The sequence below is a fragment of the Gardnerella sp. c23Ub_4 genome (genome assembly GCF_055804115.1).
This window is the reverse complement of record NZ_JANUYO010000001.1, coordinates 518,165-575,835: the sequence shown is the minus strand read 5'-3', so window position 1 is coordinate 575,835 and position 57,671 is coordinate 518,165. Positions and strand designations below refer to the sequence as shown.

The following is a 57,671-nucleotide window of genomic DNA, read 5'->3' as shown; positions in this document are numbered from 1 at the left end:
TGCTTCTGTAAAATCCTCGACTTTTAGTCTTGTAAAGAACTCATCTTTTACTATTTTCAAAGCGCGATTATTAAACCATTTTGCAGCTTCTTCAACGGTTTGCTTGCGACTTTTCAGCGCGCAATCGTCGAAAGAATCATTAACAAAAGCACCGTTGGAATCGTCAACAAAATCGCCAGCAAAATCGCAAAAAGCATTCACAACATCTTTAATGTATTGCTGTTCCGTGCTAAATCTTTCAACGCTTATTTTAGATCTTCCAGAAATTCCTCTGCCAATATGGTATTTAAGCGCGCGGAACGCTGTTAAGTCCTTCAAAGTCTTAGCAAAAGATGCTGTTACAAAGTATTCGTATGCGTCTTCAACTTTAGTGAGTCTAGTAGAAACTGTTTTTTCAAAAGAAGCGCGTATTAAATCACCCTTAAAAAGTGCTGTTAACATACTCCAAGGCACCCAATGAGCAAGATTGCTAGAAAACGACGATTTTATAATATTGTCTCCCGATTGATCCCCATTAGTTTGCGCAAACATTTGATCGTATCTGTATGCAAAATCCTCCTCCGATTTGCCTTCTGGGTGAATAGAAACACCAAAATGCAATATGTCTGCAGGATGACTACTAGCGTACAAGTAAAGAACTTCGCAAGTTTTAAGCTCAATCTCATCGTCTGCGTCAACAAAAAGAACGTAATCTCCGCTAGTTGCCTTAACAGCGGTTTTACGAGCCATGTGCAATCCGCCATTCAAAGCCTTAGCAATAATTTTTACTCTAGAATCTTTTTTCTCGTAATCGCGAAGAATTTGCAAAGTATTATCTGTACTAGCGTCGTCAACAACAATAATCTCAATGTCTTTAAGAGTTTGATTAATAAGTGAATCCATACATTGCTTAATATACGGCTCTTTGTTATAAGCGGGAACCACTATGGAAATTGCAGGATTCATAAATCGTCTCCATTGCACACTAATCAGTAAAACAGCACAAATCATGTCTATTGTACTACTAAACGTAATCCTTATAGCTTGTTGAGCATGTATAGAATCTTATAATACAATTGTAAGTAGCGCATATAGATTAAACGCATAGAAAGGTTGTATCATGAATCAAACGGAGTCTAGTGGCATTAAAACACTAAATAATAATCCAATACACAACTCATCTGTGCTAGTAAAAAATAACGAAAAAAGCATAGATAATAACGCAATTGATACAGTTGCAGAAAAAACGTATTCTTTTAAAGACTTCATTTATTTTTGTAAATCTAATGTTGCAGAACTTGCAATAAGCGCGATTTTTTTGATTATTGCATACGGCCAAAAAGCTTTTTCTAACACTTTCTCTATAGATACAGAGGGGATGATTGCACGCGCAAACAATCTTTATAATTCTTGGATTCGCCTAGAACGCTTTGGATTGCTAGCTTTTAAGTACATTACAGGAAGATACTGGTATAACAATTCATTAGCTGGAATCTTAATGGTTCTTGCGCTTTTTGCGTCTGCAACAACATGGGCATACTTGTTTAGCAAATCGCATAATTTAGGCGCAAAATTCCACCCAGCTTTATTTATAATTCCGTTTATAAGCGCTCCTATTCTTGCAGAAATGCTTGGATTCTTGCTTATGGGAGATGATGTAGCTTGTGCGCTAATGTTTGTTAGCATATCGCTTATGTGTGCGCATAACGCGTACCAAACTCGTAAAGAACTTAAAACTCTTTTAACATACTCACTAATGGCTATTGTTTTTGCACTTTTTGGATTCACAATCTACCTAGCAATGACTACTGTTTTTATTGCTGGAACAGCCATGATTGCGCTAATAGTTAAAGGAAACTATGCATGCAAATTCAAAAACACAGTAACTTACGTTTTTACGTATATTTGCGTGTTTATAGCAAGTTATGCATGCTATGCGATTTTGAACAAGATTGTTATGGCTGCCAACCACACCTTTACGGATCCATACATTAAGAACCAAATGCGCTGGGGCAAAGACCCTATATCAACAATCATTCATACTATACTTTCGCATGCAAAAAGCATGTATCTAGGAAGAACAATATTCCATAGCGTATTTATAACAATTGCATTAATTGCTTTAGTGCTGTTAATTATTGTTCAAGTGATTCGTAAAAAACTTAACGCTTTTACTATTATTTTTGCTATTGCTATAGTTGCAAGCCCTATGATGATGAGCGTAATACTTGGCACATCTGGAGTAGCGCGAACGGAACTAACATACCCTCTTGCTGGAGCTTTTGCATGCATGTATTTGTTGCATTACATTATGCAATTTAGCAAAAAGACTTTAACAACGATTATTGCATGCGTTCTTCTTGCAATTATTGGATTAAGCCAGTCGTTTACAGTAAACCGCTTGTACTACACGGAATACATGACTTACAACCAAGACTATTACATTGCTCAAGACGTTGTTAGAAGAATAGAAGCAATACAAGCAAATCATAAAAATCCGCTTAAAGTAGTATTCGTTGGAAATCATAAAGCAAACTACAATCCTAGTGAATTTAAGCCAAATCAGCTTGAACTTATTGGGCGATCAATGTTTGAGATTGGATTCTCAACTACTCACGGCACATGGGTAAAAAGTGGTTTCATAAGCTCAACTACTGGAGTTAATCTAGAAACACTTGGATCAGAATCCGACTATATGAATGCAGAAAAAGCCGCGCAAGATATTCCTTCTTGGCCTTCGAATGAATGCACTACTGTTTTAGATAACAAGTATATAATCGTAAAATTCTAAATTACTAACTAAAAATAAAGTTGTTAACGCTTTATAAATGTACCAAACAAACAAGTATAAGGCGTTAGCAACTTAAATAAGTGTTTCAATCTCGTAACGTGGGCGATGCTTAGATTCCATGTAAATCTTTCCAATATATTCGCCCACAATGCCGATTGAAAGCATAATCAATCCGCCAATAAACCACATTGAGAACATAACAGAGCCCCAACCAGCAACTGCTTTCCCTTGCAAAACGGAAACTATTACGTAAACAAATACGCATAGCGAAACTAAAATAGACGCGAATCCTGCAAATGTTACAAAACTCAAAGGCTTAGTAGAAAAAGACGCAATGCCGTCTATAGCAAACGAAATCATCTTTTTAAGCGGATACTTAGACACGCCAGCTTTGCGCTTACCGCGTACATACTCAACTTTTGTTGACTTAAAGCCAATCGACGGCACTATGCCACGCAAGAAAAGATTAACTTCTTTATATTCCAAAAGAGCTTTCAACGCATTCTTGCCCATAAGTCTATAATCGGCATGATTTGGAACGGTTTCTGCACCCATCCACTTAAAAACACTGTAAAAAGCTAATGCAGTGTTGCGCTTAAACCATGTGTCTGTTTCTCTAGACGAGCGAACGCCATACACAACCTCGTAGCCTTCCACATATTTTGCAATAAATTGATCAACAACATCAACATCGTCTTGCAAATCAGCGTCCATGGAAATTGCAGCATCGCAACCAGATTTATATGCTGTAGTTAAGCCAGCAAGCAAAGCATTTTGATGACCACGATTATGCGCAAGCTTTACTCCGCCAAAAAGCGAAGGATTCGACTGGTGTAAATCGCAAATAATATTCCAAGTTGAATCTCTAGAACCATCATCCACAAAAAGAATACGGCTAGAATCCGAAATAATCTTATTTTCAATAAGAAAAGTAACTTTGCTTAAAAGAATACTAGAAGTATGCGGAAGAACAGGCTCCTCGTTGTAGCAAGGAAGAACAAAATATATGCATGGGCACTTGCCGTTTTGTAATGTTTCACGCAACTTTAATCCTTTCTAAAAACCATAATTTAGCATTAAAAATCCAGAAAAGTGACGATTTGCAATAACTATTTTAGAAAATCACTCATAATCTTTTGGATTTTGCTATTATCTCCCCAAACTGCTGGAGAATCGTATGGTCTATCTGGAAATGCGCCATACTCAAGCGAAATATCAAGATTATTCTCGCGAATGTAACGCTCAACGCGATCTGCAAGCGAAACAGGCTCCCCCGTGCAGCAATTAATTACGCCATTTACTTTATCTTGCAAAACGGTTGCAGCAATTTGCTTAGCCAACACGTCTACATTAATAAAATCGTACTTGTTTTTTCCAGTGGTAAACGGAAAAGTCTTCTTTCCTTCTTGAGCAGCTTGAAGAAGTTTAGAGAAAATAGAGTTTCCACGAGCGTCGTCGCCAACAATGTAGTACGCACGAATCCATTGAACAGTGGCATTATACTCTTTACCTAAAAGCAAAGTAGCTTCACGCAAAGCGTTCTTAGAAATGCCATACATAGAAGCTGGCTTGCAAGGCGTGCTCTCATCAATAGCGCCCTCCCAGTAGCCAACTTCGTGCATAGAACCCATAACAGCAATCTGCTTTAAGCCACCCGAAAGCATAAGACGAATAAAGCGGTAATGGTTCGATAAATCTTCCATGTGAGTGTCTGCAGCATGCTTAAAACCGTTGCGCCAAGCCATGTGCAAGCAAACGTCTGGAGACCCAAGCTTTGCAAACAAATCAGCATCATCGCTAAAAATATTCGCCTCAATACGCGTTGCGCGCTCATCAACACCGTCTAAACGCAAGTCGGAAGCAATTACGCTAGCGCCTGCATCTAAAAGAGCTTTAACAACGTGACGACCAATATACCCACCAGCACCAGTAACAAGAATTCGCTTACTCATAATTTTTCAGTTTAGCAGCGTATAAAAACTTTCAAACATGCCAAGCACAGTAAAGCTATAAACAAAAGCAACCTAACACAAAACACGTGCTAGTTATTAGCACAAATCAATCCCCAAATGTAAACTTAACAAAGTTATACGTGCATGCACACTGCAAATTTTGTAAGAAAGGCAGCGATGACAACAAAGTCTGACGCCATCTATCACCCTGGTAGAAGCAAAGGTCTGATTGACATTCCAAGATACCTTTATTTGCTTGACTTACTTGTAAAAAAAGAAGTACGCATAAGATATCGCGGTTCTTGGCTCGGTATGGCTTGGACGTACGTAAAGCCAATAACACAATTTGTAGTGTTCTACGTTGCAATGGGAATTTTCTTAGGACTTGGCCGCGGAGGTGGAATTCAAGCCTACCCACTGTACCTTTTTAGCGGAATCATAGTAACAAACTTTTTTGTAGAAGCATTCTCTAATTGCACAAGATCAATACTTTCTAATGCTGGCCTAATACAAAAAATCTATCTTCCTAGAGAACTATTCCCACTTGCATCGCTACGAGTTGCTTTTGTGCACTTTTCCCCACAAGTAATCGTGCTTATAATCGGAGCTTTATGCATGGGGTGGATTCCAGATTTTGCAGGCATAATAGTGGCAATAATCGGATTTATTAGCGTGTGTACGTTTGCCTTTGGTCTTGGATTATTCTTTGGAGCAATCAACGTTTTTTACAGAGATGCAGAAAATATTACAGACTTAGTGGCGATGGTTGCCGTATGGCTTGCGCCGTGCTTCTACACATGGCAAATGGTTGCAGCTCACGCACCACGATGGGTTTTAGAGATGTATTATGCAAATCCTATTGCAATAAGCGTTGAAGCATTCCACCGCGGATTCTGGCTAAATGCCACAGATCGCACTTTCCAATTTGCAGGAGCTTGGTCTTTAAGACTTTGCGAAAGCCTTGTAGTTGCATTTGCTGTACTACTTATTGGCGAAGTTACATTTAGACATCTTGAAGGCAAGTTTGCTCAAGAAATTTAAGCTTACTAAGATTTTGTGGATTTTACTTTTAAGAGCAGCAGGAGTTATATATGAATAAGCCTTATAACACACTTCCAGAAGACGTTGTGTTAAGCGTTTCTAACGTTACTAAACGATTCTCGCTGCGAGCAAATCATTCGATTAAAGAGTCGATTGTAAACTTGCTGACACCGCCGTCTAAAAAGCACGAGACACAAAACTTTACAGCTTTAAGCAATGTTAGTTTTACTATTAAACGCGGCGAAACTGTTGGACTAATAGGCATGAATGGCTCTGGAAAATCTACTATGCTTAAAATGCTTTCTGGAGTTATGCAACCAGACGAAGGCGAAGTTTGTGCGCGCGGAAGAATCGCAGGACTAATCGAAGTTGGAGCAGGATTTGCTGCCGACTTAACTGGTCGCGAAAACGTGTATCTTAACGGCGCAATTCTTGGAATGACAAAAGAAGAAATAGACGATAAATACCAATCAATAGTAGACTTTAGCGAAATAGAGCCTTTTATGGATACAGAAGTTAAGTTCTACTCTTCTGGAATGTTCTTACGATTAGCGTTTTCTGTAGCAGCGCACAGCGATCCAGACATATTCTTAATCGACGAAATTCTTGCAGTTGGAGACGAAGCTTTCCAACACAAGTGCATTACTAGGCTTAAAGAGCAGCAAAAACGAGGGCAAACAATGGTAATTGTTTCGCACAGCGAAGATCAGATTAAGCAACTTTGCTCTCGCTGCATAGTGCTGTCTCATTCACACATGATTTACGACGGTGAAGCCGAGCCAGCATTTAACGCAATGCGAGAAAGCTTAAACAATAAAGCATAAACAAAAATCTTAAACAATAATCAAAACTAAAAGCAAAAGGCATATAAGAGGATATTATGGAAAACATGAGTAACACAACAAACTTTGAGCCAAAAAACATAATTGTAACTGGCGGATGTGGCTTTATTGGGTCTAATTTTGTGCACTACGTAGTGAACAATCACCCAGAAACGCACGTAACAGTATTAGACGCGTTAACGTACGCCGGAAATATTGAAAATATTGCAGGATTGCCAGAAGACAGAGTTGATTTTGTGCACGGCAATATTTGCGATGCTGAGCTTTTAGATAAGCTTGTTCCAGGGCACGACGCGATTGTGCACTACGCTGCAGAATCGCATAATGACAACAGCATTGCAGACCCTGAACCGTTCCTTAAAACCAACGTTGAAGGCACTTTTAGACTTCTAGAAGCAGTTAGGAAGTACGGCATTCGATACCATCACATTTCCACAGATGAAGTGTACGGAGATTTGGCATTAGACGACCCAGCCAAGTTCACTGAAGAAACGCCATACCACCCATCCAGCCCATACAGCTCCACAAAAGCAGCAAGCGATATGTTGGTACGCGCATGGACACGCACATACGGTTTGCACACAACAATCAGCAACTGCTCAAACAACTACGGACCATACCAGCATGTTGAAAAGTTTATTCCTCGACAAATCACAAATATTTTAGAGGGTATTCGACCAAAGCTATACGGCCAAGGATTAAACGTGCGAGATTGGATTCACACTGAAGACCACAGCAGCGCTGTTTGGACAATCCTAACAAAGGGAGAACTTGGAAACACGTACCTGATTGGCGCAAATGGCGAGAAAAACAACATAACAGTTTTGCGCATGATTCTAGAAATGATGGGCAAAGATGCAGACGACTTTGACCTTGTAAAAGATCGCCCAGGCCACGATCGCCGCTATGCAATCGATAGCACAAAATTGCAAACGCAGCTTGGATGGAAGCCAAAGCACACAGACTTTACAACAGGCTTAGAGCAAACAATCAAATGGTACACAGAAAATCGAGCATGGTGGGAAGGCGCTAAAAGCGCAACCGAAGCGAAATATAAAGCACAAGGACAGTGAATCGCATAAAAGTCAAGCTTGCTTGTACGAAGATTGCATGCAACTTGTATGTAATAGTTTGCAAATCTAGCCAAAAATAGTCATAAATCTAATAAAAATAAAGAATTTGCAGGATGCTATGGAATTTGAAAAAGAACTAAGCGTTACAAAAACCAACATTCCAGGTTTAATCGTGTTCGATCTTCCAGTACACGGAGATAACCGCGGATGGTTCAAAGAAAACTGGCAGCGCGCTAAAATGACGGCTCTAGGTCTACCCGACTTTGGGCCTGTGCAAAACAACATTTCGTTCAACGAAAAACGCGGAGTAACCAGAGGCATCCACGCAGAACCATGGGATAAATACATAAGCATTGCTACTGGCGAAGTATTTGGCGCATGGGTAGATTTAAGACCAGGGCAAAGCTTCGGTCAAGTGTATACAACCACACTAAACCCAAGCAAAGCAATCTACGTGCCTAGAGGCGTAGGAAACAGCTTCCAAGCTTTGCAAGACGGCACAGCATACACTTACTTAGTAAATGCACACTGGTCGTTAGAACAAAAGAAAACATACACTTTTGTGAACCTTGCAGACCCAGATTTACACATTAATTGGCCAATACCGCTCGAAGAATCCGAGCGCAGCGAAGCAGACTTACACCATCCAATGCTAAAAGATGCAAAGCCAATGGCACCAAAGCGCACTCTTGTAACTGGATGCAATGGTCAACTTGGTCGCGCAATACAAAACTATGCTAAAGAGCATGATTTAGAAGGATTTGAGTATGTAGACTTAGATAGCTTCGATATAGCAAATAAAGACGATTACAACAGCTACGACTGGGATTTGTACGGAACGATTATTAACACTGCAGCATACACGTCTGTAGATGGCGCGCAAACGCCACAAGGTCGAAGAGCCGCGTGGAATAGCAACGTTAAAGGAGTGGCAAATCTTGCAAAAATTGCGCAAGAACACCACATTACTCTTGTGCACATCTCAAGTGACTATGTTTTTGACGGCACTCAAGAAAATCACAAAGAAAACGAAGACTTTGCGCCACTAGGCGTGTACGGCGAAACAAAAGCCGCAGCAGATTCTCTAGTAGCAAATGTTCCACAGCATTATATTATTCGCTCAAGCTGGATTGTTGGAGAAGGCCGAAACTTTGTAACGCGCATGATTGACTTTGCAAACCGTTGCAAAAATGGAGAATCTGTTAGTGTTCAAGCTCCAATAGACCAAACTGGCAGACTCACTTTTGCAAGCGACTTAGTAAAAGGCATGTTCCATCTTCTAAACACTCAAGCACAATACGGAACATACAATCTTACAGGTTCAGGAAAAATAGCGTCTTGGCACGATATTGCTCAAAAAGTGTTTACACAACTTAATGTAGACACAAGCAAAATCGAAGCAAATCGCGTAGACGATTACACGCGTATATCTAATGGTTCTCCTAGACCACACAAGTGCGCACTTGACCTGCAAAAAATCGAGTCCACTGGATTTACGCCAGCCAATTGGGAAGATTTGCTTGAATCTTACGTAAATAGAATTGAACAAAACAACAAGTAAAGGATGTTTCAAAGATGAAAGGCATTATTCTTGCTGGCGGTTCTGGCACGCGCCTATACCCACTTACTACTGTAACGTCTAAGCAGCTTTTGCCAGTGTACGACAAGCCAATGGTGTACTACCCTCTTAGCGTGCTTATGATGGCTGGAATCCGAGATATTCTTGTGATTTCTACTCCTCAAGACTTGCCGAATTTTGAAAGGCTGCTTGGAAGCGGAGAGCAATTTGGAATCAACTTATCTTACAAAGTTCAGCCATCTCCAGACGGACTTGCTCAAGCATTTATAATCGGAGAAGAGTTTATAAATGGCGATTCTTGCGCGCTTGTTCTTGGAGACAATATATTCTACGGCAATGGCTTGGGATCAATTCTAAAGCACGCTGCAAGCGTAGAACACGGCGCTACAGTGTTTGGCTACTACGTAGACGACCCAGAAAGATACGGTGTTGTGGAATTTGACGAAAATCACAAGGCCGTTAGCATAGTAGAAAAACCAGAACACCCAGCATCAAACTATGCTGTTACAGGCTTATACTTCTACGATTCCAGAGTTACAGAGTTTGCAAAACAAGTTAAGCCGAGCGCGCGCGGAGAACTTGAGATTACAGACCTTAACAAAATGTACTTAGAAAATGGCTCGCTAAACGTTATGACTCTTGGCCGCGGATACGCGTGGCTAGACACTGGCACAATGGACTCGCTTTACGAAGCGGGCGAATTTGTGCGCACAATAGAGCGAGCGCAAGGGCTGCCAATCGCAGTGCTTGAGGAGATTGCGTACGAGAATCAGTGGATTAGTCGCGAGCGTTTGCTTGAGTCTGCAGAAAAATATGGTAAAAGCAATTATGGCAAGCACTTAAAGCAGGTTGCTGAAAATCGCATTATTATATCTAAAGATTTGTTTGAAGATTAGTAAAATAAATTAATAACTTAATTTAACAAAAAGACCGAGCTGTTTACGCACGGTCTTTTTATTTTATTTACTGACTTTTTCTATCTTTACATAAAGTTACATAAAGATTAAGAATCACACTCCAAAAGCATAAGTCTTAGTGTCTTGAAGCTTACCATCTTTTGAATACGCTTCGAAATGAGTCCAATAAATTCCAGGATGAGGACTCCACAAAGCCCATGGCCCCTTAAATTGGCTCACCCACTGCTTAGCGTTGTAATCGTAAATCTTAATAATCGTATATCCACTAGGATTATTCGTTACAGCGCCTAAGAGAACGCTACTTCCTTGCCAAGCTGCGTAAGTTCCAGAAACAATCGTTTTTTCAACAAACTCAGGCTCAACAGGATTGTTTACTTGGTAGCGGAAGGCAATTGTTTTACTTCCAAGAGACTTATAAGTGTAAGCATCGCGAACCTCGCAATGAAGCCAATAATCGCCATTGCTTGTTACCCAAGATGCCCAATTGCCAACACTCCAATCAGATATTGTATGCCATTGCTTGTTATACAAATCGTAAGAAAGCCAACGATATTCCAAGCGTCTATTCAAATTGCCTGTAACAGCAGCTCCAACAGCAATATCGTTATTGCGAATAATCCACGTAAAGTCTACGCTAGTTTGCGTTACTGGAGAATTTGGACCAGTTCCAAACGCGCTAACGTCAACATTTCCATCAATACCAGATATGCAAGCCTTAGACGTGTACTGCCATCCGCGCAACGCCGTTCTAATGTTAAATAGCGGAGTTGCACCGTAGCTAGCGACCCAACTTGCGCGATCGTGAATGTATTGCGAATTAAGCGGGCCTTTCAAATAGTTTGCATATGAGTAAATGCCAAGATTTGTGTATCCTGCGCTATACAGCTGATTCCACCAAGACGAAACAATGTTTTGGTAGACGTATGGGCTAGTTGGAGCAGTGTGGCCAGCCCAAACCCATTTTTCAAGATCGTAGTAAACAGGGTAAGAAAGGTCGCTTGGGCTAACGCCTGCGCGCCTAAGAAGACTTGCAACGTCTGCGCCCTCGTTAGCACCATCTTCTGGTTTTTCGGCGTAAGAATACATGTAGATTCCAAATGGGATGCCTAAACGCTTGCATTCTCTAATATTTCGCAAAGCGTATTTATCGTAGCCATTTTCCCAGCCGTAACTAATTCGTATAATCGCGCCTTCTACGCCAGCTGCCTTAGCTGCAGCCCAGTTAATTTCTTTTTGATATTCGGAAACATCAATCACACCACTGGCGTTGTACGCAAACAGGCTTCCATTGCCATCATAGAATGCCTGAGTTCCGTTGTAGTCTCCCCACCTAGTGCCAAAGCCGTTTGTTGGCAAAGAAATCTTACGCACCGAGCCATAAGTTGTATACGTGGATGTTCTAGATTCTAAAGCTTGTGACTCCTGGCTCTTTTCGTTTGAGTCAGTTTCTTGGGGATTTTTTTGATTAGAGCTTATAAGAACAACCTTGTTTTTTCTAAGAGAACGCTTATTTTCAACATGCTTTTTGCTAGAAATCTGAGTGTTATTGGTGGTAGAAGAATCAGCATTAGTACTATCTGAATTAGTTACATCTGAATTAGCACTGCTCGAATTTTCGCGCTTTATCTCTTTTCGCAAATCGCCAACAGTTATAGGCGTAAAACGCTCACCGTTACTTTTAGCAAGTGGATCTGGCTGCTTATCTTTAGTTCCAACAAGCTTAGAATCGGTAATAGTTTGGCCAGTTTTAAGTGACTTTAATTCTCCATTATCTGCAATCGCATACTTTGAAGACACAACTTCGTCTTTGTTTGTAAAGGAAGATGCCACTTTTTTAGGCAACTTAGAATCATTGCGTGAATCGCCATTAGAAAACGCATTTAATTGATCTTCTTCAACAGTGTTAGTGCCATTATCTGACAATTCCGCACTATTTTCACCATCTGCGCTATCTGCAATATTTGCGACTTTGGAAGCAACATTCTTAAAATCCCAACGATTTTCTACCTTAAACGCAGGAGCAGAATTTACAACAAGAGCTGTTGCTATAGAAACTAAACTTGCAATTACACGTACAATAAACTGTCCCAAAATCCCTCCAGACACATGTTTTACGTGTTTAACTGTTACAACAATACCAACATGCGCAAACAGCTTAAAACATGTGTGCATGAAAACAAAATGGAATCAAATAAGAACAAAAGTAAGAATAAAAGTGGAGCGGATGACGGGAATCGGACCCGCGTCATCAGTTTGGAAGACTGATACTCTACCATTGAGCTACATCCGCAATATGCGAATTTTGCAAGCTATTAATTGCCTTGCAAAACAGCAACTCGATTAATTATACAGACTGTTTAGACCTAAAGCAACTTTCGACACTCGCGCTAAATTGTAAAATTCGCTAAAATTTGCACATTTAGTGCACATTGAACACACATTCATGCGTAAAATTCGCTGCATGCTCGCATGATTAAGGTTTTATGATTAAGACTCGCGTAACTCTAAAACAACAAACGCAAGTGCAATAGCAGAAGAGTTTTGCACTAAGCCATCGTGGCTTAAAGACACATGCCAATTAGGGCGATTTACGCCATCTACCCCGTATATGCCATCTACGCGATTTACGCTGGCGAATTCCTGCGGATTAGTCGCCTCTGGCGCGTGCAACGACTCTAGAAGCTTTTGATTAACGTCTTCACTAAGTAGAACGCTTGGGCATCCATGCGAATCGTCTAAAATCTCAATGCTTGCCCAAGGAGTGTTGTCTAATGTGTAAGGATATTGCAAACCAAGAGTGCTCATCGCATCGCACCACGCTTTTATAACCGCCTCTTTACCAGCCCAGCGAGCCGCAATATGAATCGCTTGTGAGTCGTTCTTAGCATTCGCGCGCATAGCACATTGCCTAAGCTCACGCGTAGAAAATAGCGAGCGCCACCCATTGCCATCTTGCATTTGTTGCGCAAAATCCGCCACATTAACAACATCGCAACCAATGCCTGCAATCATTGAACTCACTTCCTAACTGCTATATAGCGCGGCTAATCTGCGCGAACGATTTTCCAAACTTTGTAGCTCAAAATAGCATATCGGACTACAAAGTCGGGAGTCTTGTAGTGCGATTGTACCTGATTTACGGCGTGTCGTAATACAAACGCACTACAAAAATGCCTTCGCGCGCAAATCACAAGCGCGAAGGCAAGTCGACTCGCACTACAAAAACTCAAAGTCACGAATCTATCTAAATGCAACTTTATAACTAGTAATAGCTGCAGCAAAAGCAAGCACAATAAATACCGCAAATACAGTAAGAACGCTACTACCAGTTTGCAAATGGAAACCATCACGTCTCGAATTACTATTGTTAACAACAGTAATATCCGTCCACGCTAACTGTTTTCCATGCTCGTCTACAAGCAAAACAGTGTGTTTACCAGAGTACCCAGATGGGAATTGAACATCAAATTGAGGCTTGCCATTCACCATGCGAACAGCAACAAACTTTGAGCCATCGGCACCCTTAAGCAAGCGTGGAGACGAGTAAATGTACGCGTAAGCATAAACTACTCCATCACGCTTCAAACGCTCAGTAAACTCGCTGTTCACAACTTTAATTCTCACACTGTTAACAACGCCAGCAGTTGCAACGTTATTGTTACCAACACTAAGAGTTCCCTTTAATTCTGGGCTAAGCTGTTGGACTGTTTGTGGAGCGGCAGGCACTGGAGCGGATTCTGCTGGCTTAGCTTCTGCATGCTGCTTAGATTTAGCTGGTGCAGGCTGCTCATCTGGAGTTTCAGTCTTAGTCTGACCTGGCTTAGTCTGACCTGGCTTAGTCTGACCTGGCTTATCTGGAGTTTCATGATCAGATGGCTTAGGCTGAGGAGCTGGTGACGGAGACGGAGCAGGCGTCACTTGACCAGGAGTTTGCTCATGCCCAGGCGCAGATGGATTTGGCTCATGAGTTCCAGGATGAGTTTCTCCAGGAGTTGGAGTTGGAGTTGGAACTGGCGCTGGCTGAGGAGCTGGTTGTGGATGAGGACCAGGAGCAGGTGGCTGCGGCGTTGGCGTTGGAACAACCGGACCAGGCTGCGGACCAGGACCAGGCTGCGGCGTCACAGGACCAGGCGTTTGCTCATGACCAGGCGTTTGCTCATGACCAGGCGTAGATGGATTTGGATCCTGCGTACCAGGCTGCGTACCAGGCTTAGATTCATCCTTCAACTTATTAATATCTAAAGGATTCATCTTATATTGGAGAACATCTTCAGCCTTAAGATTTGCAAAAGGATCGTCGTTCTTCTTTTCAGCATCCTTCACAAGCACTGCAGTCGAAAGAGCAGAAACCTTGTAATTTCCATTATCATCTACCAACGCTTCAGGGCACATTGACTCATCATTGCTGTTAGCTTTTCCATCAGCAATGCGCACGCGATACTTTCCTTTGCCAATATTCACAGTAGATTCACTACTATTGGCATTGAAAATAAACACATACGTTTTATTGTTGCTATCAACACTAAACGCATTAATTCCATCACTGCTCTTAATCCAATGCATATTCTTATTAACATCAGAATATTCGGAATCGCGTAACGCTGGAATCTCGTTTCTTAGCTTTATCAACTCTTTGAAGTACTCAACGGCATCGGAATTCTTATTAACCAGATTCCACTTAACAGAATTGTCGCCGTCGCCAGCATTGTAGCTATTTGCATTACTATTCTTGCTTCGTAAGAACTCTTGACCAAGCTCAAAGAATGGCATGCCATGCGCAAACATTACAAGCGAATTAGCAAGCATTACTCGCTTTTTAAGATTCTCTTCTGTCTCATTAGGCAAGGATTTCTTCAACTTATCGTAAAGATTAAGATTGTCGTGAGCTTCAACATATTGCACAGTCTGACCAGCATTCGCGTAGCGCCTACCAGTGCAACTTGAGTTTCCAGGCTGGCAGCCGTAAAGATTTTGCATTACCAGATTGTCGCTATATCTGTTTCCAGACACGAATCCAGCAACATCATCATCTCCTTGGCCTTTTACAGCATCACGGAAGGAATCATTAAAGAATGCAACTCCATTATTGTCTGCAAGCTTATACGCATTAGGCTGAATAGTGCGGTTTGCATAAGGCAATTGGCTCATATCCCAGCCTTCGCCAAGAATAATCGAGCTTGGATCAATTGCATGAACAGCTTCACGCACTTCCTTCATGGTTTCAAGGTCAATTAATCCCATCAAATCAAAACGGAAGCCGTCAATACCGTACTCCTTAGCCCAATACTTTACAGAGTCAACAATATACTTTCGCATCATTTTTCGCTCTGAAGCAGTATCGTTTCCGCAACCAGATCTATTAGACAAACTGCCGTCATCGTTGTAACGGAAGTAGTATCCTGGCACAGTCTGACCAAAAGCGTTCTTTTCTGCGTTATAAACGTGGTTATAAACAACATCCATAATCACACGCAAGCCAGCATCATGCAGGCCTTTAACCATTTGCTTTAGCTCCGTAATACGAGTAGCAGGATTTGCTGAATCAGATGCATACGATCCTTCTGGAACATTGTAGTTAATTGGATCATAGCCCCAGTTTTGGTGAGGACTATTTTTGTCGTTAGTAGCAACATAACTCAAATCTCCTGCTTCATTCACAGAACCAAAATCATACATTGGCATGATTTGCACGTGAGTTATGCCGAGAGACTTCAAATAATCTAAACCAGTTGGATTGCTTCCATTCTTAGTGCCAGATTGAATTACACCGAGATATTTGCCGCGCTTTGCACCATCTATGCCAGAACTTTCGTGAATTGAGAAGTCGCGAATATTCATCTCTGCAATAGTCGCATCAGTTGGGCGCTTCGCAAATGATGCCATGCGATCTACTGGTTTTGACATGTTACCACCGAATACAACGGATCTCATTCCGTTTCTAACGGCAGCTTTTGCATAAGGGTCTGGAGAATTATTAACAGTGCCATCTGCAAAATGAACCTTGTATGTGTAAGCAGTACCAGCTTGATCTCCATCAAGTTTTGCAGACCATACACCACGATCTTCTGCTGTCATAGCTGTTTCTCTGTCTTTTTCAGCTTTTTCATCAGTTGACTTATAAGTTACCAACTCCACTTTCGTAGCAGTTGGTGCCCAAAGCTTGAAAGTCGTAGAACCATCTTTTACAACAGCACCCAAGTCATCGCCTGCGTAAGCATACTTTTGATCGAACTCATCAGTGCGAACAATCTTAGAACCTTTAGCAGAGGACGCAGACACTGTTTTAGGCATTCCACCAACACCCGTAATGCTGATTTCATACATTTTCTTAAGATCTAAGTCGCTTTTTGCAGTGATTACGATCTTATTATTTACAACAGCAACTTGCGAAATATCTACTTTCGTGTGATTCTTTGCATCTTTATCTGTAACATCAGTTACAGTAACGCTATCTTGTTTTACTTCTGAAGGGTCACCGCTAACATTTACAGTAAATTCCTTCAAAGACGTAATATCAGCACTAAAAGCATTAGCCTTAGTATTGATTACATTTGGGCTTAAGTAAACTCTACCATCGCCCTGCATAAGCCAGATTTCAACGTTACCAGTTTGACCATCTTGGCTTAAAGTGATTGCCTTTGCAGGAATCGAACGATCGCCTTCACCTGGATCTTTAGCAACCCAATCCTTACCTTGCATGGAATAGCGCACAATAAACTTCGGATCTTTTATGCCAGAATCATTGTGGAACGTATATTCTGCAATCTTTCCGAAATCATCCGATGCTGTAAAATCTCGCTTTACGCCCTTCTCACTACCGTACCAAGTCCAAAGATTCCAACCAGCGTAATCCTTGTTTGTTCTGCGGTAGTGAACAGTAACGTTTAACGTTTTAATGTTATTAAGCTTGTTAGCAACTTCAGATGGAGGTTCGGCAAACGTATTCGAATCTCCTCCGTAAACCCAAGCTTCGCCAACACCATCTTCGATTTGCCAGATCTTACGATCTCCGCCGTCCTTCTTATCATCACTCCAACCATTTGATATGTCTTCAACGATAATAAATCCGACTTTTCCGCTCTCGTAAGTGCCTTCAGCCTCAACTGTGTAAGTCTTACCAAAAGCGTCTTGACCATTGAACGCATGCCAAGCACCTTTTATCTCTTGACCATCTGCATCTTTAAGACCCCACATATAGACGCCCATATGGCGATTGTCATCAGATTTTTGCTTATAGTGAATAACAATCTTCGTCTTTAATGCAGAAGGTTTTGAAGATGTGTCCTCAACCTTGCAAGGAATGCTAGCAGATTCAGAACCTTTCAAATCGGCATCTACTACATAAGTTTTCGAACCAGCTTGAATTTCAAAGTTTGCTTTAGGCTGATTGTTATTGTTATTGTTATACCAATTATTTCCACCGTCATTAAATACAGCAGTAATTTGTTTGCCATTATTAGGAATTGTTCTTGCAAACCAATCATCGCAAACTTTGCGCATTGGTCTACCAGGAACTGCAGTCCAAGAATCATTGCCGATTTGATAATGAATATTTACGGAACTTGGCTTAGGACTTCTATTCTTAGCATTGAAATATACAGTTGTTGACTGGTCTTGAACATCGTCAACATTGTATTTTGGATCAGATTCATCACGTGCTGGACCAGCTTTACTAGCAGTATCTGCTTTAGCATCCACATGCAAAGCAATTGCAGAATAAGGAGCAATAGTCGCAGCAACTTTGCCATCTATAACTTTAACAGTCTTAGAGCAATTTCCAGCCTCATAAACGTTGCAATATTCACCACTCGGCAAATCAGTATTATACAAAACTCTCTTTGCGTTTGGCGTATTGTTTATTGCTAAGAATCCCTTGCCTGCACGACTAAAAGCAATGTTATTATTGCCGTCATCTTGCCAATTAGTAACTTGAGCACCATTTACAGCATTAAAGAATCCAATCATTCCACGAATCGAAGTCCAACGCTGAGTGCACTGCCACTTTGAATTAGCACCACAAGTTACATCTGGAACAGACGTATCGGTCGCATTAGGTGCACCATCATCCTTATGACCATTCTCAAACCTATACCCCGAGTAAATGTTTGGGTTTCCATACGGGTAGCCAAGCATAAACGCGTTTGCAAGCTCGTAGCGAGGACCATCCTTATAAGTAAGCGTGCGCACATAATTTTCGCGAGGAGTATCCCAATTAGTTACAAAAATTGAAGCTTTATCGCTTGGAACAAGTCCATCAGTAATATTCTTTAGATTCGAGATTGATCCATAAAAATCGTTCTTTAAACGGTAGGAATACTGGAATTCGTTGACATCGCCTTCCTTTAAATGTTGATCTGGCTGGATTTCTTTAGCTTCAGAAAGATCACCAATCGTCTCCTGCATCCACCAAATGTCATTAGCACTCTTACCAGAAGCTCTTGCAGCTTCAGCTTTAATCGCAGCCATATCTATTGGAGAAATATGTTTTACTGCGTCGATACGGAAGCCAGCAACACCTAGCTCTAGCAAATGAGCAAAGTACTTACCTAAAGTCTCGCGCACATTCTGCTTTGATGTATCCAAGTCAAGCAAGCCAACAAGCCTGCGATTCCACACTTCCTCCGCATTGTTATAGTGCTCAATATTACTAGCATCTTGATGGAAATCATCCTTTTTATATCCAGCATCTGGGAAAGACTGATCTTTAGCGCTATATTGGCTTCCACCAACACCCTCTGTATGAGTGTCACCAGCACCAGTCATGTGATTAATAACAGCATCAGCAATGATCCCAACACCTGCAACATTGCAAGCAGTAATCATCTTCTTAAAGCCATCTTCATCGCCAAGTTTTGACTTTAATTTGTAGCTAACAGGCTGATAAGAAGTCCACCACTGAGTACCCTTTACATGCTCATTTGGAGGAGACACTTGCACATACTTTACACCCTCAGGGCCGTAAGTGTTAGTGCACTCTTGAGCAATACTATTCCAATTTTGCTGGAATGCAGTAACAATAACACCCTTACGGTTAAGAGTTAGATTGCTAGATTGAGGATTACTAGACTCACTACTAGCGCTTGCATTGCCAACAACAGCAAAACCTGTTATTAGCATTGCACTCGCTGCAATCATAGAAACTATTTTCGACGCAAGGTGGCGATGAGCGACCATCTGCATATCCTTTCCTCCGTTGGCACAAACATGCTTCTATATTGTTTTACATTGCCATGCAAAACATGAAAACTATGGGTGACACAACTATGTTTCACTTCTTATTAAAAACCAACTTTGGTTTACGCATAAGATTGCTTATTTTGAGCGCAAATCACCATAAGCACTTTAAATTTCCCACAATTTTGCACGTAAAGATTCATTATAACACTTTTGCAATTTTTACAAAAGTCAAAAATATAACTGCGATATTATTCACACATGTAGTGCGATTGCGCTTTGACTGAGCTTGAAATTGCATAACGCATTTCAAGCTCCTTCAAAGCGTGATTTGGCTCAAATGTAAAGTCCAGTGGACTTTACGTGTGGCGAAGACGTTAGCGCGCTTAGACCGTGCGAACGAGACGACATGCCTTCGCGTTCAAAGCTTAGCGCGCGAACAACACAATACGACGCAAATTCAGTACAAACGCACTACAGTTCTGCGTGTTTTTGTAGTGCGATTGTATGGCGACACGCCGTATTTTAGGTACAAACGCACTACAAGGCAAGTCAATTCGTTAGCAATAATAGCCACTTGCATCTAAGCGAGCATCTGGGTTTAGCAGCATAGCTTTTTCTGCTTCATGACCATCGTAGCGCGACCCATCTGGCATGCGCGTGCCGTCTTTAAGCAAACGGCGATTTTCCACAGGCTCAAACAGTTGCACATGGCCCATCATGCCCTCTTGCAAAAGTCGATGACCCGCAGCCAAACGCGCATTTGCCTTTGTTCGCCACTCGTTAAGCGCATCCACGCCAGCGCTAGCCGCTACAGCCGCCTCAAACGCGCCAGGATGCACAAGAGCCACAAATCCGCTAACATGACCGAATCCAAGCGATGTGGCAAGAGCCGCTTTAACAGAGCCAATGTGAATCCTATTTCGCAACCACACCATGTGGTCATCGCGCGCAAGCTTAGGATCTACGCAATCAAGCGAAGCATTGATTGGAACCCAGCCACTTCTAAACAGCTGAGTCAAGCCATTAATCTGGAACACGCATGCGCCACCCTTTGCGTGGCCAGTAAGCGACTTTTGGCTAATCACAAATAGCGGATTTCCGCTTGTGCGCCCAATCGCGTGCGCAAGCGTATTGTGCAACTCAGACTCGTTCGGGTCGTTTGCGTTTGTAGACGTATCGTGCTTAGAAACAACAGCAATATCGTCTGGAGTAACGCCAAGCGCTGCCAAATCGCGCACAAGCTTGGACTCGCGGCCGCCCAATCCTGCAGCGAGCGCACCCAATCCTGGAGCTGGAATCGAAGTGTGAATACCATCCGCATAAGAGTGAATGAATCCAACTACGCCAGCAACAGGCAAGCCAAGCTTAAGCGCAATATCTCCTCGTGTAATAAGAATCGTGCCGCCGCCTTGCGCTTCCAAGAATCCTCCGCGCCTGCGATCATTCGCACGCGAGAAGAATCGCGGATTTATACCCTTTTCGTACATTTCCTCGCTGTTTGCAGTAGCGTTCATATTGCCAAAGCCAACAACGGACTCAACGCCAATATCGTCAATCGCGCCTGTTACAACAAAGTCGGCTTTGCCGAGCGCAATCTTATCAACGCCTTCTTCTAGCGAAACTGCAGCAGTTGCACATGCCGAAACTGGCTGAATCATGTTTCCATAGCCGCCAATATACGTTTGCATTACGTGCGCTGCAACAACATTTGGCAGCGCTTCTTGCAATACGTCTGTAGGAATCTCGTGATTTAGGAATCGATCCAAATACAGCTTTCGCATAGACGTCATTCCGCCAAATCCTGTGCCTTGAGTCGATGCCACAAGGGAAGGATGCACAGCTTGCAAGATTTCCGAAGGCGTAAATCCTGCGCAAATGTACGCGTCAACAGTAGCGACTATGTTCCAAAGCGCAATCGGGTCTACGCTTCCAACCATCGAAGCTGGAATACCCCACTTTAATGGGTCGAAGCCCTTAGGTAATTGCCCACCAACAGTGCGCGTCATGGCTGCTCGTCTTGGCACGCGAATCATGGATCCAGCTTTGCGCGTAACAATCCACTCTCCCGACTCTTGGTCGCTAGAAATCTCGGTGTGCTCTTCGTCTAGCGCCACGTATTCGCGCGCAATTTGCTCTGTAGCAACGTTGAAAGATACATCGTGGTCTAGGAAGATTTCGGCTTCTTCTTCGTTTGCTCCGTCTTTGTAGTCGCCGCCCATGCCAGTTTCAAACGGCCTAATTCCCGAGCGAGCTACTACTTCGTCGCGATACTTTTCTGCAATGTCTTCTTCTGGCACAAGCGTGCCTTCCGCATCGTACCATCCTGGTTTTGGCGAGTCTTGCCAAGTGAGCAATCCCATACTCCAAGCCAATTCCAAAACAGCTCCTGCACAAAGCGAAACCGTTCCGTTATCTTGGATTGACTGCTCGGCACTAAAGCGCGTACGGCCAGAGCCCCACGGGCCAATCTCGCCAACAGAAACTATAACAATTTGGTCTTTAGGCTTTGCTGTTACGTTCTTCCAATCTTCCAAATTAACTCTTGCTTGAGTTGGAATATTTGGAGATGGAAGTGCCTTATTTAGAGACTTGACTTCAGACTTGACTTCATCATTATTTGAAGCATCCTGATTAGTCTGCTTGCGACTATTCTCTTGCAAAGCTTGAGCTTTAAGCTCGTTCAAGTCAAGCGGCTCCGAGCCTAATCCACCTGTTAAATCAACGTCTAGAGGCGCTTTTGCAGCAAGATTACGTGCATCTTTAGTGCACAAATCAAGCAAAAGATTCGCCATCTGGCTTGTTGTAAAGGTTTTTAAGCCACGACTTTCAACAGCTTCCACAAGAGGATCATTGCCTCCCATTAAGCCAGTTCCGCGCACCCAGCCGATCTTTGGATGAGCAAAAGTTACGCGATTCGACCACACTTTTTCGGCATGAGCGCGGTTAACAATGGCGTCGAATGCGCTCTTGACTTCGCCATAAGCTCCGTCGCCGCCAAAAATACCGCGATTAGGCGATCCTGGCAACACAACATGCATACAATGCTTTACATCTGTGTCTGCTCCGATTTGCGCAAATCCTGCGATTGCGCGCTCAACACCCCAAAGCATAAGCCTGGATTGCGATTCAAAAAGCGCACCAGAATCCGCCAAAGTTCCACTAACTGGCGGAGCTGCAAATGGGAAGAACAGAGTTGGGCTGTAAGCAGGCTTCAAAATGGTGGTTGTTGCTCCGCTAACCTTCTTAGAAACTGTGCCAACCCACTTTACAAGAGCATCAACATCTCGGTAACTAGACAAGTTTGCTGGAACAAGCCACAATTTAGCTGAAGCTGTTGCGTGAAGTCTGTAAGCTTCTTTAGCCCACTTTTTTACACTCGGCTTAAAGCTGTGAGAAGTGGCAATAACCGTAGCTCCGCCTTCTAGAAGACCAGTCACAACTCGTGCTGCAATCGAATTTGGCGCAACGCCTGTTACAACAGCAACATCTCCTTCAAAGCAATTTGAGAAGACGTGCGAATCGTCTCCATAATGCTCATGATTACGCGACTTTGGCAAATCGCCAGTAGACTTTAGCGCATCTTTTGCAACTTGCTCAAAAATAGAAGACAATACGCTGAACTTATTATCACTGAACTTATTATCGCTGCTCTTATTATCCTTGCACTTTTTAGCAAACCACTCAGCTTCGCTAGAGATTGCGCGCCCTAAACCAACAAAGCTACCGTAGCGGTTCAAAATTTCGCTAACTTGCTTAGAATCTTCGGAATTATTCGCGCAAGAATCATACTCAGAATTGTAGTAGATACGCGCCAAATCTTCGCGAGCGCTAGCCCATCGATCGTCGAAAAGAATCGCCTTGCGCTCATCAAATCGAGGCTCTACTTGCTTTGGCCAATCTGCTCCAAGCTCAGCTTCTACAGCTGCAACAACAGCCGCATTTTCATCCGCTTCATCTTGCACTTTAGGCTCTTCAACACCAAGCTTTGCTAGCACAAACTTAGCAGTAGCAGCCAAAACGCCATCCGCGCCAACAACCTGTTGAGCAAAAGCGTCAAGCGCTGCAGAATCAACAACTGCTCCGCCTGCAGCGCCAGAGCCTGCAGAACCTGGCTGAGCAAGAGTAATTCCGTGCTGTTTAGCAACTTGATTAATCGCAGAATCAATCAACGCTTGAGCTGCAGAAGCGTTCTTTGCTGGCTCTGTAGAAAGCTGAGCCAAATCGCCTCCGCGAACGCTTGCGCCAGATCGCGTTTGCAAAACAAGAGCCGCCAAAACGTGCGCGCGCCAGCCTTCGCCAAGCTTATAGACTTCCGTAATGCGCTTATCTACTTGAGCAGGCTTTACGCCAGCTGCACCAAAAAGCGACCTCAAACTTTGCCTTACAATGTCGCTAAGAACGGCACCAAAAGCCTTGTAGCGAGGAGCAGCGGAGTTTACTAGCTTGCTAAGAGCGCTCATCGGAGCTTCTGCAGCGCCGTCCACGCTAGGCACGCCAAGCTCGGAGCTTATGTCCATTAAAAGCTGGTTTCGCCTAGAAGATACGCCGTTTGTTAGCGTATCCGTTGTGTCGGCGGCGCCAATTTGGTCGGCGCGAATCTTAGCACTGTATGCAATCAGCATTTCAATAGCATCCGACGCCTTAAACGCAATATCTGCAACAGAGTCAGATGGCAAATTTTGCACTGCATTTGATGCATTTTGCACATTTTGTACAGAATTATTTGCATTATTATTTGCATTTATTTGAGTAGATGCAGCACTTGCCGTTGCGGTTGCTTGCGACTTTTGTGCGGCAGCTTGGGAAGAATCGCCAGCAGCCGCCGCCTGCTCATTAGACGCGCTTTCATCGTCTTCAAAAACTTCTGGCACAAGCGAATCTGTGTCTGTTTTATAAACACGACTCTCGTCTCGTCCAACGTTATAAACAGCAACACGCTGACTACTAATCTCTGGCAATGCAAGCGTTTTTGCACCAAGATTTGCCAAAGTTGGAGCATTCGCTAAACCAACTTCAACATATTCTTCTACGCCTAATCCACCGCAAGATTCGCTAGAGAACATAAGCGCTTGCGTTTCAATCCAACGAACAGGGGAAGCAAACTGCCAAGAAAGAAGCTCCGTAAGAAGCAATCTGCCAAGCTTTTGCTCATCAGCAGCATAAGAATCCCAAGTTGCATCATCTTGTAAAGCCGCTTCAATTCGCTTTGAAGGCACAACATCTAGAATCTTTTGCGCAAACTCGCGCGTAAGCTCAAACGGGCATGCAACCAAGTTTGGAATGTAGCGGTCAACAAGAACCGAGTAGTCAATATGCTTTGGAAGAAGCGAATCCAACTTATCGCGGAACTCTGGCACACCTTTTCTAAGCAGCTTGGAATGGAATGGCACGTCAATTCCTGGAACCAAAATAAACGGCGGCTTTCCGCCATATTCTTTAGCACGCTTAGCGGAATCTTCGGCCAAGGCTTTAAGACCTTTTATTGTTCCAGCAATCGCGTATTGCTGACCTGCCAAGTTGTAGTTTACGATTTGCAAGAATTCGCCAGTTTGCTTAGAGATTCCTTCAACGTACGCGTTTACGCCATCGTCTCCTACGCCAAACTGGTTTGGACGCAAAGCTCCCATTCTATAGTTAGATCGGCCTTGCGCATCTCGCTCAATCAAATGATGCATAGTGGATCCGCGGTGGAAAACTAGCTCCAACACGGTTTCTAGCGGAATAATTTGAGCGAAGGAGCTTAGCGCATTGTATTCGCCTAGAGAATGACCTGCAAAGTAAGCTGGCCAAATATCGCATCCAGCTTCACGCAAGCGAGCAGTTTGTGCAAAAGCAACAGTAGCGAGCGCAACTTGCGTAAATTGCGTTAAGTTGAGCAAGCCTTCTGGGTGACGATATGTTACGCCATTTGCTGTTAGTTCCTTAGGATTATCTCGAACAACAGCAAGAATTGAGAATCCGAGCTTTTCGCGAGTAAGCTTATCTGCGCGCTGCCAAGTTTCGCGCACAGCTGGCGATTTTGCACGCTCATCTAGCGACATACCTTGTTTTTGAATACCCTGGCCTGGGTACACAAAGGCGGCGCGCGGCGAGCTTGTAAGAGCACTGGCCTTAGAAACAATTTGCCCGTTTACGCGGCATGTTACTTCTAGCGCAAGCCCTGCGCGTCGAACTTTTCCTACGCGCTCAACAGTTATCTCAACTTTGTCGTTAAGCTGCACCATGCCGTACATGTTGTACGTCCAGCCAATCAACTCGTAGCGCGCGCCTTTTTCGTCAACAGCTTGAGCAACATGCTGAGCTGCCGCCGAAAGCCACATTCCGTGTACAAGCGGAGCTTTAAGCCCAGATATTGCAGCGCCTCTGTAAGAAGTGTGAATTGGGTTAAAATCGCCAGAAGTGCGCGCAAACGCCGTCATGTCTTTAGGCGCGCTCAAAACAACTCTTCTAAGCATTCTCCTAGGAGTTGCATCCACATCATATCCGTGCAATTCCGCGGCAGCTCCGTATTGTGCAGCAGGTTTTGGCAGCGCTGCACTGTAGCTGCGTCCGCGAATCGCAAATCGCTCTGTTTCGTGAGCGATTTTTGTTCCGTCTTGTGCAAAATGAACAACGTTAATCGTAACAACGCGTCCAGAAGCAGACTCTTGCGCGCTTTGCGCCCAACCAACAAGGTTTACGCGCTCGCCCACGTGCTTGTTCAAATCGCTATTTGAAACGTCTAACTCTATTAAGTGATCTAAATGAACCGCGTTAAGCAAGCCTTCGATTACCGGGTACCCGTTTACCATTACGGATCCCAAAGCAGAATAAATTGTTGGCCAAGCAGGACCAACTAGCGCGTCTGGCACGATTTTAGACGCTTGAAGACCGCCCGAAAGTCGCCCAGCTGTAGCAGATTCGTGATCGATTCCAAGATTTCTAGAAAGCGTGTACGAAGACTTTACTACGCCAAATGGCGATTCTTCGCTTTGCTCGCTTACATCAACTTTAGGCATCTCACTTAGAGCATCTCCCGTAATCGCAACGTTTCCAATGCCTGCTGTAGCTGCAAGCATCTTATAAACGTGCTTTGGCAAGCGCTCTCTATCTACTACTGGCACGCCTCCTGCGCGATTTGCGTCTACAATAAGCGGAATCACAATGTTTCGCACAGCGTGATTCTTATTGCTGTTCTCATTCTTGCTTGAATCGTTAGCGCACAAATCATCCCAGAATGTGTCTAATTTAACGTCTAAATCAAGCTTAATTACGCTATCTTCTTCACTAACAACGCTTATAACGTAATTTTCGCTATCATTTTGCGTTTTATAAGCAGGATTAGAAGTTAGGTGACCAATCCAAGAGATATTCGGGCATGCGCGCACGTATTCTTCAACATTTTTTGCGCACGCAATTTGGCTAAACGCACTTTGACTAAACGCGCTTTGCGCAAGAGAAACTCTAGAATCGCCAGCAACCGAACGCTTTATAACCGCATCTTCAAATCTTCCCAAAATATTCGCAATCGGCTCGTCCATTGTTGTTATTCCAGCAACAGAAATCGGCCCTGGAATTACGCGCACAGCGTCTGCAGAGTAGCGCGAATCTTCCGACTGCCAAAGCTGATCCTGGCCCCACCAGCGAAGCAAATCGTTGTCGATTACTGGCACAAACGGCATTGGCTTAGGGTATTCGCGCACCAAAGTTGGGAACCATGCGGCATCCATTGGAATAACGTTTGTTTGCGCTGCATCTGAGAACTTTTCAATAAGATTATTCAAAGCTTCTTGAGGATTTTCAAAAATGCTTTTAGCAGAAGGCAAGCTTGACTCAAATTCGCCAGAATCTTGCAACGCAAAACGCGCTTCGATTCGCTTAAGCAAATGAGCGTAGCGATCCGCGTATGTGGAATCCGCCCACGGGTAGCACAAGTCGAGGAATCGTTGTGCAAATTGCTGGTATGTCATGCTTTCAACATTGCCAAAATACGGCTTTGCTGTTGTATTAAGAGCAGTAATAACCTCGTCTTTGCGTAATTCAAGCTCTTCTGGATGCTTCATCATGTGAACAAGAAGCCTTCCACAACGCGCAGACGCATTTTCAATCTCGTAAATATCTGCGTGCAAATGGCTTAATCCGCTTGTTACTCCGCCAACAACCTTTCCAGACGGCACCCAGCGCTCGCCAATCGGAGCAAACGGATCGTCACTCGCACCAAGACCTTCCACGCATGCATCATTTGCTTCTGTGATTCCAGGAGTCTCCACCAACATACGCTTAACTTGCGGACTTGTGTGCGCTTCCTTTGCTGTCATTGCTGCTGTGCCAATCATTACGGCGTCTACAGGCATATTTGGCAAGTCGTACTTATTGGACCATTCGCCGCTAATGTAGTCGGCAGCTCGCGAAGGAGTGCCGATTCCGCCACCTGCTACAAGCACCAAATTATTGCATTCGCGCACTTGAGCATAAGTGCTAATAAGCAAATCGTCTAGCGACTCCCAAGAGTGGTGGCCGCCTGCAGATCCACCTTCTACTTGCGCAATAATCGTTGCTGGCTTAACAGCTTTTGCAATGCGAATAACTTGACGAATCTGCTCTACTGTTCCTGGCTTAAAAGCAACATACGGGAATCCATCTTCTTGAAGAGTTTTAACAAGTTCCTTCGCTTCGTCTAGCTCTGGGATTCCTGCAGAAATAACAACGCCGTCGATTGGCGCTCCCGAAGCGCGCTTTTTTGGAACTATACGTTTGGCGCCAAATTGCAAATTCCACAAATAGCGGTCCATAAACATTGCGTTGAATTCTACAGTTGCTCCCTCTTTTAGCTGCTTTTGGAGCGTTTCCACATGCTTGTTAAACACTTCTTCTGTTACTTGGCCACCGCCTGCAAGCTCCGCCCAGTATCCCGCGTTTGCAGCAGCAGCAACGATTTGCGGGTCTACGGTTGTTGGAGTCATGCCTGCAAGAAGAACAGGAGCCTTGCCCGTTAGCTTGCTAAACTTTGTAACTACTTTGCGCCCTAATGGCGTTTCTACTACGCGTGGTGCAAAATCCGCCCAGCATCCCGTTCGCAAAGAATTTGCGGAAGAAGCATCCATTGTAGACGCATTAGCACGATACGCCATTGTTCCAGCTTCTACAATTCCAGCGCCACTTCCCTGAACTAGCACGCTTGTAAGCTTTCCAAGCACTTCTCCAGGACCCATGTCGATTATCCACAAATCTTTAGCAGATTTGCCCAGATTTGCCAAAGTCTTTTTGATTTGACTTGCCCAATCCACTTGTTCTACTAAAACTTGATTTGCAAGACTTCTAGTAAGCTCGGCATTTAATCCAGCTTCTTTTGCCCATTTTTCAGCATTATCTACCGCTTTGCTCATCATTGGCGAATGGAATGGCACTGTAACATCTAAATACTCTGCGATTGGCGCAAAAACCGATCCTCCGCGCTGCTTCATATCTCGTAATTTTTTAGAATGAGCCGCTTCTTTTTGCGCTTCGCTTAAAACGGCCTGCATGTCTTGCGGATAGCCAGATAACACCATGTGATTTCGCGAATTTTTAACTGCTATCGAAACTTCGGCACGCTTACGATCTACGCGCGAAATCAAAACTTCTGCCTGTTTTTGAGTTACGCCTTTTAACGAAAGCATTGGAGTTGCAGAGCCGTTTCCGCTTATTTCCAAAAGCCGCGCTTCGCGATCTGCAGCCGCTCCAATTATGTATGCAATCGCCAAAAGTTCCGCGATTTTGCCTTGCGCTGCCTGCCAAGAACCAGCCTCTAATCGCGCTTCTACCATTTTTGCAGCAATCACGCCTTGAGAATGACCAAAACTTGCGATTGGCTTGCAAACTTCAAAATTGTACCCAAGATTTGTAAAATCACTAACAGCTGCAAGCTGCGCCAACGCGATTCCTGGAACGCTTATTTGCGCGTCTTGCGTGCGATCATTTGTGGATTCTAAAGCGTCGAATACGTTTATGTCTTTTCCTGCGTTTGCTAAAAGTTGCGCATATATGTTGTTTAGAAGATTTTTTGCGCTGTTATTGTAATCGCGTAGTTGCGCGCTTAAATCTTCGTCTTTTTGCGCTTCTTTTAACGCTTGAACCCATGGCGTGGATTGCCCTGCAAAAGCTAAAATATGTGGATTTTGTGCAAGCTCATCAAATAAGTATTTTGTCATTTTATTTTCCTTTGTTTGTGGGTTTACGTTTTATTTTTAAGATTTGTGTTTTGGATTATTTGTAACTTTGATTATTTGTGACTTGTTGCTAGTCGCGCGTGGCGGCTGCTTGCGATTAATCCGCGAGTCTCAAATCATCTAAAATCGCCCTCAAATCATCCGCAAATCGTCTCAAATCATTCTTAAATCACATTGGCTGGTTTCCATGATGCTTCCCCGTTCTAGAAACGCGTTTTTTACTTCTTAAAATCTTCAAAGAATTAGCAATAACATCTCTTGTTTGCTCTGGATCTATCATTGCGTCAATCTGGCCAGTTTCCAGCGAAAGATTCGCGTTTACAGTCGTATTTTCGTAATTCTCAACAAGCTTTTTTCTTAAAGCGTCAACATCTTGACCGCGCTCTTTTGCTTTTTGCAAATCCTTGCGATGAATAATGTTCACAGCTCCTTGAGCACCCAAAACCGCTATCTGGCTAGTAGGCCAAGCGTAGTTAAAGTCTGCTCCCATAGACTTGGATCCCATTACAATGTATGCTCCACCAAAAGCCTTGCGCAAAATCACAGTAACAAGCGGAACTTGCGCGTTTGCATACGCGTAAATCACCTTTGCGCCTCTGCGAATAATTCCAGCGTGCTCCTGGTCCGACCCTGGCTTGTATCCAGGAGTGTCTACAAGAGTTACAACAGGAAGATTAAACGCGTCGCACAATCGCACAAATCGCGCTACTTTTTCGGAAGAATTAACGTCTAAAATTCCAGCATTTACTTTAGGCTGATTTGCAACTATTCCAACAGGATGCCCGTCTATGCAAGCAAAACCAACCACTGCGGACGCCGCGTAGAGCTCTTGAACTTGCACAAATTCGCCATAATCTACGATTGCGCGAATAACGTCTAAAACGTCGTACGGCTGGCGATCATTGCTCGGAACAATAGTCGCAAGCTGCTTAGCAGTTTCTCTGTCTGCGCGCGTTGCAGCGTATGCGAATGTTGGCGGATTTTGATTGCAATTTTGCGGCAAATAAGCAAGGATTGTGCGCGCGTAGTCAATGGCATCCGCCTCGTCTTCGCCCAAGTAGTGAGCAACGCCCGAAGTGGAGTTATGCACATATCCACCGCCTAAATCGTCCATGCTAATCGACTCGCCAGTAGCTGCCTTAACAACATCTGGGCCAGTTACAAACATGTTGGAGTGCTCGCGAGTCATGATTATAAAATCCGTAAGAGCAGGGCAATAAACTGCGCCACCAGCACAAGGGCCTAAAATCAAGGAAATTTGCGGAATCAAACCGCTTGCTTCACAAGTTTTTTTGAAGATTCTGCCATATTGCGTAAGCGCGTTAACGCCTTCTTGAATGCGAGCGCCACCCGAGTCGATTAGCGCAACAACTGGAACTGCAAGCTGCAACGCCATGTCTAGAAGATGGCATATTTTCTGGCCTTCCGCGCGACCAAGCGTGCCGCCACGAACGGAAAAATCTTGAGCATAAACTGCCACTTTCTTGCCGTACACTTCGCCAAAGCCAGTGATTACAGCGCATCCTGCAACATCGTTATTTATGTCTCCGCCGTTAAATCGGCCGATTTCTTCAAACGTTCCCGTGTCAAAAAGCAAATCTAAGCGCTCTCTTGCAGTGAACTTTCCCTTTGCATGCTGGCGTTCTAAAGCCTTTTGCTCGGCGTCTCTAGCAAGGCGAGCAGCGTGTTCTACGGCTGCTTTTCCGCGCTGAGGCTGCGTTGGCTGTGTAGGCTGCGTGTCTTGCGCATTTTGCGCGTCTTTATTAACTTGTGCAGCGCTTTTATTAACATCTTTTGCAACTTGCGTATCATCTTTAGTAAGCGCACTCATTTTGCACTACCGCCTTTAGTTACGTCAATTGTTACAAGCTTTTCGCCTGCTTCTACACCATCTCCAGGCCCCACAAAAATGCCAGTAACTACGCCTGCTGCAGGTGCGTAAACGTAGTTTTCCATTTTCATGGATTCAAGAACAGCAAGTAGGTCGCCTTTGGCTACGCTCTGACCTTCCGCAACGTTTACACGCGTAATCACAGCTTGCATTGGAGCCGAAATCACGCCAGGAGCGTCCTTCGGTGTTTCCGACTTGTGAGTATCTCCCCTTAATCCTCGCCCTCTAAGTGGCTGCGATGCGCGAACCGTGCTTCTAACTCGTGCAGAACCAGTAAGATTGTCTACAATGTCTTGCGGAATAGTAAGTTTTACGCGCTTATTGTCTACTTCTATTACAAAAGACTCCATTTTGGTCGGCTTATTTTGCGCGTCTTCACCAGCCTTATTGGAATACAAAGAAGCAGGCTGTCCGCCATTTGCCGCTGCAGCAGTACGGTTCAAATACTTGCGTTCAAGCCATTTTGTAGAAATATCAAAATCGTGATCTTGAGCCGTAAAATCAGGGTCGTTAAAAATTTGCTCAAAAAGCTTAGCAGGAGTAGGCACGCCCTCAATGCAAAGCTCCTTAAGCGCACGCCTTACGCGAGCAATTGCCGCATCGCGATTTTGCGCCGTAACAATAAGCTTGCCCATCATGGAGTCGAATTTTGGAGACACGCTATCTCCAACTTCTACGCCAGAATCCACGCGAATTCCAGGGCCCGATGGCCATTCTATTTTTGTTAGCGTGCCTGCACTAGGCGTAAGATTCGTTGCTGGATCTTCCGAAGTGATTCTAAGTTCAAAACTGTGTCCGCGCGAAGGGTGATTTTGCGTAAGCTCGCCGCCGTCGGCAATCATAAGCTGTTCGCGCACAAGATCTAGTCCGCTAACTTCCTCACTAACTGTGTGCTCAACTTGCAATCGTGGGTTCACTTCCAAGAAGTAAACTTTGTGTTGAGAAGTCACCATATATTCGCACGTGCCCAAACCAACGTAGTCAACAGCTTCAAATAGGTTACGAGAATATCGGTGAAGCTGCGCATTCTCATCATCGGTAAGGAATGGTGCTGGTGCTTCCTCAACCAACTTTTGGTTTCGGCGCTGCACCGAGCAATCGCGCGTGGAATATATGGTGAAGTTTCCATGTGAATCGCGGCCAACTTGCGTTTCCACATGCCTGGCCTTGTCTATAAAACGCTCAATAAAGTACTCGTCAAGGTCGCCACCTTGCAAAGCGTCGTGGTTCATGTAGAATCCGCGAAGCTCATCATCGTTTTGCACAACGGTTATTCCGCGGCCGCCGCCGCCATCCGTGCGCTTCATCATAACTGGGTAGCCGTGTGTTTGCGCAAAAGTCAGCAATTCTCGAATGTCTTTTACAGGCTCCGAGATGCCTGGAACGGGCGGCACTTTAGCGCGAGTTGCCACGCGCCGCGCGGTTATTTTATCCCCTAAATCAATAAGCGCTTCTGGCTTCGGACCAATCCACACAGCGCCAGCATCAATCACCTTTTGCGCAAAACTCGCTACTTCCGATAAAAATCCGTAGCCTGGGTGCACAGCATCCGCTCCGCTTTTATGCAAAATGTCTATAATCGCGTCTTCGTTTAAATAAGTGTCTCTGTACGTGTCTCCGGAAAGCGCGTACGCTTCGTCTGCCATCTCAACATACTGTGCTTGACGGTCGGATGCCGCATAAATAGCCACAGTTGGGATTCCCATTTCTTGAGCAGTGCGAATCACTCTAAGCGCGATTTCGCCGCGATTTGCCACAAGTATTTTTTTGATATTCGTAACCATACGTTACAAGTTATAGGAAATTTGGCTTATAGTATCCGTGAATTTGAACAAAACATTATGCGATTTTTTGTAAACTTCTCCAACGCGCGGCTGGTGATTTTTGTCTAATCTTTGATTCAGCAACGAAAAACAATACGAAAGAAGGATATCGTGGCTAATTTTGAATCAAACTCTGGCGCAAACTCTAATGCAGTTGCATCTAAGGCCTTTGACGTTAATCGTTTAGCTGTTCCATTTGCTAAGGCATTTTTGTTTACTGTTCTTATTAGTGCTGCCACTATGGCTGGCGCATTGCCAATTCCTGGAACTCCTGTTCCTGTAACTTTGCAAACTTTGGTTTTGGCTTTGGCAGGTCTTACTTTGACTTGGCGCCAGGCCGTTAGCTCTGTGCTTATGTACCTTGCGATTGGTGCTGCTGGAATGCCAGTGTTTGCAGGCGGAAAAAGTGGCGTTGTGGCTTTTGCAGGCCCTAGCGTTGGATTCCTTGTTGGATTCGTATTCGGCGTGGCTGCGATTGCGCTTGTAAAGTCTGCGCTCGAAGGCGTTGTTAATGCTGCTATGCCAGAGGATTCTGTTGCTAAGAAATTTGCACGATTTGGCGCGTATTTTGCAGCGTCTGTTGTTGGTTCTCTTGTGATTTACGCATTTGGATTTGTAGGCCAATCGCTTATGATGCACTTGCCTGTTTGGGCAATCGCCGTTGCTTCTACTGGCTTTATTGTGGGCGATATTATTAAAGCTGCAATCGCTAGCGCAGCTTATGCAGGATTGTACGGCGCGTTTAAGCGCAACACCAATGCGTGATGCGTGATGCGTGATTATGCGTGATTATGCGTGATTAATCTCAAGCGTAACGCGCTAACTATTCTAAGACCGCAGTGACGAGACTGCGGTCTTTTTTGCATCCAAAAGCAAGATCACTTTGACTCATTTTCGCGCTCAGGCAGGTCATGTCGTTAGCGCGGTCTAAACGCGCTAACGTCTTCGCTTGCGTTGAAAGCACACTGTGCTTTCAACTTTGAGCAAGCTCAGCGCTCCGAATTGCCTTTTCGCGCTACGCTCTAAGCGAAAAGGCAGGTCGTCGCGCAAGCTAGGTAGAGATTCGAGATTTTTCGCACTGAATGAGATGAACCTCAGCATCTTTGATGGTGATTCATCGAATGAAGAAGAAAAATCGAGAATCTCGGTGATAAAAACCACGCAAAAGTCCTAGATATCCAGAAGGTTTGATGTATTTCTCTACGAGCAATAAATAGCGCCAACCTAAAACATTAAAACATTAACGTTCATAAGATATCCGTAAAGGCGTTTCGCTCGCGCGGATTAGCCGCGCTCACGTCTTCGCAGCGCAGAAGCAGTGCTTCTGCCTTGAGCTGCTCAGCGCGCCAAATTGCCTTCGCGCGCTACGCTTTAAGCGCTCTGGCAGGTTGGCGCGCCTGCGAGGAGAGAAATACTCAAACCTCGCGCAACGTTAAGTAGGAAGCCGTGCGAACGACGACCTGCCTTGTAGTGCGTTTGTACCTAATTTACGGCGTGTCACTATACAAACGCACTACAAAACACTCAGAACTGTAGTGCGATTGTATCAAACACTAAGCGCGTGAACATCGCCCGTGTGCACAATCGCAGATTCTCCCGAGTCTTTAAGAATCAAAAGCGAAGCATCATCAGTAATGCTCTGAGCAATGCCTTCTACGCATTCGCTGTTGTTTAACTCGCTATTAACGTCTGGCGCATACACACTAACTTTGCGACCAAGAGTCCAGCAAACCGCACTAACTTCCTTACGCAAGCACAATGCGTTTTGCGCAGGATTTTGCACAAAACTCGCTAGTCTACTGTTTAAGTTTTGCGCTAAACGCTTAGCAATAATATCCCTTAATTGCATTGCATTTGGAAGATTCGCGTAATGCATTTGTAAAGATGTTGCTTTTTCGATTGGAAGATTGCTTTTAGACACATTAAGATTAAGGCCGATTCCAAAAATCACACCAATATTTTGTTGTAAAGAGTCATGATTTGCAAGTGCTGCGATTTCGGTTAAAATTCCGCCTTCTTTGCAATCGCCAATAAAAATGTCATTTGGCCACTTGATTTTTATTTCTTGACCAAAATCGCAAATTTTATTTTCAACTTCGCTGACTTCGCTAATTTCTCCGACTTTGCGCGCACCAACATCTTTAAGCGCGCCAATCAACGCGTCTCTTGCGCAAAGTCCTGCAATCATAGGCAGCCAACCGTTGTATTTTGAATCCATAACAACGCTTTTTGGCAAAACAGCACCATAAGACGCTAGAAAGCTTTGCCCCGATTCGCTAACCCACTTGCGACCAAGACGACCTCTGCCAGCGCTTTGATTGTTTGCAATAATCGCACAAACAAGCGGATTCAAGATTGAAGAGCTTTCAAAATCGCAATCAATAAGCTCTTTTCGCGCAATATTTTGCGTAGAATCAACCGAGTCTAAAAAGATAAAATTCATCGAGAATTAAATCCCTTAAAATCTATTAAAATCGCCTAAACAGACTAAACCTATTAAACAACAGCTATCAAAGAAATAGCTATCAAACAATAGGCTCTACCTGGTCAAAGCCAAGCTCCACAGGAGTCTCTCTGCCAAAGATAGAAACAAGAACCGTAAGCTTTTGCGTTGTAGGATCTACGTCCGAAACAACGGCAGCCATAGTTGCAAATGGGCCGTCGGTAACTGTAACTTGATCTCCAACCTTGTAAGCAACCTCAACAGTACGCTTACGAGCTGCTGCTGGCTTATCTCCAGCCTTCTTCAACGCCTCAGACGCAATCATAGGAGCCATCATATCAATAACTTCCTTGCGGCTAAGAGGCGCTGGCTCCTTAGACGGGCCAACAAAACCAGTAACACCTTCGGTCTCGCGCACAATGCGGCGAGCATTCTCGTCTGGCCACATGCGAATCAGCACATATCCTGGAACGCGCACACGGGTAATAACCTTCTTGCCCTTGTCTGTGTGCTTTTCAACCTCTTCCATTGGAACTTCAATCTGGAAAATCTTGTCTTCCAAACCAAAGCTTTGAACGCGAGATTCAACGTTAGTTTTAACGCGCTTCTCGTAGCCAGAGTAGGTGTGAAGAACGTACCACTTGCCTTCAAGAGTTCGCAAAGTCTTGGAAAACTCGGCGACTGCGGCGGCGCCAGCGTCTGTAGGATTTACGTCTGCGGCATCTTCGGAATCTTCGGAATCTTCAGCAGAATTGTCGGCAGAATCAGCGCTATTTTCCACTGGCGAATCGCCAGCAACCGTAGATTCAGCCTGCTCAGGCGCATCTGCAGCAGAAGCTGCATCTAAATCAGCAAAATTCTCTACAGACTCAACATTTTCGAGATTCAACTCGTCAGTCATATTTGCACACCCTCAAAATTCGTTTAAATCAGCCAAACAGCCACATAACGGACTTGCCTAAACCGAAGTCCATAACAGTGACAAAAACCATCAAGAAAATAACAAAAATAAACACGGAAGCAGACCAAGCAAACAACTCTTTGCCGTGTGGAGCTACGACTTTGCGTGTTTCGTCAATAGTTTGCTTAATGAACATGCCAATACGCATGAACAAATTTGGCTTCTTCTCTTTTGCCTTGGCCATGCTTGAATCCTTCGTTTGAAAATTGTTAACAATAAAACTGGCAGGGACGGCGGGACTCGAACCCACAACCTACGGTTTTGGAGACCGTTGCGCTACCAATTGCGCCACATCCCTAGGTGAACTTGCTAATCATACCTTAAAAAGATTGACTTGGCAAAACCGCCGAATATTCATGATAGCGGAAGGGCAAGATTTAAGGGGTTTTATTATGATTAGCGAGTGTCGCTAAATGCGCGGAAGCTTCCGACTTTAAAGCGCGCTACCGCCTTCAATCCACTGCTTCATGCGCCTCATGCCCTCAGCAAGCTGACTATCCGCCAAAGCACACGAGAATCGCAAGTAACCAGGCGCGCCAAAAGCCTCGCCAGGAACAGCAGCAACATGCGCTTCGTCAAGAAGCATTTGTGCGAACACAGACGATGTGCCTGGAATCTTAGAATCCTTGCCAAGTGGGCGATTAAGCAGCGCCTCAACGTTTGCAAACGCGTAGAAAGCGCCGTGCGAAAGAGGGCAAGTTACGCCCTCCATGCTGTTTAACGCTTGCACAATTGCCTTGCGACGAGCGTCGAAGGAATCACGCATTTTTGCGACTTCATCTAATGGTCCGCCAACTGCTGCAAGAGCTGCGCACTGCGAAATATTAGAAACGTTAGACGTCATGTGGCTTTGAAGCTTAATCGCAGCTTTTGCGACATCAAGCGGCGCAACCATCCAGCCAACACGCCAACCTGGCATTGCGTAAGTTTTTGCAACGCCATTCAAAACAAGCAGCTGGTCGCGCACTTCTGGCACTTCCACGCCAATGTACGAAGTTTTTACGCCATCGTAATGCAAATGCTCGTAGATTTCGTCGGAAAGCACCCAAATGTGGTGTTTTACAGCCCATTCGCCAATCGCGCGAATCGTTTGCGCGCTCCAAATAGCGCCTGTTGGATTAGAAGGCGAAGTTACAATAATCGCACGCGTGCGCGGTGTGCGAGCCACCTCAAGCGCCTCAATATCTGGCTCAAAATCGCGATCCGCGCCAGACATAACCGGCACAGGCACGCCGCCTGCAAGTTTTACAGCCTCTGGGTAGCTTGTCCAATATGGCGCTGGGATTATGACTTCGTCACCATCGTTTAGCAAAATCTGGCATGCTTCGTAAACAGCCTGTTTGCCGCCATTCGTTACAACAACTTGATTTGGGGAAACGTCGTAGCCAGAATCGCGCTTAACTTTGCGCGCAATCGCCTCGCGCAGCTCTGGAAGGCCAGCCGTAGCTGTGTACTTGTAGTTTTTTGGGTCTTTGCATGCGGCGGATGCGGCTTCCACAATGTAGAGCGGCGTTGGAAAATCAGGTTCACCTGCACCGAAGCTAATAACGTCGATTCCTGCGGCTTTCATCGCTTTCGCTTTGCCATCTACAGCAAGCGTTGCGCTTGGAGCGACTTTGTTAATGCGATTGCTCATAGAGCGCCATTGGGAGTTTGATGTATTTGCTGCGATTTGCGATGTGCCTTCTGGGATTTGCGATGCATTTTCTGCCATATTTGCTGCGATATTTTCTGCCATACTCTACATTTTAGCCATTACACGTTATTTCACGATTTTGTTTCTTTTTGCCCACATTTGTTTACGTACTAGCCGATTTGGGAAACAAACGCGGGAAAATTGACAACTTCGAGCTGCTTAATACGCCAACTATTTCCGCTTTTTGTTGTTAGACACGCCGCTTAGAGCTACAAAAAGCGGAGATAGCGTTCGCGCAATACCAAGTAAGAAAAACGCAAATCGCAGCAAACGCTATAAGAGCACAAGATTGTCGCGATGAACCACAGGATGCGCGTATTGCCGCCCCAAAGTGGCCTCTAAATCGTCCGTAGTAAGACCCATTACCTGCGGTATCTCGTCTGAATCAAATGCAACTAGCCCTTTGGCTAAGTGGTTTCCATGCTCATCATCAATCCACACTGGGTCGCTCGCACAAAAATCGCCAGTAACCCCTACGATTCCAGCAGCCAACAGGCTTGCTCGCCCCGCGCAAACGGCTGCAGCAGCACCAGAATCTACAATAATCGCACCATGCGGATTAGACGCAAAACCAATCCAAAGTCTTCTAGAAGACGCGCGCGAATTTAGTGGCGCAAAAACGGTTCCAACCGAATCGCCAGCTAGCGCACTCTCCGCGCTACTCGCACAAGTCAAAAGCGTTGGAATCCCAGAAACAGCAGCAATATGCGCCGCATCCATCTTGGTTACCATTCCGCCTGTGCCAACGCCCGATCCGCTTTCGCCAACTTTAACATCGTCCAGCGCGCGCGTAACATCTGCAACAAAGCTAATCCGCTTAGCACCTGGCTCGCTGGGCGGAGCAGTATAAAGCGCGTCTACGTCTGTTAAAAGCACCAGCGCATCTGCGCGAACAATGTTTGCAACAAGCGCCGCCAGCCTATCGTTATCTCCAAAACGTATTTCGTTACTAGACAAAGCATCGTTTTCGTTTACGATTGGCACAACGCCTAATTCCAGCAGCCTAAGCATTGTGCGCTGAGCATTGCGGTAGCGCGAAGGACTTATAGTAACGTCTGCCGTTAGCAGCATTTGCCCTACTTTTAGACCATATTTTGCAAATGCTTGCTCATATTGCGCCATAAGCAAACCCTGACCAACCGAAGCCGTAGCTTGCTGCGTTGGAACGTCTTTTGGCCTAGAATCAAAGCCGAGCAGCCCGAATCCTGCTGCGATTGCGCCAGAAGACACAAGCACAACATGTGCGCCGTTAATTTGCGTGCGACTAATGGCATCTACTAGCGAGCGCAGCTTTTGCACATCTAAGTGACCATTTTGCGAAGTTAGCGAGCTAGACCCCACTTTTACGACTATTGTGCGCGCATTGCTAATTGAACGCCGAACCCCGTTTTCGCTAGGCTCAATTGCTTTATTAACCATTATTAATCAATTACTCTCCACGCCCAAATAGGCTCTGCTCATCGTGTTTATCGTCATCTACCGATGGATCTGCCCAATGCCCTTGCTTGCGTTCCGCCATCATAGCGTCTCGCACGGCACTCTTTGCATCCATCATTGTGTGGTAATCGCGGCGGCGCTCCGCATTCGTGCGCCTTGCGCCACGCGGGTCATTTGCCTCAAGTCGCAAGTCTTTTCCGCGCGCACCAAGGCTTGCGCCATCCAAACCTTCCGCGCCTGCTGCAATGCTTGGATCCCAGTCAAAGCAAACCATGCGGTTTCCGCGGCCAATCCTAATCTCGTCTCCTGGTCGCGCGCCCTTCTTGCGCAACTCGTCTTCTACGCCAAGCTTCGCCAAACGATCCGCCAAATAGCCCACTGCCTCGTCGTTGTCGAAGTTTGTTTGCACAACCCAACGCTCTGGCTTAGCACCCGTAACAGTAAACCAAAAGTCGCCATTTTTGTCTTCTTCGCGCTCGATTGTAAAGTCGCTAGCACTTCCGCGCCCATCGTCGCGCCTGCGTCGTAATGCTGGCTGCTCAAGCGGCTGAATAACAACGCGTTCTTCTTCTCGCGCAGCCTCTTGCTCGGCAAGCTTTTCGCGCATACTAGCTACCATCTTTCCAAGCGCAAAACCAAGCTCTTTCAAGCCTTCGTGAGAAGCAGTAGAAATCTCAAAAACTGGCATGCCCATTTTTTCAAAGTCGCTTCGCACAAATTCTGCCAACTCTTTTGCTTCTGGCACATCAATCTTGTTGAGCACAATAATTCGCGGACGCTCGGGAATCGGAATCGCTCCAAGCGGCAAATCAAGCTTGTTTGCGTATTGCGAAAGCTCGTGTTCCAAAGCCTTATAATCGCTGATTGGGTCGCGATTTGGCTCTAGTGTTGCACAGTCGATTACGTGGGCGATTATTTCCGTGCGCTCAATGTGACGCAAAAATTCTAGACCAAGCCCTTTTCCTTCGGAAGCACCTGGAATAAGCCCTGGCACGTCTGCGATTGTGTAGCGGTATTCTCCAAAGCTGACTACACCAAGATTTGGAACAAGAGTTGTAAACGGGTAATCTGCGATTTTTGGCTTTGCAGCGCTGATTGATGCTACAAGACTTGACTTTCCTGCAGAAGGGAATCCAACTAGCGCAACGTCTGCTATCGACTTTAGCTCTAGGATTACGTCTCGCTCTTCGCCAGGCTCGCCAAGCAGCGCAAATCCTGGAGCGCGGCGCACTTTATTTGCAAGAGCTGCGTTTCCAAGGCCGCCAGCACCTCCTGCTGCGACTACGAAAGTGTCTCCTACGTGTTGCAAATCCGCCAAAACGTTGCCAGGCTTTTTTTGCGCGCCCGATGCGCCCTTCGCCTCAAAAATCACGGTTCCAACTGGCACTGGAAGTATAAGGTCTTCCCCTTTGGAGCCGTCTTTTGTATCTCCCAAGCCCATTGTGCCACTTTGCGCTACGCGATGAGGCATAAATCGGTAATCAAGCAAGCTATTTGCATTGCGATCGGCTACGAATATAACGCTTCCGCCATTGCCGCCATTGCCGCCATTTGGCCCTGCAAGTGGCTTGTATTTTTCTCTACGCACGCCTGCGGAACCGTTGCCGCCGTCGCCGCCTTTAACATGTACTGTTACTCGATCTACAAAATCGCTCATAACTTTACCTTACTTGATGCTCAATACTCGCCAGATTTGACTGCGCTTTGACTGAGCTTGAAATTGCATAACGCATTTCAAGCTCCTTCAAAGCGCTGAGCCGCTTAAGCGTAAAGTCCAGTGGACTTTACGCGCGGCGAAGACGTTCGCGCGCTGTAACGCGCGAACGTCTTGACCTGCCTTTCCGCATTTTGTACGTAATTTAGGCCAAATTTGGTACAAAAAGCGGAAAACACTTACGCACTTTGTAGCTCAAAACGCCAAAATCAACAACAAAAAGCGTCAATACTCGCCAGATTTGCAAAAACAAAAAAGCCGCACCGAACAGGGTGCGGCTAGAAGATTAATGAGTTACTCAGGCGGTAACTACGTCTACAACCTTGCGATCGCGACGAATTCCAAACTTCACATTGCCGTCTACCAAAGCATACAGCGTGTGATCCTTGCCCAAAGCAACGTTCTGTCCTGCATGGAACTTGGTGCCGCGCTGGCGAACAATAATGTTTCCAGCCACAACAGCTTCTCCACCGAACTTCTTAACGCCAAGATATTGCGCCTGCGAATCGCGACCGTTGCGCGAGCTGGACGCACCCTTCTTATGTGCCATCTTGCTGTCCTTTCAGGTTTATAACACCGTCAATCAGGCGATGGCCGTGATCTTGACGAGAGTCAACTTCTGACGATGACCCTTGCGGCGAGCCACGCCAGTCTTGTTCTTATACTTCATAATGCTAATCTTTGGACCCTTAGCTTCGTCGTTAAGAACTTCTGCCTTAACTGTAATCTTTGCAAGATCCTTAGCGCTTAAGGTCACCTTAGCACCGTCAACAACGAGCGCGACCGGGAATTCCACGGTATCGCCCTTCTTTGCATCGAGACGGTTTACGAGGATGGCGTCTCCAACCTCAACCTTCTCTTGATGGCCACCGGCCTTCACAATCGCGTACATAATTCGTTCCTTAGCTAAATTGAAAGCTTTACTTTTGCCTCGCGCGCAGCATTGAACATGCGGCAAGACACCGACTATCAAAAATACACCTACCCCTGTACTAACGTCAAGAGCTAATCTATAAAGTCGAGCTAAACAGTAGAAACTATTGTACTCAAGCCTTATACTTTGGGCGTTTTTAGTTTTCTGATTCGTCTGTTTTTTCTTGCGATTCGTCTTTTCCTTGCGACTCGTCTGTTGCTTCTTGCGATTCAACGGTTGCTTGCGACTCTTCCGCTGGCTTATCTACTGGCTCATCTACTGAAAAATCGCCAGCAAACGCCGCATTCGCAGCATCCTCACTAATCGCAGAATCCGCAGAATCCACAGAATCCGCCAAATCCGCAGAATCCGCATCATCCTTACCGCCGTCCAAACTTCTGCGCAAAGACTCCTCAAAGAACGCCGAAGATGCCGCAGCCGCCGCAATCTTCGCCAACTTAGCGCGCACATCCGCACTAGACTCCTGCTTAACTGTAGGCGCAGTGTCCGCAATGCTTCCGTGGCCGTGCTTATTGGTCTTAATAAACGGATCTCCGCCCTTAAGCGCATACGGATCGGCGTATTCCGAAGACACAGTCGGCTCGTCGTGAAGAATAAACCCGCGGCCTTTGCACGTTGGGCACTCCTCCGAGAACGCCTCAACAAGCCCCTGGCCAACGCGCTTACGCGTCATTTGCACAAGACCAAGAGACGTAACTTCCGCAACTTGGTGCTTTGTGCGGTCGCGCGCAAGGCACTCAACAAGACGGCGCAAAACAAGATCGCGGTTTGCTGGCATAACCATGTCTACGTAGTCGATCATAACCATGCCGCCAATATCGCGAAGTCGCAGCTGGCGCGCAATCTCTTCGGAAGCTTCCAAATTGCAACGAGTCACAGTCTCTTCCAAAGACTTTCCGCGGCCAATAAAACGACCCGTGTTCACGTCAATCGTTGTCATTGCTTCCGTTCGGTCAATAACAATCGAACCGCCTGCAGGAAGATAAACCTGGCGCTCCATGCCCTTTCTAAGCTGGCTGTCGATTTGCCACTTGTCAAACACGTCTTTACCTTCATGCTCTGCAGGATCCCAGTACTCAATCTTGCTTCGCAAATCAGGCGCCATCATCTCCAAGTATTCGCCAATGCGGTCGTACGCGCCCTTGCCTTCCACAATCATCTTTTGGAAGTCATCGTTAAAAATGTCTCGAACAACGCGAATCGCAACGTCTGGCTCGCCTTGCAGCAACTTTGGACGCTTTCCGTGCAAGAATTCCTGGCGCTTTGCTTCTATACGATCCCACTGCTTTACAAGCGACTCAAGGTCTTTTTCAATCGCATCTTCACTAGCGCCATCGGCAGCAGTTCTAATGATTATGCCCATGTCTTTAGGCGCGATTTTGCTTACGATTGCGCGAAGTCTGCTGCGCTCTCGGTCGGATAGCTTGCGACTTACGCCCGTCATTGCTCCAGACGGCACCAACACCAAGAACCTGCCTGCAAGCGTTACTTGCGATGTTAATCGCGCACCCTTATGGCCTATCGGATCCTTAGTAACTTGCACTAAAACAGGGTCTCCCGCCTTAAAAGCAAGCTCCATTCTGCGCGGCTGACCTTCTAGCCTGGTTGTATCCCAGTTGACTTCGCCAGCGTAAAGCACGCCGTTTCTAGCCTGACCAATGTCTACGAACGCAGCCTCCATGCTTGGCAGCACGTTTTGCACGCGGCCAAGGTAAATGTTTCCAACGGTTGCAACTTCTTGAATGTCGGAAACGTAATGCTCTACAAGAATGTTGTCTTCGATTACAGAGATTTGCGTGTGACGATCGCGTTCGCGCACAACCATAAGTCTGTCAACGTTTTCTCGCCTTGCTAAAAAGTCTTGCTCCATAAGCAAGTTCTGGCGGTTGCGCTCCCTGCGATTATCTCGGCGGCGCTGCTTTTTGGCTTCCAGTCTTGTGGAGCCTTCAATATCTGTGATTTCGTCAATATATTGCTGTTTTCTAGACCTTCGACTTTGCGAATCCGTATCCGAAGAGTCAAATCGCGATTCGCTCGTGCTTGAGTCATCTGCAAGCTTAGACCTGCGACGCCTGCGCCTACGCGTGTAAACTTCTTCGTCTTGAGATCGCAATTCTTCTGGGTCTGGAATCAAATCGCGGTCTTCTTGAGAAACCTCAATTTCGTCTACGCTGTACTTGCTTGACGACGAGTTAAAGGAAGAATCCTCGGATTCTGCAGATTTATTGGCATTATCTGCCCTATCTACCCTATCTACTCTAGAGGAGCGCCTGCGACGCCTGCGCCTTGTTACAACGCCATCCTCATCGTCTTGCAAATCGGATTCTTTTGCATAGACTTCATTTGAATCTGCGCGATCAGCGCGATCTGCCCTATCTACTCGATCTGCGTTATCAGCGCTATCAAAGTTATCAGCACTATCAACGCGACTACGAGCAGATTCGTCACTAAAGTCATCCTCAAAATCGCCATAGTCAAGTCTTCTAGAGGCTTTTCCAGCTTTACGATTTTCTATTGGCGCGTAAGTTATATCGTCGTATTCAAGGTCTTCTTCGATTTGCTCAACCTCGGCTGCCGCTCTGCGCTCTGCAGCGTTAAGTCTGCGATTTTTGCGCGATTTTCTGCCATTTTGGCTTCCATACTCGCCGCGCTCACTTGCTTGCGATTCATCTTGATTTGCATTTTTATCTCGCTCAATTTGAGCGTTTTTCTCGTCACGATTTGCTCTAGAACGCACGCGAATCAATTGCGTATCGTCGTCTTGCAAATCATAATCCTCGTCAAAAGTTTCGCGACTGTTTTTAACTTTGGCAGAAGACTTGTTCGAGCGAGTCTTACGCGATTTTTTAGAATTGCGATTTGTGTCTTCACTAAAATCGTCTTTGTTTTCAAATGATTCGCTAAAATCTAAACTATTGTCTGTTGACTTGCGATTATTACGCGACTCGCGGCTATTTCGTCTACTATCGTCTTTGCTACGCGAATCACGCGAATCTCGCGAATCACGACGGCTGTGCGAATCGCGCTTATTACTGCTTGAATCTTCGTAATCCGAATCCGCATCGCGGCTTTCAGCAGAATGCTCGCGCTGAGGCAAAACTGGCTCTTGGAACAAAAGCGATGTTATTGGTCGCAAATGCGCTTGAGATTGCTGCTGTGCATAAGAACTATCTGCCGCAGAATCCGCAACAAAAGGCGCAGAATCCGCCGCCGCTACTCCAGAGCGCAAATCTTGAGTATCTCCGCCTTCAACGTGCAACTTCATCGATTCGCCAGCAGCTCCTGCAACCCTAACTACACGCCTTCCAGCGCGCCTGCGACGCACGCTATTAGTGGCGTCTTTAGTACCAGAAACAACATTAACAACGCCGCCAACTCGATCGGAAGTAGCATTAGGATTTACGCTAACATTAGAATTTACGCTAGCATTAGCACCAGCATTCTCGCTAGCACTAGAATTAGCATTTTCATTTTTATCTTTTTTATTATCGTCTGCTTCAAATACGTTGAAGCTTTCTCGCGTTACTCTGGGCACAATGCTCCTAGCGAAACGCTGCAATCGTCTCGCGCTCTTAGCCTGGAATGGGCACGCTTGTGCGAACCACCCCTCGGGCTGTTAACAAAGTCTAGCTGCGCGACAGCGGACACCTGCCTCGATTAAAAATCATGCGATAAACGCGCGAGGGGATCGACGCCGTCGAATGCTTTGGCGGCTTGCAGCGCCACCGTTCTCTAGTATGCCATATTGCAACGTCAAACAACATACGCTCTTAAAAGTCAATTCACATTACCCCAATCGCAAAATCAGCGCTAAAATCGTTTGCATGGGTTTAATCAGCGCTATGCAAGGCTTTTGCGTAATCGGCATCGTAATTGCCGCAGGCTATGTAACCGCGCGTCTTCGCATCGGCGGATCGCAAGCACAAATGGTGCTTAATCGCGTAAGCTTCTTTGTATCTAGTCCTTGTTTAATGTTTGCAATCCTTGCAAAAGAGCCAATTTTTGAGATTTTCCACTCGTCAATTTTTGTTGCGTTTTTCTCCGCAATGATTGTTGGAATCGCGTTCATCTTGCTTAATCGCCTGTTCTTCCACCTTCCTGCAGCGGATTGCACAATTGGCGCGCTTAACTCGCTTTACTTAAACTCGAACAACATTGGCTTGCCTGTTGCAACTTATATTCTTGGAAATCCCGCGCTTGTTGCACCGATTTTAGTTATGCAACAAGCTGTTTTTACGCCTGTTGGACTAACGGTTTTAGACGTTACAACCACTGGAAAGTGCTCGCTTAAGCGCATTGCTCAGCAGCCTTTAAAACAGCCACTTTTAATTGGTTCGCTTGGTGGAATTATTATTTCTGCAATTTCCGCAAAAGTTGGCTACTTCCCTGTTCCTAATTTTCTTTACGATCCAATTAAGATGATTGGCGATTCTGCAGTTCCAATGATTTTAATTGCGTTTGGCATGTCGCTTTACGGAAGTAAGCCTCTACAAAAAGATTCTAATCGCGCTGCGATTGCTACAGTTGCGATTCTAAAAAACTTAATTATGCCAATTGTTGCGTTTTTGCTGGCTTATTTTGTTATGGGCTTTAGAGGCGCTACGCTCTACGCATGCGTTGTTCTGGCGGCTCTTCCGACTGGTCAGAACGTGTACAATTACGCTGCACGATACAATGTTGGCTTGAGTTTTGCGCGCGACGGAATCCTGTTTTCTACTATTACGAGTCCGATTTTTATTGCGCTAATCGCAGCACTTTTGGGGTGATTAATCCTCCGCACTTTGTAGCTGATTCACGGCGTGTCTAACAACAAAAAAGCGCACAGCTACCTTTGCGATGCTAGCTCATTAGACAATTCGTTAAGTATAGCTTTTCTAGTCCACGCACTCACAGTCATCTTTCTGCGCTTCGCATCATCTTCGATTAAATGCCAAACAGTATCACTTAACCTAACAGTACGCGGCTTCAATGGCTGAGTCTCATCTTCCCAAGCTCTTCCAGAAAACTCTGTAACAGCAGCACCAGAAAAATTGCCTTCCGCTTCTGCAGCCCACTTATCAACAATATCGTCTGTAATAACGAATCCATTTTCTGCCGTATACGTATTCCTACTCATCTTGCATCCCTTATCTCTTGTAAAAATCCTTTTGTAAGCCGATTCGCATGAATTATAAGTATTGCATTGTTCTCAAGCTTTACAAAAAAACAAGCGACATATTAAAAGCTAAGCAATCACAACACTTTGCAATCATCTTGCTTTTTGAGCAAGAAGCAGTTTGCACGCTTCTCGAACAACGTCCCCAACTTTCACACCCTGCTTATCAGCAGAAGCCTTTAGAGCCTCCGCATCTTCAGCAGATATGCGGAAAGTTATAGGCAGCATAGCTTCTTCATAAAGAGGCGGTCTGCCAAGCGGCTTTTTAATACGTAAATTACCAGCTTTTCCATGATATATGCCTTTTTCAGCATCATTTTCCCATTTATCAAGCATTTCATCGGTAACGTCAACGCCACCTTCACCGCGAAAATTAGCCATAATCACTCCTAATATTTCGTATACGAAATGTTATCACATTGTGCCAGAGATTATCAAAATATAGCTAATCGAACTAATCAAAGCATGCAAAAAGCCTAATGCAAATTGGCGCAAAGCATGTAAAAAGCATACAAAAAGGCCCTTGCACGCATTACGCACAAAGGCCTTTATCATATAGTTTCTACGCGTTCAGTGACACTTGCCACTAAACACAGCCAAATAACTTAGTGGCGAATCTTACGGAACGCTGCACCAGCACCAGCCAAAACGCTAGCAGCCAAAGCAGTCAAAGCAACACCAACACCACTATTAGGCAAACCACTAACACCACTCTTCACAGTAATGTTAGTCCAACCAAGCTGATTGCCCTGCTCATCAACAAGAACAACCGTATGCTTGCCAGAATAACCAGCTGGGAACATGGCATCAAACTGAGGCTTACCATTAACCAAGCGAACAGTCACATAATTAGCACCATCAGCACCCTTAAGAAGACGTGGGCTAGAGTAAATGAACGCATAAGCCTTAGCAGAACCATCACGGCTCAAGCGATCAAGGAACGCCTGGTTAGAAATACTCAAAGTCACCCTGTTCACAGCGCCAGCAACAACAACATTATTAGCACCAGCCGTAATCATGCCCTTCAAAGCAGGCAACAAGTCAGCAACAGAAGCAGGAGCCGCAGGAACACCAGCAGCAGGAGCAGACTGAGATGCGCCAGCAGGAGTCGAAGCGGATGGAGTTGTTACAGACGGAGTCGAAGATGGAGTATCATCCGATGGAGTCGAAGGAGTTGAAGGATTAGACGGAGTCGTATGGTCTGGTTCCACAGGATTCACTGGCTTTGGAGTTGGAGTCACTGGCTTTGGAGCTGGTGGAACAACTGGATCTGTATTCTTCTTTTCACCAACAAGCTCTGTCACATCAGCTGGAGTCGACTTGTAGTCGGCAACCTTGTCACCATTAACATTAGCGAGAGCGTCGTGAACGTTAAACTTTGGTGCTTGAGGCTCCTCCTTCTTAGGATTCTGTACTTCTTGAACCTTAGTTTCTTGCTTTACAAGCGTTTCCTCAGCCTTAGTTACGCCCTTATTAGCAGCTTCGAGAAGATTCTTCTTGCTCTTGAGCTGCTTCTGCAACTTTCCAAGTTCTTCTGCCGCCTTATTATAAGCTTCAGAACCAGATGGACCAGTCTGTTCCTTTGCCAACTTGTCGAACTCGGCCTGGGCCGTAGCAACTTGAGCTTCAAGAGTCTTAACATCGTTACGAATGGTTGCGGCCTGAGTGTAAGCCTTAACCATGCTTGTAGCCTTATCGTTCAACTCGTTGAAAGCGGTAGCAATCTTTTGAGCGTTTTCTAACTGTTCTTGAAGCTTTGTCTTTTCAGCACCAGTAGCCTTATTAACCTTTTCTTGCAAGGCTTTAACACTACCTTCGGCAATCTGCTTCAAGAGCAACGCGTTCTGAGCCTTCTGGTTAGCCAAATCCTGTGCCGCCTTAAACTCGGCATCTTCCTTAGTAGTGTCAACCTTTGGAGTTGGCGTCACTGGATTCACAGGAGTCACAGGCTTTGGGGTCTGAGGTTCTTCCTTCTTAGGATTCTGAACTTCTTGAACCTTATTTTCTTGCTTTACAAGTGTTTCCTCAGCCTTAGTTACACCCTTATTAGCCTTTTCGAGAAGATTCTTCTTACTCTTAAGTTGCTTCTGCAACTTTCCAAGCTCCTCAGCAGCCTTATTATAAGCTTCGGAACCAGATGGGCCAGTTTGTTGCTTTGCCAACTCGTCAAACTTTGCTTGAGCGGTCGCAACTTGACCTTCAAGAGTCTTAACATCGTTACGAATGGTTGCAGCCTGAGTGTAAGCCTTAACCATGCTCGTAGCCTTATCATTCAACTCGCTAAGCGAATTAGCAATCTTTTGAGCGTTCTCCAACTGTTCTTGAAGCTTTGCTTTTTCAGCACCAGTAGCCTTATCAACCTTTTCTGTCAGAATTTTAACGCTACAGTCAGCAAGTTGCTTCATAAGCAACGCGTTCTGAGCCTTCTGAGAGGCCAAATCTTGAGCCACCTTAAACTCAGCATCTTCCTTAGTAGTGTCAACCTTTGGAGTTGGCGTTGGCGCCACGTCTGGATTCTGCTTATGCTCATCTGGAGTCTGTGGCTCAGTCTTATGCTCTGGGGCAGGAGTTGATGATTGCGCAGCAAACGCAGTAGAAGCCGCAGGAACAGCAAACGCTAGTCCAGAAACCAGCGTTGCAACGGCAGCGAAAGCAGCAATCGCTTTCTTATTTAACATAACTCATCCTTTCTTCTTTCTCTTCACGAATAACGTGGGAGAATCTGAGCGCCAAAAATCGCATTACGAAATTTCGACTTTTATACACTAAAAATGATGTATACAGCACTCAGAATACCCCCCCCCCCGTAGCCCTAAATCAATATTTTCACACAACAACACGCGTCATTTTTTACACAAACTTTGCACAAATCAGCCTCATTCTTAAAGGAGTCGAATTCGACCCCTCTAAAATTCGGATTGTTAATACTCTCCCACAATCCCCATGAATCACAAGCAAAATTACAAAATCAAGCACAAGCCATATAACATCTAACAACTAGCAAAACTAGCATGCATCAGCGCATAAATACGATTTTATAAGATTTCATAGATAAGAAGCAACAAACTCGGATTATGATACAAACACACTACACAAACACACAAAACCATTGAAAACACTATGTTTTATAGTATATATTTCACGAAAATCAATGTCAATATATGCTGATTTTTCACCAAATCAAGGGTAAAAATATGCCGATTTTTCACGAAAATCGAGGTACAGCGCAATTTTACATTTAACAAAAACTAGCAAAAGCTGGAAGTCTACTTCCAAATTCTGCAAAACTAGCTAACATTTGGAAATCTACTTCCAAACTGCGGATCTCTTTGCGCAGCTACCTTCACACAACTATCTTCGCGATGCTACTTTTGCGCAACTACTTTTGCGAGGCAAGAGAATCAAGGCGAGCACGGAAGGACGGCCAATCAGTGCGCATTGCCGTGAGTAGCTTTAGCTTCGGCACATCGTCAATCGGCACCCACTTAATCTCCATGCTCTCGTCGTCGTGCGCGCACGGATTCACACAATGACCTGGCTTTTCAAACGCAAAAACCGTTGTATAACGCCAATTTCCGTGACTTTCGCAATACGCTCCAACAACATCAATGTCTTGAGACGTTATGTTCGCCTCTTCAAACGACTCGCGCAACGCGCCCTCAATCGCAGTTTCGCCATCAGATATTGCGCCGCCAGGAATCCCCCACGTGCCGCCTTCCGCGCTCCAAAGCGCGCGATGTTGCATAACAACGTGAGTCACGCGCCCAGTGGCCTCGTCTCGCCTAGCGAGCAACACGCCAGCCGCGCCATTATGACCCCAATGCTTGCGCCCACAATCGCACATAACCCATCCGTCTCCAGGCTGATGCACGTTTTCTTTAGGCACTTGTGCGGAAGCGGGATCGTCTTTAATCGCCTCGCCCTCTAGCTTGCGACTATTCCACAAATCTGGCCAAGCGTACCCAAGCTCCGAAACCATCTGCCTTAGCAGCGGCAAGCTGATTCCAAGAACACCATGCGGATCTCCCTGAATTCCCTCAATAAAAGCTCCACCAAAGCCTTCTAGCGTAAAGGATCCTGCCACTTCCAGCGGCTCGCCAGTTTCTACGTACGCGCGGATTTCCTCATCGCTCATATGCGCAAAAGTCACGCTTGCGCGACTCACTTTACACACGGTTTTGCCACTTTTTGCGTCGATTAAGCAATGACCAGTAAACAATTCTCCAGTTTTTCCGCTCATTTGCTTGATTCTCGCAGCAGCCACTTCGGGAGTATGCGGCTTTCCGTAGCATTTGCCGTCTAGCAAAAACATGGAGTCGCAGCCAACAATAAGCACGCTGTTGGAATCAGAAGAAGACTTATTCGCGTGCGCAAAATTGTGAATATCAAAAGTCTTAGTAGGCACTTTTACGCCCGAAAAATCGCGAGTTTGCGCGGTATCTACGTTATGCGTTACGTCTGATTGCGAATCACTTGCTAAAGCGCTACTAGCAGTTTCAGAAGATTCAGTTTCAGAAGATTCAGATTCAGAAGATTCAGCAGCCTCAGCCTCCAGCGGATACCCCACAACCAAATCGCCACTAGCCGAAGCAGCTGTATTTGCCACAAGCTTCCACGACTCATACACTGCAAAAGCCTTTGCTTGCGCCAAAATCGAAACGCGCTCCTCGGCGCTCATCTGCTCCACGCTAACACCTTGCGCATTTGCAGCATTACGCAACGCCGCTGGCTCATCTACCTCGCTCACATGAATCACAGGAATCACGCCTGCAGCAGCCAGCACAGCTCTTCTTGCAGGAGACTGAGAAGCCAAAATCAACGAAACTTTCATATTCCCTCTTTTTGCGATTTCACTTGCTATTTCACTCATAACTTCACTTACAACTTCACACAAATTATTCGCGAGTTATTGCAACACAGCTTGTAGTTGGCATTGCTCATTATGCATCTGAGCATCTCTCAAAATCAAAGACTGTAAATACTTGCTTTTATTTGGCAAGCCATCTCTCTTAGCTGCGCGAGAAATATACTCACTCCAAGATTTTGGAACACGAAAACGCTCTTGTACACTTATTTCGCGCTTTTCCTTTGAGTTTGGTCTACCTGGTCCAGACAATGATGCAAATATTTCAGTTGTATCGGACTCTTCAGAAAGTAAAGTTCGCATAATTTTTGCAGCGTCTTCGCCTGAAAATTGTGCTAAAGGTGGATTACTTGGAGCAGACACATTTTCATCAGCTAAATTCTCATACATATTAATTAAATGTACCACAATTTATCGACCTGACAATTATACAAATATTTTGCAAACTACGCGCGAGATGCAGTTACGCCATGCGAGTCGATTTTTACGCGCAAAACTTTCCAATCGCAGCCACTCAAAAGCGGTTCTGCAATTTTTTCTATTTTTCTAGCTACAATTTCCGCACTTTCTATTTTCGCATTTTCTATTTTTTCGTTTACATTAGTAGCGTTATTTTCCTCTACGGAAGCTTCCGACTTTTCCTCGTAGAACACCGCTGCGCAAGATCCAGCTCCCGAGATTGCAGCCGCAAACCCCTTGTCTCGCAAAGCTTTTACCAAATCCCAAGTTGGTTGCATAAGACTTGCTCGGTATGGCTGGTGAATAGCGTCTTGAGTAGCCGTAAAAAGCAAATCGTTTCTGGAAAGAGTTGTTTTTGCGCAAGAATCGCCAGAATCCGCAGAATCGCAAGAATCAGCAAATGCGCTAAAATCACCAAAATCACCAAACGCAATCGGCAATAAGCAAGCGCGCGAAACGTTAAACACAGCATCTGCATATGGCACTTTTTCTGGAAGAGCTTGACGAGCCATTTGCGTTGAAAGAGTAAAGTTCGGCACAAAGATCGTTGCACGAATTTGCTTAGAAACGCCGTATCGAACAGTGTGGAACTCATCACCATTCTTCCAACTGGTTGTTAATCCGCCAAAAACCGCTGGAGCAACGTTGTCTGGGTGACCTTCAATCGCAGCTGCAAGCTCAAAAATCGCCTGCTTGTTAAGATTCCCATTATGCGCAAAAGCCCAAGCTGCAGCCACGCCCGAAACAATCGCACTGGCGGAAGACCCCATTCCGCGCGCTTGAGGAATGCGATTATGCGCTTCTAGAGTAAATCGCAAACGCGGCAAGCCAAACGCTTCGCACGCTTTGCGAAACGCGCGAACAACAAGATGCGTCTCGTCTTTTGGCAACGAATCTTCGCCTTCGCCATGAATAATCACGCGCACATCTTGCGAATCGTCTTGCGAATCATCAAGCGTAAAAACTAGCGAATCCGCATAGTCAAGCGCAATTCCTGCAACGTCAAATCCCGACCCAAGATTTGCGCTGGTTGCTGGCACGCAAACTGACACACTGTTGCATACTGGTTTCATTTCGCACCTTTTCCGTTCGGCAGCCTACTCAACTACTCAACTACTCAACTACTCGATTACTCAATAATTCGCAAAGCAAGAGGCTTTGCACACACAACATCCACTTTTTGCAAATCGGCAAGAACTGCTTGCAAATCCGCCTCTGTGCAATCTTTTACAAGCACGCGCAAATCGCCAGGGCCGCCGATTCCGCAAGCTGGGCAATCGCCTTCGTCATCGTATTGAGTTTGGCAAAGCATAGGCAATCGTTCCGCGTTAACTCCGTGCTCCGCAAACACGTCCATCACTTCGCCGCAAAGCGCAAGCGAAGTATCTTCCATACTGCATCGCACAACAAAATCCGCACGAATCGAACGCGTGGAAGCCAAGGATTTGGCGTTATACATTGGCACGCTAGCATCGTTGCAGCCGCGCGCTATGTTTCTAGCAGCTCCAACAATATCTCCAACCACCGCGCTTGCTGTTGGAGCGCCACCAGCGCCGCGGCCGTAAAACATAAGATCATCCGCCGCTTGTGCTTTAACAAAAACGGCGTTAAAGCTGCCATGAACGGAAGCCAGCGGATGCTCTTTGCTAACCAACGCTGGGTAAACACTTGCGCTCACTGCGCCACGCGAATCGCAAGCAACCGCCGCAAGCAGCTTAATCACGCGATTTTCTGCACTAGCAGCAGCAATGTCTTCAGCCGTAATCGCGCTAATTCCTTCAACGCTAACGTCATCAATGCTTATTGGCATCTGGAATGCCAGCGTTGCCAAAATCGCAGCCTTGTTTGCTGCATCAAATCCTTCAACGTCTCCTGTAGGGTCCGCCTCCGCGTACCCCTTTTCTTGAGCTGCTCGCAAAGCCGAATCAAAATCAAGCCCGCGCACTGTCATTTCGTCAAGAATGTAGTTTGTAGTTCCGTTTACGATTCCAAAAATTTGCGTGATTTTGTCGCCTACAAGCGACTCTCTAAGTGGACGCAAAATCGGGATTGCGCCTGCAACAGACGCCTCAAAGCTTAAATCGACTCCGTTTTTTTGCGCGCATTCATATAGTTCTGGGCCAAACTTTGCAAGCAACGCTTTGTTCGCTGTTACAACCGACTTTCCGCATTCTAGCGCGGTTTTTACAAATGTGTGCGCTGGCTCCAAGCCGCCAATTAGCTCAACGATTATGTCTATATCTTCGCGTTCGCAAATCGCTCCTGCATCTGCGCTTAAAAGATCTTTGGCAATCCATGGCGCGTCCACATCTTCTGGATGCAAGCACGCGACTGCAGCAAGCTCTAGTGGAGCGCCGATTCTTGCAGATAGTTCAGCGTTTTCTTCCACTATTAGACGCGCTGTTTGCGATCCTACTGTTCCAGCGCCTAAAAGACCCACGCGAATTGGATCTGCGGCAAAGCAATCGTCATTTGCACATTGAGCGCTTTCCAAATTGTTTTTGTCTAACATAGACGCCTCCTAACTTAAATCAATATTCAATTAAATAAATTCAATTTGCACAAACAGCACAAACAGATTCATCTTGCACAAACAGATTCAGCCTACGCAAATAGCCTGCACAAACAGCTTATAGATTCACCCTACACAAACAGCATAAGCAAATTTAGCAAAACGGACGCAATCAAGAATCCCATAACGCCAACAGTTCCATAAAGTGCTTTTGTTCCAGCAGTGCCACGAATCTCTAGCGGCGAATCGTAGAATTCAAGATACCTCTTGCGGCGAGCAAGTAGCACAATTCCAAACACAAACATAACAATCATAAACATTGCATAAAGGCCTATAAACATAAATCCAGGAGCCAAATCCGCAATCTCATGAGTGTTCAAATTTTCAACCTTAATAAGATCTCCATTTGAATCCATCATGTTGTTTGAAATCCACATTGCTATAACGCTGCCTTGGAAGTTTACAATCATATGCAAAAACACGCTGTATCTAAGCTGCGATGTACGAACGTACATGTATCCAAACACAAGACCAAGCCCAAAAGCGTAGAAGAATTGGAACATATTCATGTGGAAAAGCGCAAACGCCAATGCAGAGAACACAATCGCACGCTTTTCGCCATACACGCGCAACCTGTCTATAATTTGCTTTCTAAACAGCCACTCTTCCACAACTGGAGCTAAAAATACCACAAAAAGCAGCGTTTCCCACACGTTTCCGCCTGCTACAATATCTGCAATCCTGTTCTCGGCTTTTCCGCCAGAAATAAGCGCGGAAGCAACAAGCCCAATGTAACTTCCTGCATACATTATTGGCACGCTAACAGCAAAGAATCCGCCAAATTGGCGCAAAGACATAGTAAACTTGCGAGTTTCTACCGCTGGTGTACGCCTTAGAACAAGCATTGCAAGAGGCAACGCTATTAGGTATTGCGCAACATCCGAAGAAACAAATGAGCTTAGCGAAGGTGTTAAAACGCCTTTTGGAACAAACATGCTAATCAATTCGCCAATTAAAAGCGTTGCAAGAATCCACGTAAATAGGAACACGCACAGCGACACTCCTACAGATCCTTGACGCTTGCGCGCAATCGTATACGCGTCTGGATGCTGCTTGTTTGCAAGCTTACGCTGTTTACTCATTTTTACCTCCGACTAGTCTAAAATAACGCCTTCAATAAGCTTTGTGATTAAATCGCTGTAGCTTATTCCCGTTGCTTCCCAAGCTTTTGGATACATGGAAATTGGCGTAAATCCAGGCATCGTGTTGATTTCGTTAAGGATTACGCGACCGTCTTTAGTCACAAAAGAATCCACGCGACTTAGTCCTCTGCCGTCTGCCGCCTTAAATGCTGCGAGCGCCGTTTTGCGAACGCGTTGCAAAGTCTCTTCTGGCAAATCTGCTGGAACTTCAACGTGCGAAGCTGCAGAATCCATATATTTGCTGTCAAAATCGTAGAACTGGTCTTCGCCAGCCTGGCGCTTGTCGAGCACAACCTCTCCAGGCCAGCTGGCTTTTGGCTCTTCACCATCGCGTGCCGCAAGAACAGCGCACTCAATCTCGCGCGCATCAATTCCCTGCTCTACTAGCACTCGCCAATCGTGCTTTGAGGCCTCATAAACGGCATCTGCTAAGGCCTTAGCATCGCGCGTTTCTATTTTTGTAACTCCAAAACTAGACCCTGCTCGGCTTGGCTTTACAAAAAGCGGATACTCTAGTTTTTCTTCTTCAACTTGCTCAAGAATTTCGTTTGCATACGCGCCGAAGCGATTTGCCGCGTCGCTTGCAAACGTGCGCGCGTCCAGTGCGATTCCAGGAGCCACAGCAATTCCCGCCGCCTTAAAAAGCTGCTTTGCGTAGTATTTATCCATGCACGCAGCTGAGGCTAAAACTCCGCAACCAACGTACGGAACTTGCATCATTTCTAGCAAGCCTTGCAAAGTGCCATCTTCACCGTTTGGCCCGTGAAGAACTGGGAAAACAGCGTCAATATGACCTAAGCTTGCAAGCGTGTCATCCGCCTCTCGCACCAAAAATCCGTCGGCGCCCTTTGCTGGGTCTAGCACAACATCGCGCGTTTCTGCGGTTTTTGTGATTACTGGCAGCTCGTCTTGCTCCATGTGGAAGTTTCGCGGATCTTCGCCGCCAACAATCCACTCGCCTTGCTTTGTGATTGCAATGCGCACGATTTCAAATCGACTTTCGTCTACAGCACTGAGCACTCCAGCAGCCGATATGCAAGAA

Annotated in this window: 35 protein-coding genes and 2 tRNA genes (2 of these 37 running past the window's edge); 8 read left to right on the top strand and 29 right to left on the bottom strand. The window is 45.4% G+C overall.

What is annotated here, in order from left to right:
- A protein-coding gene (locus NYP67_RS02315) for a glycosyltransferase family 2 protein (protein ID WP_004132770.1) crosses the window boundary here: on the bottom strand, positions 1 to 945 show its 5' portion. 378 nt of this gene lie to the left of the window's left edge; only the first 945 of its 1,323 coding nucleotides appear in the window; it begins with the start codon at positions 943 to 945; its stop codon lies off the left edge, out of view.
- 154 nt (positions 946 to 1,099) lie between these two features.
- On the opposite strand from NYP67_RS02315, the gene NYP67_RS02310 reads away from it, so the two are divergent.
- Positions 1,100 to 2,770 (top strand): glucosyltransferase domain-containing protein, encoded by a 1,671-nt coding sequence (locus tag NYP67_RS02310; protein ID WP_473411137.1) that lies wholly within the window; start codon positions 1,100 to 1,102, stop codon positions 2,768 to 2,770.
- 72 nt (positions 2,771 to 2,842) lie between these two features.
- Here NYP67_RS02310 and NYP67_RS02305 read toward each other — a convergent pair whose 3' ends face one another.
- Together NYP67_RS02305 and NYP67_RS02300 are read right to left on the bottom strand one after the other, a co-directional pair.
- Entirely contained in the window at positions 2,843 to 3,814 is a 972-nt protein-coding gene (locus tag NYP67_RS02305) for a glycosyltransferase family 2 protein (RefSeq protein WP_472781493.1), read from the bottom strand.
- A 65-nt stretch (positions 3,815 to 3,879) separates the two neighbouring features.
- Entirely contained in the window at positions 3,880 to 4,722 is an 843-nt protein-coding gene (locus NYP67_RS02300) for an NAD-dependent epimerase/dehydratase family protein (RefSeq protein WP_060785600.1), read from the bottom strand.
- Between the two features lie 177 nt (positions 4,723 to 4,899).
- Here NYP67_RS02300 and NYP67_RS02295 point away from each other — a divergent pair, with 177 nt between their 5' ends.
- The 5 genes from NYP67_RS02295 (at position 4,900) to rfbA (ending at position 10,153) form a co-directional block, all read left to right on the top strand.
- A complete protein-coding gene (locus NYP67_RS02295; RefSeq protein ID WP_060785629.1) occupies positions 4,900 to 5,763 on the top strand; it encodes an ABC transporter permease in 864 nt (287 codons plus the stop codon).
- Between the two features lie 152 nt (positions 5,764 to 5,915).
- Positions 5,916 to 6,587, top strand: a complete 672-nt coding sequence (locus NYP67_RS02290) for an ABC transporter ATP-binding protein (protein WP_373271617.1) — start codon at positions 5,916 to 5,918, stop codon at positions 6,585 to 6,587.
- A gap of 56 nt (positions 6,588 to 6,643) precedes the next feature.
- The gene (gene rfbB, locus NYP67_RS02285) at positions 6,644 to 7,678 is read left to right on the top strand and encodes a dTDP-glucose 4,6-dehydratase (protein ID WP_004129905.1); all 1,035 of its coding nucleotides are present in this window, start codon (positions 6,644 to 6,646) and stop codon (positions 7,676 to 7,678) included.
- 118 nt (positions 7,679 to 7,796) lie between these two features.
- A complete protein-coding gene (locus tag NYP67_RS02280; protein ID WP_115757374.1) occupies positions 7,797 to 9,239 on the top strand; it encodes a sugar nucleotide-binding protein in 1,443 nt (480 codons plus the stop codon).
- A 14-nt stretch (positions 9,240 to 9,253) separates the two neighbouring features.
- Complete coding sequence (gene rfbA, locus NYP67_RS02275) at positions 9,254 to 10,153, top strand: glucose-1-phosphate thymidylyltransferase RfbA (protein WP_016831024.1); 900 nt, start codon at positions 9,254 to 9,256, stop codon at positions 10,151 to 10,153.
- A gap of 114 nt (positions 10,154 to 10,267) precedes the next feature.
- Here the strand turns inward: rfbA and NYP67_RS02270 are convergent, their stop codons facing one another.
- From NYP67_RS02270 to NYP67_RS02240, 7 genes are all read right to left on the bottom strand, one after another.
- Entirely contained in the window at positions 10,268 to 12,265 is a 1,998-nt protein-coding gene (locus NYP67_RS02270) for a GH25 family lysozyme (RefSeq protein WP_174191397.1), read from the bottom strand.
- 125 nt (positions 12,266 to 12,390) lie between these two features.
- Positions 12,391 to 12,464: transfer RNA gene (locus tag NYP67_RS02265), tRNA-Gly, on the bottom strand.
- Between the two features lie 197 nt (positions 12,465 to 12,661).
- Positions 12,662 to 13,186 carry a holo-ACP synthase gene (locus NYP67_RS02260; RefSeq protein ID WP_415695145.1) on the bottom strand — a complete coding sequence of 175 codons (525 nt, stop codon included), beginning with the start codon at positions 13,184 to 13,186 and terminating at the stop codon, positions 12,662 to 12,664.
- Positions 13,187 to 13,414: 228 nt separating this feature from the next.
- Positions 13,415 to 19,348: a type I pullulanase gene (pulA, locus tag NYP67_RS02255; RefSeq protein WP_415695085.1), complete on the bottom strand. Its 5,934-nt coding sequence runs from the start codon at positions 19,346 to 19,348 to the stop codon at positions 13,415 to 13,417.
- 560 nt (positions 19,349 to 19,908) lie between these two features.
- Positions 19,909 to 29,520: a fatty acid synthase subunit beta domain-containing protein gene (locus tag NYP67_RS02250; protein ID WP_415695084.1), complete on the bottom strand. Its 9,612-nt coding sequence runs from the start codon at positions 29,518 to 29,520 to the stop codon at positions 19,909 to 19,911.
- A 187-nt stretch (positions 29,521 to 29,707) separates the two neighbouring features.
- Complete coding sequence (locus tag NYP67_RS02245; protein ID WP_473411136.1) at positions 29,708 to 31,369, bottom strand: acyl-CoA carboxylase subunit beta; 1,662 nt, start codon at positions 31,367 to 31,369, stop codon at positions 29,708 to 29,710.
- Complete coding sequence (locus NYP67_RS02240; protein ID WP_101889743.1) at positions 31,366 to 33,213, bottom strand: ATP-binding protein; 1,848 nt, start codon at positions 33,211 to 33,213, stop codon at positions 31,366 to 31,368. The genes NYP67_RS02245 and NYP67_RS02240 overlap by 4 nt, the downstream gene beginning before the upstream one ends.
- 150 nt (positions 33,214 to 33,363) lie before the next feature.
- On the opposite strand from NYP67_RS02240, the gene NYP67_RS02235 reads away from it, so the two are divergent.
- The gene (locus NYP67_RS02235) at positions 33,364 to 34,017 is read left to right on the top strand and encodes a biotin transporter BioY (RefSeq protein ID WP_473411135.1); all 654 of its coding nucleotides are present in this window, start codon (positions 33,364 to 33,366) and stop codon (positions 34,015 to 34,017) included.
- 781 nt (positions 34,018 to 34,798) lie between these two features.
- Here the strand turns inward: NYP67_RS02235 and NYP67_RS02230 are convergent.
- From NYP67_RS02230 to NYP67_RS02185, 10 genes are all read right to left on the bottom strand, one after another.
- Positions 34,799 to 35,695 (bottom strand): biotin--[acetyl-CoA-carboxylase] ligase, encoded by an 897-nt coding sequence (locus NYP67_RS02230; RefSeq protein WP_473411134.1) that lies wholly within the window; start codon positions 35,693 to 35,695, stop codon positions 34,799 to 34,801.
- Positions 35,696 to 35,777: 82 nt separating this feature from the next.
- Complete coding sequence (gene nusG / locus NYP67_RS02225) at positions 35,778 to 36,596, bottom strand: transcription termination/antitermination protein NusG (RefSeq protein ID WP_473411133.1); 819 nt, start codon at positions 36,594 to 36,596, stop codon at positions 35,778 to 35,780.
- A gap of 28 nt (positions 36,597 to 36,624) precedes the next feature.
- The gene (gene secE / locus NYP67_RS02220; protein ID WP_004111941.1) at positions 36,625 to 36,840 is read right to left on the bottom strand and encodes a preprotein translocase subunit SecE; all 216 of its coding nucleotides are present in this window, start codon (positions 36,838 to 36,840) and stop codon (positions 36,625 to 36,627) included.
- A 38-nt stretch (positions 36,841 to 36,878) separates the two neighbouring features.
- Positions 36,879 to 36,954: transfer RNA gene (locus NYP67_RS02215), tRNA-Trp, on the bottom strand.
- A gap of 135 nt (positions 36,955 to 37,089) precedes the next feature.
- Positions 37,090 to 38,394 carry a pyridoxal phosphate-dependent aminotransferase gene (locus NYP67_RS02210; RefSeq protein ID WP_473411132.1) on the bottom strand — a complete coding sequence of 435 codons (1,305 nt, stop codon included), beginning with the start codon at positions 38,392 to 38,394 and terminating at the stop codon, positions 37,090 to 37,092.
- 231 nt (positions 38,395 to 38,625) lie between these two features.
- Positions 38,626 to 39,771 carry a glutamate 5-kinase gene (proB, locus tag NYP67_RS02205; RefSeq protein WP_473411131.1) on the bottom strand — a complete coding sequence of 382 codons (1,146 nt, stop codon included), beginning with the start codon at positions 39,769 to 39,771 and terminating at the stop codon, positions 38,626 to 38,628.
- A 10-nt stretch (positions 39,772 to 39,781) separates the two neighbouring features.
- Entirely contained in the window at positions 39,782 to 41,446 is a 1,665-nt protein-coding gene (gene obgE / locus NYP67_RS02200; RefSeq protein WP_115761708.1) for a GTPase ObgE, read from the bottom strand.
- A gap of 355 nt (positions 41,447 to 41,801) precedes the next feature.
- Complete coding sequence (rpmA, locus tag NYP67_RS02195; protein ID WP_004106248.1) at positions 41,802 to 42,053, bottom strand: 50S ribosomal protein L27; 252 nt, start codon at positions 42,051 to 42,053, stop codon at positions 41,802 to 41,804.
- 33 nt (positions 42,054 to 42,086) lie between these two features.
- Positions 42,087 to 42,395 carry a 50S ribosomal protein L21 gene (gene rplU, locus NYP67_RS02190; protein WP_004111933.1) on the bottom strand — a complete coding sequence of 103 codons (309 nt, stop codon included), beginning with the start codon at positions 42,393 to 42,395 and terminating at the stop codon, positions 42,087 to 42,089.
- Between the two features lie 178 nt (positions 42,396 to 42,573).
- Positions 42,574 to 45,972, bottom strand: a complete 3,399-nt coding sequence (locus tag NYP67_RS02185; protein WP_473411130.1) for an Rne/Rng family ribonuclease — start codon at positions 45,970 to 45,972, stop codon at positions 42,574 to 42,576.
- 289 nt (positions 45,973 to 46,261) lie between these two features.
- Here NYP67_RS02185 and NYP67_RS02180 point away from each other — a divergent pair, with 289 nt between their 5' ends.
- Positions 46,262 to 47,203, top strand: coding sequence for an AEC family transporter (locus tag NYP67_RS02180; RefSeq protein WP_415691328.1), 942 nt, complete (start codon positions 46,262 to 46,264; stop codon positions 47,201 to 47,203).
- A 59-nt stretch (positions 47,204 to 47,262) separates the two neighbouring features.
- Here NYP67_RS02180 and NYP67_RS02175 read toward each other — a convergent pair whose 3' ends face one another.
- The 9 genes from NYP67_RS02175 to NYP67_RS02135 form a co-directional block, all read right to left on the bottom strand.
- Positions 47,263 to 47,553 carry a hypothetical protein gene (locus NYP67_RS02175; protein WP_004132974.1) on the bottom strand — a complete coding sequence of 97 codons (291 nt, stop codon included), beginning with the start codon at positions 47,551 to 47,553 and terminating at the stop codon, positions 47,263 to 47,265.
- Positions 47,554 to 47,685: 132 nt separating this feature from the next.
- A complete protein-coding gene (locus NYP67_RS02170; RefSeq protein ID WP_004129832.1) occupies positions 47,686 to 47,973 on the bottom strand; it encodes a hypothetical protein in 288 nt (95 codons plus the stop codon).
- 224 nt (positions 47,974 to 48,197) lie between these two features.
- A complete protein-coding gene (locus NYP67_RS02165; protein WP_473411129.1) occupies positions 48,198 to 50,270 on the bottom strand; it encodes a hypothetical protein in 2,073 nt (690 codons plus the stop codon).
- A 701-nt stretch (positions 50,271 to 50,971) separates the two neighbouring features.
- The gene (locus tag NYP67_RS02160; RefSeq protein WP_473411210.1) at positions 50,972 to 52,423 is read right to left on the bottom strand and encodes a Maf family nucleotide pyrophosphatase; all 1,452 of its coding nucleotides are present in this window, start codon (positions 52,421 to 52,423) and stop codon (positions 50,972 to 50,974) included.
- A gap of 75 nt (positions 52,424 to 52,498) precedes the next feature.
- Positions 52,499 to 52,852 (bottom strand): toxin-antitoxin system protein, encoded by a 354-nt coding sequence (locus tag NYP67_RS02155; RefSeq protein WP_080576657.1) that lies wholly within the window; start codon positions 52,850 to 52,852, stop codon positions 52,499 to 52,501.
- Between the two features lie 50 nt (positions 52,853 to 52,902).
- Positions 52,903 to 53,988, bottom strand: coding sequence for a homoserine kinase (gene thrB / locus NYP67_RS02150; protein WP_004129819.1), 1,086 nt, complete (start codon positions 53,986 to 53,988; stop codon positions 52,903 to 52,905).
- A gap of 56 nt (positions 53,989 to 54,044) precedes the next feature.
- A complete protein-coding gene (locus tag NYP67_RS02145; protein WP_473411128.1) occupies positions 54,045 to 55,427 on the bottom strand; it encodes a homoserine dehydrogenase in 1,383 nt (460 codons plus the stop codon).
- Between the two features lie 131 nt (positions 55,428 to 55,558).
- Positions 55,559 to 56,569, bottom strand: coding sequence for a lysostaphin resistance A-like protein (locus tag NYP67_RS02140; protein ID WP_473411127.1), 1,011 nt, complete (start codon positions 56,567 to 56,569; stop codon positions 55,559 to 55,561).
- A gap of 12 nt (positions 56,570 to 56,581) precedes the next feature.
- Positions 56,582 to 57,671: the 3' portion of a D-alanine--D-alanine ligase family protein gene (locus tag NYP67_RS02135; RefSeq protein WP_004132995.1), read on the bottom strand. Its footprint extends 56 nt past the window's final position; the window shows 1,090 of its 1,146 coding nt (coding positions 57–1,146); its start codon lies off the right edge, out of view; its stop codon occupies positions 56,582 to 56,584.

What these genes read in the sequence shown, in the direction of transcription:
- proB (WP_473411131.1), bottom strand. Translation starts at nt 39,771, where the DNA reads ATGGTTAATAAAGCAATTGAGCCTAGCGAAAACGGGGTTCGGCGTTCA.
- NYP67_RS02245 (WP_473411136.1), bottom strand. Translation starts at nt 31,369, where the DNA reads ATGAGTGCGCTTACTAAAGATGATACGCAAGTTGCAAAAGATGTTAAT.
- NYP67_RS02180 (WP_415691328.1), top strand. Translation starts at nt 46,262, where the DNA reads ATGGGTTTAATCAGCGCTATGCAAGGCTTTTGCGTAATCGGCATCGTA.
- NYP67_RS02170 (WP_004129832.1), bottom strand. Translation starts at nt 47,973, where the DNA reads ATGGCTAATTTTCGCGGTGAAGGTGGCGTTGACGTTACCGATGAAATG.
- NYP67_RS02175 (WP_004132974.1), bottom strand. Translation starts at nt 47,553, where the DNA reads ATGAGTAGGAATACGTATACGGCAGAAAATGGATTCGTTATTACAGAC.
- NYP67_RS02310 (WP_473411137.1), top strand. Translation starts at nt 1,100, where the DNA reads ATGAATCAAACGGAGTCTAGTGGCATTAAAACACTAAATAATAATCCA.
- NYP67_RS02160 (WP_473411210.1), bottom strand. Translation starts at nt 52,423, where the DNA reads ATGAAAGTTTCGTTGATTTTGGCTTCTCAGTCTCCTGCAAGAAGAGCT.
- rplU (WP_004111933.1), bottom strand. Translation starts at nt 42,395, where the DNA reads ATGTACGCGATTGTGAAGGCCGGTGGCCATCAAGAGAAGGTTGAGGTT.
- NYP67_RS02280 (WP_115757374.1), top strand. Translation starts at nt 7,797, where the DNA reads ATGGAATTTGAAAAAGAACTAAGCGTTACAAAAACCAACATTCCAGGT.
- pulA (WP_415695085.1), bottom strand. Translation starts at nt 19,348, where the DNA reads ATGGTCGCTCATCGCCACCTTGCGTCGAAAATAGTTTCTATGATTGCA.
- NYP67_RS02240 (WP_101889743.1), bottom strand. Translation starts at nt 33,213, where the DNA reads ATGGTTACGAATATCAAAAAAATACTTGTGGCAAATCGCGGCGAAATC.
- NYP67_RS02145 (WP_473411128.1), bottom strand. Translation starts at nt 55,427, where the DNA reads ATGTTAGACAAAAACAATTTGGAAAGCGCTCAATGTGCAAATGACGAT.
- rfbB (WP_004129905.1), top strand. Translation starts at nt 6,644, where the DNA reads ATGGAAAACATGAGTAACACAACAAACTTTGAGCCAAAAAACATAATT.
- rfbA (WP_016831024.1), top strand. Translation starts at nt 9,254, where the DNA reads ATGAAAGGCATTATTCTTGCTGGCGGTTCTGGCACGCGCCTATACCCA.
- NYP67_RS02260 (WP_415695145.1), bottom strand. Translation starts at nt 13,186, where the DNA reads ATGATTGCAGGCATTGGTTGCGATGTTGTTAATGTGGCGGATTTTGCG.
- rpmA (WP_004106248.1), bottom strand. Translation starts at nt 42,053, where the DNA reads ATGGCACATAAGAAGGGTGCGTCCAGCTCGCGCAACGGTCGCGATTCG.
- NYP67_RS02300 (WP_060785600.1), bottom strand. Translation starts at nt 4,722, where the DNA reads ATGAGTAAGCGAATTCTTGTTACTGGTGCTGGTGGGTATATTGGTCGT.
- thrB (WP_004129819.1), bottom strand. Translation starts at nt 53,988, where the DNA reads ATGAAACCAGTATGCAACAGTGTGTCAGTTTGCGTGCCAGCAACCAGC.
- NYP67_RS02165 (WP_473411129.1), bottom strand. Translation starts at nt 50,270, where the DNA reads ATGTTAAATAAGAAAGCGATTGCTGCTTTCGCTGCCGTTGCAACGCTG.
- NYP67_RS02295 (WP_060785629.1), top strand. Translation starts at nt 4,900, where the DNA reads ATGACAACAAAGTCTGACGCCATCTATCACCCTGGTAGAAGCAAAGGT.
- obgE (WP_115761708.1), bottom strand. Translation starts at nt 41,446, where the DNA reads ATGAGCGATTTTGTAGATCGAGTAACAGTACATGTTAAAGGCGGCGAC.
- NYP67_RS02250 (WP_415695084.1), bottom strand. Translation starts at nt 29,520, where the DNA reads ATGACAAAATACTTATTTGATGAGCTTGCACAAAATCCACATATTTTA.
- NYP67_RS02140 (WP_473411127.1), bottom strand. Translation starts at nt 56,569, where the DNA reads ATGAGTAAACAGCGTAAGCTTGCAAACAAGCAGCATCCAGACGCGTAT.
- NYP67_RS02230 (WP_473411134.1), bottom strand. Translation starts at nt 35,695, where the DNA reads ATGAATTTTATCTTTTTAGACTCGGTTGATTCTACGCAAAATATTGCG.
- nusG (WP_473411133.1), bottom strand. Translation starts at nt 36,596, where the DNA reads ATGACTGACGAGTTGAATCTCGAAAATGTTGAGTCTGTAGAGAATTTT.
- NYP67_RS02210 (WP_473411132.1), bottom strand. Translation starts at nt 38,394, where the DNA reads ATGGCAGAAAATATCGCAGCAAATATGGCAGAAAATGCATCGCAAATC.
- secE (WP_004111941.1), bottom strand. Translation starts at nt 36,840, where the DNA reads ATGGCCAAGGCAAAAGAGAAGAAGCCAAATTTGTTCATGCGTATTGGC.